Source organism: Aromatoleum sp., from assembly GCF_032027225.1.
GTDB lineage: Bacteria > Pseudomonadota > Gammaproteobacteria > Burkholderiales > Rhodocyclaceae > Aromatoleum.
In genome coordinates this window covers 1-56,910 of the sequence record NZ_JAVSMM010000002.1, presented here as the reverse complement: position 1 = coordinate 56,910, position 56,910 = coordinate 1, and the positions used below count along the sequence as shown (strand labels likewise).

The following is a 56,910-nucleotide window of genomic DNA, read 5'->3' as shown; positions in this document are numbered from 1 at the left end:
CGCACGAGGCGCGGATTCGGCACCAGCGCGAGCCACGCGTCGCGGAACCTGATCGTCGCGTCGCGGAACCCGACCGCATCCTCGGCCTTGTGCGCCCGTGCGGCTGCGGCGAGCGCATCCTCGATCGAGCGGCGCAGTTCGCGCGAATGGGTGAGGCCGGCGATGCTCTTGATCGCCGCGGGCTCGATCAGGAATCGGATTTCGTAGATGTCATTGACGTCGTCGAGCGTCAGCGCCGGGACGATGAAGCTGCGACCGTCGGAGACGAGCAGCCCTTCGCTCGCGAGCCGCCGCAGCGCTTCGCGCACCGGCGTGCGGGACACGCCGAGCTGCTCGGCGAGTTGCACTTCCTGCAGCGGCTGCCCGGCGACGATCTGGCCGTTGCGCAAATGCGAGCGCAGCGTGTGATAGACCTGCTCGCCGAGGGCGAGGGGGCGTTCGACGGGTTTGAGCGACGGGACCATTGGTAGGGCTCTTGTTCGATGACGGCGATGACTTGGTGGATACTGTATACAGTATTTTTTTCGATGTAAAGAACGTTTTACGCCTCCACCGTCGGCGGACGGAAGCTGCGCGGCGCGGCGCTTCGCCGCGATACAGGACTGCTTGTCGAACCCCGGGCTGCGCTCTTCGATCGGTTCGGGCGGCAAGGCCGTATTCGATTGTCGGCCGCTCCGGAACGAAGGTCGAAATGCCGACAAATAGCCGGCCTTTCCTTGGCTCAACCGCCGAGAACCCTGCGTACTTCGTGGATGCCCGCGACCAGCGCGTCGACGTCCGCGGTCGTGTTGTACAGCGAGAACGACGCGCGCGCCGTGCCATCGATACCGTACCGCTGCATCAGCGGCATCGCGCAGTGGTGCCCCGCGCGGATCGCGACGCCGCGATCGTCGAGGATCGTGCCGATGTCGTGCGGATGGATGCCGTCGAGCGTGAAGGAGAGGATGCCGGCCTTCTTCCGCGCGGTGCCGACGATGCGCAGCCCCGGAATCTCGGCGACGCGCGCCGTCGCGTCCGCGAGCAGGTCGCCGACGTGCGCGGCGATCGCGTCGACGCCGATCGCCGACACGTAGCCGAGGGCTGCGCCGAGGCCGACGGCGCCGGCGATGTGCGGTGTGCCCGCCTCGAACTTGTACGGGAGGTCGTTGTACTCGGCGGTTTCGAAGGTCACCGAACGGATCATGTCGCCGCCGCCCTGGTAGGGCGGCATCCGTTCGAGGTGCGCTTCCTTGCCGTACAGCACGCCGATCCCGGTCGGCGCGAACAGCTTGTGGCCGGAGAACGCGTAGAAGTCGCAGTCGAGGTTGGCAACGTCGATCCTCCGGTGCGAGATCGCCTGCGCGCCGTCGAGCAGCACCGGGATGTTCCGGTCGTGCGCGAGCGTCACGACCTGCCGGACCGGGACGACGCTGCCGATCGCGTTCGACACGTGCGTGACCGCGACGAGCCGGGTGCGCGGCGTGAGCAGCTTCGCGTACGCATCGAGATCGAATTCGCCCGCGTCGTCGACCGGCACGACGCGCAGCACCGCACCGGTCTGACGGCAGGCCAACTGCCACGGCACGATGTTCGAGTGGTGCTCCATCGCGCTGATGAGGATCTCGTCGCCCGGTGCGAACTGCGGCCGCGCGAAACATTGCGCGACGAGGTTGATCGCTTCGGTCGTGCCGCGGACGAACACGATTTCGTTCGTCGATGCGGCGTTGATGAAGCGCGCGACCTTTGCGCGCGCCGCTTCGTAGGCGTCCGTCGCCTGCTGGCTCAGCGCATGCACGCCGCGATGGATGTTCGCGTTCGTCGTCGCGTAGTAGTCCGCTTCGGCGTCGATCACTGCCTGCGGCTTCTGCGTCGTCGCGGCGTTGTCGAGATAGATCAGCGGCCGGCCATGCACACGCCGCTGCAGGATCGGGAAATCCGCGCGGATCGCCGCGACGTCGTAGGGCGTGGCGGCGGCGGGCATGCAAGAGCGATCGGAGTCGCGATCCATCGGCCTTCCTTCGGTGAGTTTCGAAGCTTACGCATTCTTACCACGGCCGCGCGGCGCCCGACATCCTTTACCTGTTCCGACGTCAGCCGTGCCCGGCGGCTTATCTCGCGCGGCGCCCCAAAGCGCTTGCCCGGCTGCACGAAACGGTGTCCGACGTTCACGGCTCGAGGAAGTTTGAGCCCCGGCCTTCATTCGGCTCACGCCGACCTTCCGCCGATCCTCTCCGGGAGGCCACGGGTAGCCGAGCAACTTCGGCTTGCGTTGCGAGGCGTGCGTACGAAATACTGTATACAAAGAGCGGGGAGGGCGCTATCGCGCAGATCCCGCCAGCCGTCTTCATTCACCAAAGGAAACCCGCCATGGCCACTTCGTTCGCCAATCCCTTGCTCGCCGCTCCAATCCGCTCGATGCCGCGCTCGGTTGCGATCATCGGCGCCGGAACCATCGGCCCCGACATCGGCTATTACCTGAAGAGCGCGCTGCCGGATCTGAAGCTTTACCTCGTCGATATCTCGCAGCCGGCGCTCGATCGCGCGCTGCGGCGCTTCGGCGACTACACGGCGAAGGCTGTTGCGAAGGGGAAGATGAGCGAGGCCGAGGCAGCCGCGGTGACCGGCAACGTCGTTGGCACCGTGGATTACGCGGACATCGCGGGCGTCGACTGGGTGCTCGAAGCGGCGACCGAGGATCTCGCGCTGAAGCGGCGCATCTTCGCCGCCGTCGAGGCTGTCGTGCGCCCCGACGCGCTAATCACGTCGAACACGAGCTCGCTGCCAGCCGCGCAGATCTACGCCGAACTGCGCCACCCCGAGCGCGCGACCGTCACGCACTTCTTCGCGCCGGCGTGGCGCAACCCGGTCGTCGAGGTCGTCCGCTGGGAGAAGGGCGATCCGGCGCTCGTCGAATATCTGCGCTGGGTGTTCTGCAGCACCGGCAAGGTGCCGCTCGTCACCGACGACGTCGCGTGTTTCATGCTCGACCGGATCTTCGACAACTGGTGCAACGAGTCGGCGCTGCTGCTCGATCGCGCCACCGCGGCCGAGATCGACAGCGTCGCGGGCGAGTTCGTCCACGCCGGCCCGTTCTTCGTGCTGAACCTCGCGAACGGCAACCCGATCATCACCGAGACCAACACCCTGCAAGCCGACGTCGAAGGCGAGCATTACCGGCCGGCGCCGGTGTTCTGTTCGGTCGAGCGCTGGCTGACGGTCGCACCGGGGAAGTCCGTCGACGTCGCCGCGGACACCGCGCGGGCGGTGCGCGAGCGTTTGCTGGGCGTGCTGTTCTCCCAGAGCGTCGACATCCTCGATCGCGAGATCGGCGAGCCCGCGGATCTCGACTTCGGCTGCCGGCAGGCGCTCGGTTTCCGCAAGGGGCCGCTCGACCTGATGCGCGATCTCGGCGACGAACTCTCGGCCCGCGTGCTCGACCGCTTCGGCACCGAGCGGCGCGGAATGCCGATGCCCGGCCGGCCGCTCGCGGCGTACCAGCGCTTCCTGCGCCACGTGCTCGTCGACGACCTCGATGGCGTCAAGCTGATCACGCTGCGCCGGCCGGAGGCGATGAACGCGCTGCACGACGAGATGACCGACGAGATCCTGTCGGTGATCCGCGAGTTCGAGAACGACCCGCAGGTCACCGGCTTCGTGATCGTCGGCTATGGCAAGCGCGCGTTCTGCGCCGGCGCCGATATTGGCCGCTTCCCGCGCATGCTCGGCGACGCGCCGGCCGCCGCGCAGTACGCGCGCGACTGCTCGCGGCTGCTCGCGCATCTCGACCGCATGAAGAAGCCGGTCGTCGCGGCGCTCAACGGCATGGTGCTCGGCGGCGGCTTCGAGCTCGCGATCCGCTGTCACGGCATCGTCGCGCTGCGCCACGCGTGGATGCAGTTGCCCGAAATCACGCTCGGCATCGTCCCGGGCATCGGCGCGATGGTCGTCCCCTACCGGCGCTGGCCCCAGGCGGCGGGCCGGTTCAACGGGATGCTGCGGCGGGCCGAGCGGCTCGACGCGGCAGCGGCCCGCGAACTGGGCGTCGTCGATGCGCTCGCGGAGGATTACCCGGGTCTCGTGCAGGCGGCGATCGTCCGGGTTCGGGCGCTTGCCGGCAAGGTCGTCGGGATTCGCGAGGACGCGATCGACATCGGCCCGCTCGAAGCCGTCGCGCCCAAGGCGGCGAACGGCCAGGTCCTCAGCGCGGAAGTCATCGGCCTGATGGAGTCGGCGATCCGCGAAGCGGCCGCGGCGCCGACGCTCGCCGCGGCGCTCGAAGTCGGCTACCGGGCGTTCGGCGAAAGCGCGTGCACCGCGGCGGCGTGCGAGGGGATCACCGCGTTCCAGGAAAAGCGCGCACCCGACTTCACGCGGACGGCGTGAGCGGCGCCGTGCGGACGGGGCGCGGGCGGCGGCTCGCGACCGTCCCCTCCCGGGTGGGGGGGGTGATGACGAAGCGCGGTGGCTATAGTCGCCCCATGGACTACCGCTTCGCTCACCCCACTCGCGCAAGGAGACGGACCATGACAGCTCTCGGCAATGTGCTCGCGCTCATCCGCCAACTCGACGAGGCGGCCGGCGCGCCGCTCGACGGGTCGGGCTCCGCTTCGATGCAGTTCCGCGATTTTCCCGCCCCGAACGAACTCGCGTCGTCGCTCGGCGATGTCCTCGCATTCCGCCGCGCCGCCGAGACGGACGGCGACCCGTGCTGGCCGGACGAGGCGTCCGCCGTGTCGCGTCAGCGCGAAAGCCGGCCGGAACTCGAGGCCTTCCGCCGCATTCGCGCTGCTTTCAACTGCAACGCCGCGGAGGTGCGCGTATGACGGCGCCCTCGATCGCTGCGGCGCCCTCGATCTGGAGGTCGCTGCTGAACTTCCTCCTTCCGTTCCGGGAGCTGCCCGCTCGCGCCGCCGAGCGGCCCGTCGCCGCACGTCGTTCATCGGCGCAGCCCGTGGCCGGCGCGTTCGAGCGCGAGGTCGCGATCCGCTTCGCGCACTGCGATCCGGCGGCCATCGTCTTCTATCCGCAGTACTTCGTGATCATGAACGGGCTGATGGAGGACTGGTTCTCGGAAGGGCTCGGCGTCGATTTCGCGGACATGGTGTCGCGGCGTCGGATCGGCATCCCGACGGTCGCGATCGAATGCGCCTTTTCGAAGCCGAGCCGGCTCGGTGACGTCGTGACCTTCGGCGTGTCGGTCACCCGCGTCGGCGAGCGCTCGATCGGCATCGAAGTGCAGGCCGTCGTCGACGGCGAGCTGCGGCTGCGGGCGAAGCAGACGATCGTGATGATGAGCCTCGACACGATGAAGTCGATCCCGATACCGCCGGACGTCCGCGCAAATCTGTCGCGCTTCCGCTCGCGGGCGGCTTCGCCGGAAGTCGGGACGCAGGACGGAGCGAGCGGCGGGGCGGCGTGCGCGTCCGAGCCGGCCGCAGGCAGCGCGCGGCGCGAACACCTAACAAGCTGACCGGAGGAGATGAATATGCAGGTCGAACTGGACGAAATGCCCGTCGCCGAGGCGCCAGGTTTCGGCGAACGCGCCGCGTGGCAGGCGATGCTCGATCGTCACGCCGAGCTCTTCACCGACATGACGCCGGGCTCGTCGGTGGGCTTCGTGCCGCGCACCGGCTCCGGCATCCAGCCGGGCAAACACGTCGCCGGCCTGGTCGGTGACGGCGCGGACATCGAGATGATGAAATGGACCGTCGGCGACGGCGTCATGCGCTGCGGCGTGCAGCCCTATCCCGGCTTCCAGGACGCGAAGGTCGACCTGCTGTTCGTCGCCGACGACGTCGCGCTGCTGACGATGCGCGCGGCGCTCGATGGCGACACCTTGTCCTCGATCAAGCGGCTGATCCGTCAGGGGAGCATCATGTTTTTCGTTTTGCGGACCAAGTTCGAATTGCAGGACGCGGGCTACGAGGAGTTCCTCGACACCCTCGGCCTCGCCTTTCTCGGAGCCTGCCGATGATCTTCCATAACCCCAAGGGCGCACCGGAGCTCGCGTGCGAGCAATGCGGCTGCCGCTGGTTCGACCGCATGACCGACACGTGCTACGAATGCGGCACCGCGGTGTCGCCGGAAGCCATCGCGGAGTTCGATGCCGCCGTACGCGCCTTTGCCGCGCGTGCCGAGGCGGGCGGGCCGAAGGAAGGCACGCCTGCGCCGGAGGGTCCGACCGCCTGAACTCCGGAGCGGCCGCCGCCATGCAGCCGCTTCGCCGCAAATGGAAGATCGATGAGGACGAAGACCGACGAGCCGATTCCGTATCGCTTCTCGCTGAAGACGATGCCGCCGCACTTCGCGAAGCAGGCGGTCGCGCCGCCGCGCCTGCTCGACGGGCTGCGCGACGCGTCCGAACTCGCGGTGGTCGCGCTGACCTCGCTCGCGGGCTTCGGCAAGACCTCGCTGCTGGTGCAATTGCGTCGCGAGCTGATCGCGGGCGGCGCCGCGGTCGCGTGGCTGACTGCGGAGGCGACCGACGACAGCGCGACCTTCATCCCGGCGCTGCTCGCGTCGCTGCGGATGGCGATCGGACTCGATCTGCCGGCGAGATCGTTCGACCAGGTCGGGCAGGTCGGTACGGACCTGTGGCTCGCGAGCGAAATCCTCGTGCAGATCCACGAGCTCGCGCGGCCGACCTACATCCTGATCGACGACCTCCATCACCTCGCTGACGAGCAGTCGATCGACTTCATCTACTACCTGATCCGCAACGCGCCCCCGAATTTCCACGTCGTCATCAGCTCGCGCGCCGAGCCGCCGTTTCCGGTCGAAGAGCTGCACGCGCACGGCCTGTACGCGCAGTTCGGCACCGAGGACCTGCGGCTGCGCCTCGACGACACGGTCGCTTTCCTGCGCCGGCGGCTCGGCGACGACATCGACATCGAGACCTGCGCGCGGCTGCACGAGCGCACCGAAGGCTGGCCGATGGCGCTGCAGATCACGACCGCCGCGCTCGCGAAAAAGAGCGACATCGCGAGCACCGTCGCCGGGCTGTCGGGCGCGACCGGCGACATCGCGCGCTACTTCTCGCAGTTCGTGCTCGAAGGCCTCGAGCCCGCGGCGGTCGATATGCTGGTGCGCGCGTCGATCCTGAAGACGCTGCACCCGACGCTGTGCACCGCGCTGAGCGGCCTCGACGACAGCGCCGAGGTTCTGGCGCGCCTCGAACAGACCACCGGGCTCGCGACCTCGGTGGTCGGCAGCGACCGCGTGTACCGGCTGCATCCGCTCTTCATCGAGCACCTGCAGAGCCGCCTCGAAGCCTTCGCACCCGAGGTGCGCCGCGAGCTGCACGCGACGGCCGCCGAGTGGCTCGCCGCGCATGGCATGGTCGAGCAGGCCGCCGAGCATGCGTTCGCCGCCGGGCGCACGCAGCAGGCGATGGACTGGATCGAGAAGCGTCTGCGCTATCTCGGCGTGCAGGGGCGCATCGTCGAAGTGCTCGCGTGGCTCGACCGGCTGCCGCCCGAGGAGATCACGCGCCGCGAAGGCATCCAGCTGACCGCCGCGTGGGCGTGCGCGCTGTGTTACCGCCCACGCGACGCCGAGCGCCTGACCGACGTCATCCTCGCGCGACCGGACGTGACGCCGGAGATCGAGCTGCAGGCGAACATCGTCCGTTCCGCGGTCGCGATCCACTGCGACGACTACGAGCGCGCCCGCGGCTGCGTCGAGAGCTACGACCCCGAACTCGGCCCGTTGTACTGCAACTCGCTGTCGTTCATCGCAATCCACAGCGGCTTTCCCGAGCGCGCGCGCCATTACCAGCAGATTTCCGACGGCCGTGGCCGCGTCGCGCGCAGCTTCTACGACGCGATGTACGGCGCCTTCGCGGTCGGCCTGAGCTACCTGATCGAAGGGCAGGCGGCCGAGGCCGCGCGCGTGTTCCGCGCGGCGCTCGAACGCGCCGAAACGAGCACTGGCTGGCGCTCGCTGCCGGCGGCGATGCAGGCCGCCGGGCTCGCCGCCGCGTGCTGGGAACTCGGCGCCGAGGAGGAAGCGCGCGCGCTGCTCGCGAACCGGCTCGATCTCATCGAGCAGGCGGCGCTGCCGGACGCGGTGATCCTCGCGTACGTGACGCTGGCGCGCTACGAGAGCCAGAAGGGGCGCGAAGGCAAGGCGTTCGACGCGCTGAACAGCCTCGCCGCGATCGGCGAGTCGCGCGCGCAGCCGCGGCTGGTCGCCGCGAGCCTTGGCGAGCAGATCCGCCAGCACGCGGTGCGCAACCGCGTCGTCTCGTGCCGGATGCTGATGAACGGGCTCGACGAGATCGCTGCCAACGGAACTGCCAACGGGCTGGAAGCCGAGTTGCGGCTGATCCGCGAGCTCGCGGTTGCCCGCGTCGCGTTGCTCGACTTCGACTACGACGGCGCGATCACCGCGCTCGATCAGGCGGAGCGGATCGCCGCCGAACTGCGCCGCGGGCGCGATCAGATCACGATCCGGATCCTTCGCGCGTGTTGCTCGGCGAGTCCGGATGAATCCGCGCTGCGCCTGCTCGCCGAAGCGATGAGCCTCGCGGAATCATTCGAACTGGTGAGGGCGGTCGCCGACGACTGGCCGGCGGCGGTGGAATGCCTCACCGATCTCGATCAGGCGGGACCGGCGAGGGCGGCCGGCGTATCGCCGGGCTTCATCGAGCGCGTCCGGGAGCGCTGCCGGCCCGGCTGGGCCGCGTCGCCATCCGCCGAGCCGGCGGAGAAAGCGCCGAAAGTGCGGGCGGCGCACCTTTCGGCGCGCGAGATGGAACTGCTCGGTGCGCTCGCGCATGGGCGGTCGAACAAGGAAATCGCGCGCATGTTCGACGTCGGCACCGAAACCATCAAGTGGCACATGAAGAACCTGCTGTCGAAGCTGAACGCCGCGAACCGCCGGCACGCGGTCGACCGCGCCCGGCTGCTCGGCATCCTCGACTGAGGGCCGGCGCCGGGCGGCGTGCCGCCGGTCAGGACGGCTTGATGGCCACCTTCAGCACGCCGTCGCGCTGGTTCGCGAAGAGGTCGTATGCGGCGACGATGTCGTCGAGCTTGTAGGTGTGCGTCACGAGCGGCCCGAGGTCGACGCGTCCGGATGCGACGACGTTCAGCAAGCGGCGCATCCGCTCCTTGCCGCCAGGGCACAGCGACGTGACGATCTTGTTGTCGCCGAGGCCGGCGTGGAACGCGCCGAGCGGGATCGTCAGGTCGCTCGAATAGACGCCGAGGCTCGACAGCGTGCCGCCGGGTTTCAGCACGCGCAGCGCCGATTCGAATGTCGATTGCAGGCCGAGCGCCTCGATCGAGGCATCGACGCCGCGCCCGCCGGTGATCTTCAGGATTTCGCTCACGACGTCGCATTCGCGGAAGTTCAGCGTGACGTCCGCGCCGAGGTTGCGCGAGATCGTCAGGCGCTCGTTCACGCCGTCGACCGCGATGATCATGCTCGCGCCGCGCAGCTTCGCGCCGGCGGTTGCGCACAACCCGATCGGCCCCTGTGCGAAGATCGCGACGATGTCGCCGATGCGGATGTTCGCCGCTTCGGCGCCCGCAAAGCCGGTGGACATGATGTCCGGGCACATCAGGACCTGTTCGTCGGTCAGCCCGTCGGGGACGGGGGCGAGGTTCGCCTGCGCGTCCGGCACCAGCACGTAGTCCGCCTGCGTACCGTCGATCGTGTTGCCGAAGCGCCAGCCGCCCGTCGGCTTGTAGCCGTGGCCTGCGGCGCCGCCATCCTGCGACGGGACACCGTCCTGACAGCCGTAGGACGTGAAGCTCGGGCAGATCGCGCCGGCGATCACGCGCTGGCCTTCGACGTAGCCCTGCACGTTCGCGCCGAGTTTCTCGATGATGCCGACCGGCTCGTGGCCGATCGTCAGACCGGTCGCAACCGGATATTCGCCCTTCAGGATGTGGACATCGGTGCCGCAGATCGTCGTCGTCGTGATGCGGACGAGCGCGTCGTTCGGGCCGACGGTCGGGACCGGCTTGTCGATCAGTTCGATCCGTCCGGGGGCGACGAAAACGGTTGCTTTCATCATGGCCATCGCAGTGCTCCTTGGGTGAATGAGATGCGGCGGAGAGTCTATGCCCCATCGCGGGTGCGTGCAAACGTCATGGCCCGCGCGGGTTCCGCAGCGCGACGCCTGCTGCCGACGGGTGGACGCGCGCGCGATGCGGGACTACGGTGGACGCCCCCGGGAAAAGCCCGGGGCGCCGTCCGACATGCCCCGCCGGCCACTCAGTGCCGGGGCCGACGGCCCGCGGAACGGCAGGTGCCAACAGGAGAAAACAATGAGCACGAATGCGAAGGGACCGACCGACTTCGGCGAATGGCCGGCGCGTCCGACGCGTAGCGAGGCCGAGGAGGCGGTGCGGACCTTGATCCGCTGGGCGGGTGACGACCCGGCGCGCGAAGGGCTGATCGAAACCCCCGCTCGGGTCGTCCGCGCGTACGAGGAGTTCTTCGCCGGCTACCTCCTCGACCCCGCCGACGTCCTCGCGAAGACGTTTTCGGAAGTCGAGGGCTACGACGAGATGATCGTCATGAACGACATCCGCTTCGAGAGCCACTGCGAGCACCACATGGTGCCGATCATCGGCAAGGCGCACATCGGCTACCTGCCGAACCGCCGCGTCGTCGGCATCTCGAAGCTCGCGCGGCTCGTCGAGATCTACGCGAAGCGGCTGCAGATCCAGGAGAAGATGACCGTGCAGATCGCCGATACGCTGCAGGCCGTGTTGCAGCCGAAAGGCGTCGCGGTCGTGATCCAGGCGTCGCACCAGTGCATGACGACGCGCGGGGTGCACAAACCCGGTGCCGGGCTCGTCACGAGCCGCATGCTGGGCGCGTTCCGCGACGACGCGTCGACGCGCCGGGAATTCCTCGGCGTGATCGGCATGACCGGCAGCGGCGGGCTGTCGAACACCTGATCGCCATGACCGCGCACCGCGTGACGGCCCGCACCGGAAGTCTCCCGGCAGAAAACCCTGACATGGCAGTGGCTGAAGATCGGCGCCGGAAGGCATATCCTGATACCCGTTTTTACCGATTCGACTACCGCGACGATGCCGTTTTCGCGCGCCGCGGCAACTCATGGAGTCCGGAATGAATTCTCCGATACCGACCTCGCCCGTGCCTGTGCTGCCTTTCATGGACCCGGTCTCCTTCGCGCGTTCGGCCGTCGATTACTGGCGCGACACCTTCGAGCGCAGCGTGTTGTTCCTCGACGTCATGCGCCATCGCGGCAACCAGTACCTCGAGCACATCGTGAAGACCAAGCCCAGCGTGCTCGGCTTCGAAGCCGAGGTGCTGGTGGACGGACGCACATTGCCGCGCCCGGTCAATTACGAGCTGATGCGCATCGTGCCGCCCGAGGGAATCTCGATCGACCCGCTGAAGCGCCCCTTCGTCGTCGTCGATCCGCGCGCCGGCCACGGACCGGGCATCGGCGGCTTCAAGCCCGATAGCGAGATCGGCGTCGCGCTGCGCGCCGGCCATCCCTGCTACTTCATCGGCTTCCTGCCGTACCCGGAGCCGGGGCAGACCGTCGAGGACGTCATCGAGGCGGAAGTCGCGTTCCTGCGCCACGTCGTCGAGCGTCATTCGAGCACCTGCGAAAAACCGATGGTCGTCGGCAACTGCCAGGCCGGCTGGCAGATCATGATGGCCGCGGCGCTCGAGCCGGATCTCTTCGGCCCGATCCTCATCGCGGGGTCGCCGCTGTCGTACTGGGCGGGCGAACGCGGCAAGTCGCCGATGCGCTACACCGGCGGCCTGAGCGGCGGCAGCTGGGTCACCGCGCTCTTGAGCGACATGGGCGGCGGGCTCTTCGACGGCGCGTGGCTGGTGCAGAACTTCGAGAACATGAATCCCGCGAACACCTGGTGGACGAAGCAGTACCGCGTGTTCGCGAACGTCGACACCGAGGCGACGCGCTATCTGGAGTTCGAGCGCTGGTGGGGCGGGCACGTCGTGCTCGGCGGCGACGAGATCCAGTACATCGTCGATAACCTCTTCGTCGGCAACCGGCTCTCGTCGGCGCAGCTCTCGACCTCCGACGGGCGGCGCATCGATCTGCGCAACGTGCGCTCGCCGGTCGTCGTGTTCTGCTCGCGCGGCGACGACATCACGCCACCGCCGCAGGCACTGGGCTGGATTCGCGACCTCTACGAGGACGTCGCGGGCATCGTCGCGAACGAGCAGACGATCGTCTATTGCGTCCATGACAGCACCGGCCACCTCGGCATCTTCGTGTCGGGCAGCGTGTCGCGGAAGGAACACACCGAATTCACCGCGAACATGGACTACATCGACGTGCTTCCGCCGGGCCTCTACGAGACGTCGATTTCGCGCGCCGCGGACCGTCGCGATGCGGGGCTGATCGAGCGCGAGTACCTGCTGGAATTCACGCCGCGCTCGATCGAGGACCTCGACGAGGACGTCGTGCATCGCCCGGAGGACGACACGCGCTTCGCTACCGTGGCGCGCGTGTCGGGGATCAACCTCGGTCTGTACCGGCTGTTCGTGCAGCCGTGGGTGCGCGCGTTCGCGACACCCGAGTCGGCGAGATTCCTGCGCCTGATGCATCCGAGCCGGCTGCGCTACCGGCTGCTGTCGGACCGCAACCCGCTGACCGCGATGTTGCCGATGCTCGCGGAGAAGATTCGCGCGGACCGTCACCCGGTCGGCGAGGACAACATCTTCCGCCTCGTCGAAAACCACATGTCCGAGCAGATCGTCCGTGGGCTCGACGCGTGGGGCGACCTGCGTGACCGGGCGAACGAGGCGCTCTTCCTGCAGATCTACGGTCAACCGTTGCTGCAGGCGCTCGTGGGCATCGGCGGCGACGTGCACGCGCATCGTCGGCGTCCCGGCGCCGAGCCGGAGCATCGCCGCTTCATCGCGCGGCGGCAGGCCGAATTGCGCGCGCGCATCGCCGAAGGCGGCAGCCAGGAAGCGGTGATGCGCTCGATCATCTACGTGCTCGGTGGCGCGCCGTCGACCGACGAACGCAACTTCAAGCGGATGCGTGCGACGCGTGCCGAGTTCGAGCGGGGCATCAAGCTCGCCGACTTCAAGCAGCTCCTGCGCGAGCAGTTCTTCATCCTTAAGCAGGCGCGCGAGGCCGCCCTGGAAGCGATTCCGACGCTGTTGAAGGGGCTGAGCGCCGCCGAGATCGACGTGCATTTCGCGCAGATCGAGCAGGTGCTCGCCGCGAGTGGTGAACTCAGCGCGCACGCGGCCGACCGCTTCGAACGCATCAAGGCGCTGTTCCAGCGTGCGCGGCCGGCGACGCCGGAAACGCAAGCCGGCCCGGCTTCGGCAGATCCGGCAGCCAAAACGGCCTTGCCGGCGGCGGGAAGCTCGGAGAGCACGGGAACAGCGAAGCCCGCGGCGAGCGCGTCGGGTTCGGCGGCCGCAGCGACCCCGTCCGCTGCACCCGCGGGGAGCACAGGAACGGCGGACGCTGCGCCGAGCGAAGGAGCGGCACCGGCGCCCAGCGGCGCGGCAGGCGCTTCGACGACCACAGCAGCGGAGTCGTCCCCGGCGACGCCGGCCGCGCGCACACGGCAGCGCACGGTCGCAGCACCGAAGGAAGGTGCTGCGACTTCGAGGCGCGAAGGCCGCAGCGCGGGGGGCAAAGCGGGCGACGAATCGTCCGGCAGCGCGCCTCGACGCGCGCCGCGCAAGCCGCGCGGGTAAGCAGGATCCGCCCGAGGGGCTCGACCCGTCCGCGAGTCGGCGGCCGGGTCGAGCCCCTCGATTTCGTTCACCACGGGCTTGTCGAAGCCTCCGGGTTATTCGCGGACGCGAGGCGCCGATGCCGCGAGCGCGCGCGCGGCGCCCCGCAGGCCGGGCTGCGCAGCGTGGATCACATACGTGGGAATCGCGGCGAGGTAGGAACTGAAGCGGCCCTTGTGTTCGAAACGGGCGCGGAACGGCGAGCGCAGGAAGGACTCGCCGAGCTGCGGGATGATGCCGCCGCCGACATACACGCCGCTGCGCGCGCCCAGGACCAGCGCGAGATCCGCGGCGACCGTGCCGAGCAGCGCGCAGAATGCCGTCAGCGTCGCGGTGCACAGCCGGCACGACCCGGCGAGCGCGCGGGCGCTGATCGCCGGCGCGCCGATCGGGTCGGGCGTCTCGCCCGCGAGCGCCGCATGCGCCTCGTAGAGCGCGACGATGCCGGGGCCGGATAGCGCCCGTTCGGCCGACACGTGACCGAAGCGCTTCGTCAATTCCGCGATCAGCTCGGCTTCGTGCGGATCGCTCGCGGCCAGCGTCATGTGGCCGCCTTCGCCGACGATCGCGGTGTAATCCTCGCCGCAGGGCACGAGTCCGGAGACGCCGAGCCCGGTGCCCGGACCGAGCAGCGCGATCGCGCGCTGCGAGACGGGCGCGCCTCCGCCGACTTGCACGAGCTCGTCGGGTTGCAGCAACGGGATCGCCATCGCGAGCGCGGTGAAGTCGTTGAGCACGAGCAGGTGCTCGACGCCGAGCGCGTCGTGCAGCGCACCGATCGAGAATGCCCAGTCGTGGTTCGTCATCTGCAGGAAATCGCCTTCGACCGGATTCGCGATCGCGAGCGCGCACCAGCGCGGGCGCGGCTGTCCGCTCGTCGCGAGGTAATGCTCGATCGCCTCGCGCGGACCGGCGAAGTCGGCGCAGGACACGACGCCGACGGCCCCGAGGTCGCCGCCGGAGGCGGCTATCGTCGCAAAGCGCGCGTTCGTGCCGCCGATATCGCCGACGAGGCGGGGAAAAGTGTCGGGCGGTCCGATGAACATCGCCGGTCAGTTCCCGCTTGCGCCCGGCGCAACGACGCTCCGCGATTCACCGCAAGCGCGTGCCGCCCGGCCGCGCACGAAAGAGCCGCCGGCCGCAGCCCTCATCGCCGTGCAGCCTGCTGCCCGCCGGTCGGATTGGCCGACGCGGTCAAGGCCTGCAGCAGCGCGTCGTCGAAGGCCGGCAGGTCGTCGGGCTTGCGGCTCGTCACGAGTTTGCCGTCGACGACGACCTCCTCGTCGCTCCATTCGGCGCCGGCATTGCGCAGGTCCTCCTTCAGGCTCGGCCAACTCGTCATGCGGCGGCCCTTGACGAGATCCGCGTCGATCAAGGTCCACGGCCCGTGGCAGATCGCGGCGAGCGGCTTGTCCTGCCGCCCGAACTCGCGGATGAAGCCGATCGCGTCCGGCGCGAGGCGCAATGCGTCCGGATTCGCAACGCCGCCGGGCAGCACGAGAGCGTCGAAATCTTCGGGCCGCGCGTCGCTCACGTTCAATTCGACGCGGAAACGATCGCCCGCCGACAGGTGGTTGTAGCCCTGGACTTCCTCGCCTTGCGCCTTCGGTGACAGCAGCGTCACGCGCGCGCCGTGCTGCTCGAGGAAACGGCGCGGGTCCGTGTATTCCACCTGCTCGACCCCGTCGGTCATCAACACCGCTACCTTCTTGCCGTCGAGCGGCGACGTCTGATTCGTCTGCATTTCGATTCCTCCTTGCTTGTCCGATGGTCGCAAAGGACGCAGACCCGCAAGCATCTACCGGTCCCGCGCTCGTTGCCGCTTCGGGCTGCTCCCCGGATGGGCGGGCGACGCCCCGCCCGGGCAGCGCAGGTAAGAAATGCACGTTCAACCCGGCCACGCGCGCGCGAGGATCGTCGCCGCGTCGGGCAGCTCCGTCAGCCCGGCAACCTGGCCCGACCCGTCGAACCGGCTTGCGATGAAGGCGTCGGCGATCGGCTCCGGCGCGTGTCGGCGGAGCAACGCTGCCTGCGCGAGCAGCACGAGCTGCGTCGCGGTGCGGCGGGCGAGCCGCTCGCTGTCGGTCGGGGACCTCAGCGCCGAAGACAGCGCGGCAAGGGCGCGATCGAGCAGCGGTTCGCCGGCCGTCGTCTCGCCGAAGTCCTGCAGCAGCGCTTCGCGGGCGTCCGGCTCGCGCGCGACGGCGCGGAGCACGTCGAGGCACATCACGTTGCCCGAGCCTTCCCAGATCGAGTTCACCGGCGCTTCGCGGAAAATCCGCGCCATCGGACCGTCCTCGACGTAGCCGTTGCCGCCCCAGACTTCCATGCATTCGGCCGCGAACGCGATCGCGCGCTTGCAGATCCAGAACTTCGCCGCCGGCGTGACGATGCGCCGGTACGCCCGCTCGCGCAGGCTTTCATCCGACCCATCGACGGATGCCGCGAGCCGCATCGCGAGCGCGGTCGCCGCTTCGCTTTCGAGCGCGAGGTCGGCGAGCACGCTCTGCATCAGCGGCTGTTCGGCAAGCAGGCGGCCGAATGCCGAGCGATGCCGCGCGTGGTGGATCGCCTCGACGAGCGCGCGGCGCATCAGCGCGGCGCTGCCGAGCACGCAGTCGAGCCGCGTCTGCGCCGCCATCTCCATGATCGTCGCGATGCCGCGCCCTTCGTCGCCGACCAGGACCCCGATCGCGTCCTCGAACTCGACTTCCGCCGATGCGTTCGAGCGGTTGCCGAGCTTGTCCTTCAGCCGCAGGATGCGCACCGCGTTGCGGTTGCCGTCGGGGAGCCATCGGGAGACGTAGAAGCACGACAAGGCTTCGCCCGTCCGCGCGAGCACGAGGTGCGCGTCGCAGGTCGGCACCGAAAAGAACCACTTGTGGCCGACCAGCGTGTAGGTCCGCAGTCCGCCCGCCGCGCGGCCGTTCGCGGTCGCCTGCGTCGTGTTGCCGCGCAGGTCCGAGCCGCCCTGTTTTTCGGTCATCCCCATGCCGATCGTGAGCGAGGTCTTCCGCGACAGCGGCGCGTCCTGCGGGTCGTACTCATGTGAGCGGAACCCCGATTCGAGCTGCGCGAACAGCGCCGGCTCGCGGCGCAGCACCGGAAGCGACGCGAACGTCATCGTCACCGGACATAGCGATCCGGCTTCCGCCTGCCCGTGCAGATAGAACGACGCCGCCCGCGCGACGTGCGCGCCGGGACGCGGATCGAGCCAGGCCGAGCTATGGACGCCGTCCGCGTACAGCATCCGCATCAGCTCCGCCCACGCCGGGTGGAACTCCACCCGGTCGACCCGGCGCCCGGACCGGTCGTGGGTCATCAGTTCGGGCGGATGACGGTTCGCGAGGTCGGCCAGCCGCAGCGTCGCCGCGCTGCCGAGCTGTCCGCCCTGGGCCGCGAGCGCCCCCGCGTGCCAACCCGCGCCGTGCAGCGCGACGGCCTCTTGCAACGCGGCATCGCTCCCGAAAAGATCGAAATCGGCGAGCGCCGGCACCTGGTTGAAAACTTCATGCGTGCGCCACATTGCCCGACTCCCGCTTTCCGCTCCGCGACGATTCAACTTAGACCACGGAGGGGGAATCAACGAGCGGGGCGGCCGGTCCCGACCCCCCGATCCTCACGCGGCGCCGCGCCGCGGCCGGCCGCCGAGCTTCCCGTTCCGGCGGGCGGCTTCCGCCTTTGCTGCGGACTTCGTCGTGCCGCCTTGGCGGCCGATCTTCGCCATCCAGCTTTTCGAGCCGAACCAGCCCTCGATGAGCGCCGGAATGTATAGATCCGCGTCGATATCCGGAAAATGCAGGCCGAGCCCGGAAGGCGAGATCTCGATCCGCTCCAGCTCGGCGGGCGTGGCGGCCTCCAGGCCTTGCACCAGCGCGGCAGGTACGGTCAGTTGCAGCCCGTTGTTGAGCGTGATCAGCACGGACCGGTTCTCGGCGTCGTAGCTGGCCGACAGAGCACGCGGCCCCGCTTGGGCGGTCCTGCCCCGTCGGTTGGCAGCTACGAATTCGTCTTCACGGATTTCCATGGACTGCACTCCAGCATTCACGGATATAAGAAGCGGCGCCGCGGGGCGGCTGTTACTCGCTCGTCGCCGAATCTTCAGCGATTTCCGGCAAGTCGCTGCGGTCCTTGAGTTCGACGCCCGTCCGTTGCAGACGCCTGGCTTCGCGCATCAGCCACGCGATCCGCATCGCGGCGGCGGCGTAGCCGAGTCCTTCGGGGCGGATGTTCGAGACGCAGTTGCGTTCGGCGTCGCTGCAGCCTCGCTGCGGCGCCCAGCTGAGATAGACGCTGAGGCTGTCGGGCGAGCTCAGGCCCGGGCGCTCGCCGATCAGCACCGCGACGAGGCGCGCGCCGAGGATTTCACCGATTTCGTCGCCGAGCGCGACGCGCGCCTGTTCGGCAATGACGATCGGCGCGATGGTCCAGTCGGGCGGCAGACGCGGTACGAGTGCGTCGAGCAGTGCCGGGGCATGACGCTGCACCGCGAGCGCCGACAGTCCGTCGGCGAGGACGAACGCGACGTCCGGCAGCGTGCACGCGCCGGATGCCGGGGCGACGGCTTTGGCAAGCAATGCGGCGCTCACGTCGTCGAGCCGTCGACCGAGGTCCGGGCGCAGCAGGTAGGCGGCGCGGTCCGGGGTGCGACTGTGGACGACGAGGCTGCTGTCATGGCGCGTCCGAAGCTCGTCCTGCAGCCCCGCGACGTCGAGCGCGAAATTCACCGCGTCGCGTGCCTGCGCATGCGCGAGGCCGAAGCGCAGCACTTCGGCCGTGGGCAGCGCGGGGCCGCTGCGCCCGAGCGCGATCCGCGCCGGCGTCAGCCGCCGCAGCGCGTGCCATGGATCGGGAGCAGCGCGGTCCGTCATCTCGCGCGTTCCGTCATCGATTCGGCGGCTGCGAGCAGGCGCGGTGACGGAGCCGGCAGCAGTCGGCCGGCCCCGTCCGTCACGTGCATCGCTTCGAGCCACGCCTCGAACTCCGGCGCGCGTTTCAGGCCGAGCAGCTCGCGCAGGTACAGCGCGTCGTGGAAGGACGTGCTCTGGTAGTTCAGCATCACGTCGTCGGCGCCCGGCACGCCCATCACGAAGGTCACGCCGGCGGTGCCGAGCAGCGTCAGCAGCACGTCCATGTCGTCCTGGTCGGCTTCGGCGTGGTTCGTGTAGCAGACGTCGACGCCGAGCGGCACGCCGAGGAGCTTGCCGCAGAAGTGATCCTCGAGCGCGGCGCGGATGATCTGCTTGCCGTCGTATAGATATTCCGGCCCGATGAAGCCGACGACGCTGTTGGTGAGCAGCGGCGCGAACTCGCGTGCAACCGCGTAGGCCCTGGCCTCGCAGGTCTGCTGATCGACGCCGAAGTTCGCGTCCGCCGACAGCGCGCTGCCCTGGCCGGTCTCGAAATACATCACGTTGTCCCCGACGGTGCCGCGGCCGAGCGACAAGGCCGCATCGCGCACCTCGGCGAGCAGCGCGAGCGTCACGCCGAACGACGCGTTGGCCTTTTCGGTGCCGGCGATCGACTGGAACACGAGGTCGACCGGCGCGCGCTGCTCGATCGCGTGCAAGGTGTTCGTCACGTGCGTCAGCACGCAGGTCTGCGTCGGGATGTCGAAGCGCGCGCGCAACTCGTCGAGCCGATGCAGCAGGTCGATGATTCCGTTCAGATTGTCCCCGGCCGGATTGACGCCGACGACCGCATCGCCGCAGCCGTACAGCAGGCCGTCGAGCATCGACGCGGCGATGCCTTTCGGGTCGTCGGTGGGATGGTTCGGCTGCAGCCGCACCGCGAGCCGGCCGGGCAGGCCGATCGTGTCGCGAAAGCGCGTGACGACGCGGCACTTCTTCGCGACGAGGATCAGGTCCTGGTTGCGCATCAGCTTCGAAACCGCGGCGGCCATCTCCGGCGTGATGCCGGGCGCGACGCGCGCGAGGGCCGCGCTGTCGGTCGCGTCTTCGAGTAGCCAGTCGCGGAAGTCGCCGACGGTGATCGCGCCGATCCCGGCGAATGCGAGCGCGTCGTGGCGATCGACGATCAGCCGCGTGACTTCATCGCTTTCGTACGGGATCACCGGCTCGTCGAGGAAGCGCGACAGCGGCACGTCCGCGAGGCAAATCCGCGCCGCCATCCGCTCGACCGAGCTCACCGCCGCCAGCCCGGCGAGCGCGTCACCCGAGCGCGCCGGCGACGCCTTCGCGAGCAGATCCTTCAGGTCGTTGAAGCGGTAAGCACGCACGCCGATCGAAGCCGAGTACGCCATCCTTCCCCCATCGCCCGTCCTGCTGCCAGCCTTGGTGGATGTCGCTGAGAGGCGCGCGGGGCGCGGGAGGTTCCGGAATCCGGGGTGCGGGCGGGTCCGGCCACTGGCGGCAGGGGGTAGAGGCATGAACCCCGACGGGTGCGACGAGCGGCAACTCCGGCGGCGACAAACAGACGCGCAGTTCGGAGGACCTGCGCCCCGGGCATGCAGCACCGATGGGAATCACGCTGTCGGACGCGCAGACCTATACCAAGCGCCGGTGGCGAAAGCTCGGCGTCTCGGGCCGGCGCAAGCTGGTGGGGTTGCGCTGGAGCTCGTGCCTGCGCACTCGATCGCCGGTCCGCAGACGAATGGCGTGCGCGACGGTCGAAATGGCAGCCTGGAAAAAACCTCCGGTGCCGTTCGTCCTCGCCCGCCCGCAACCGTACGCTCCGAGTTCGCCAAAACCGTGCCTCCGAGACCGTCTCAGCCGCATGTCCACCGCCCGTCTTACTGGTCGCCCCGAGTCCGTCGAAGGGTGGGGCCGGGCTTCGCGATGTCTGTCCTGAGCTTGCCGAAGCGTTCGCGCCAGACGGTATGCGGTTGCCGGGGCGACAGATCGCGCGTCGACACGATCCAATGAAATCCGAAGCGCCGCTTCGTGTCGGGAGCGAAGAGCCGCTCGAACTCGAAGTCGTCATCGAGATCTCGCGCGGGAGCTTCCTCAAGCGCGGCTCGACCGAGCGCATCGATTTCATCTCGCCGCTGCCGTGTCCGTTCAATTACGGCGCCGTCCCCGCTTACCTCGGGCGGGACAACGATCTCCTCGATGCGCTCGTCCTCGGTCCGCGGCTCGCGCGCGGCACGCGGCTGAGCACGTTCGCATGGGGCGCGGTGACGCTGACCGACCGCGGCATGAGCGACGACAAGCTCGTCTGCTGCGACCATCGCCCGAGCACGGCGGAATGCGACGATGTACTGCGATTCTTCCACTTCTACGCGAAGTGCAAACGCTTGCTGAACCTCTGGCGGAGACGGCCGGGGCGCAACGCGTGCGACGGGTGGTGCGAGGCCAAGGCGGCGGTCGCGCGCGCGCGGCCGCGGGACGACTCCTGGCGCGGGCCGACGATCGGGTTCTGACGCGCGGTAGGTCGGCCCCTCCCTCCGTCGCGTCGGCCTTCGCTGCGCTCACGCCGACTTCCGATGGCTCAGCCATCCATCCGGGTGCGCGGGCGTTGTCGTCGTCGTGCCAGCCTGCCCGATCCTCCCGTGGCTCGACCATCCGCCTCGGTGCGCCGGCCGTCGCCGCATCTACTATATGACGCGCTATTTACTCGGCAGCAAGATACCGTTTTTAAATACCGTTCGGGCTGAGGTTCGCGCGGCGGGGCATCACGCGTTGCCGATCTACGTGTTTCACCCGGCAGCTAAATACCGTTCGGGCTGAGCTTGTCGAAGCCCTGGCAACGCCCTTCGACAAGCTCAGGGCGAACGGTTGTATCAATTTGCCGGGCCAGTAATAGCCTAGAATTTCGCGTCCCGACCGCGGGGCGTCTTGCACGGTGCGCAGCGGTCGCAATTCAGCCCCGATATTTCCCCCATGACCTCATCCCGTTCGTTCCGTGAGCTCGCGAGTTTTTTCGAGCCCGAGATCATTCGCAAGGCCTTGTCGCTGGCATTTGCCGCATGGCTGTCGTTCGCGATCGCGTCGCTGCTGCACGTCCATAACGCTTACTGGGCGGCGATGCCGGTGTGGGTGCTCACCCAGGCGTCGCGCGGGCTCGTCGTCGAGCGCGCGGTCTTTCGCGTCGTCGGCACGCTGATCGGCGCCGCCATCGGCTTCGCGCTGGTGCATGTGCCGGCGCCGCCGGTCGTGCAACTGGCGCTGCTCGCGGGCTGGATGGGGCTCAATGCGGCGCTTACGCATCTGCTGCGCGGCGTCCATGGTTACGGCGCGCTGCTCGCCGGCATGACCGCCGCGGTGGTCGTGATCCCCGCGCTGCTGACGCCGACCGAATCGCTCGACATCGCGATCGCGCGCGTCGAATGTACGCTGATCGGCGTCGTCGTCAGCACGCTCGTGCTCGCGGTGCTGACCCCGGTGTCGCCGCTCGCCGAGTTCTATACCCAGGTGCGCTCGGTGTCGGCCGACGCGGTCACGTACGCGGCGCGGGTGCTCCGCGACCCGGCCGCTGCCGCTGACGCCGCAGAGGAGGCCCGGCTTATTGCACAGATCAGCCAGCTCGATGCGTCCGCGCGGCCGCTCGCTGCCGGCTCCGTCGAGGGCTATCGGCGACTCGGCGACATCGATCTCCTCATCGTCGGCTCGCTGTCGACGATCGCCGCGGCGCAGGCGTTGAAGGATGCCGGATGCCGAATCGACGCGACGCTGCCCGAATGGCTCGACCGCGTCGCCGCCCAACTGCGTCGGGAACCGCAGGCGGAGGTGCGCGAGGCGGGGTGGGCCGAGGCGGACGACGACGTCGCCATCGCGCGCCTCAAGATCGCGGTCGGGCAGATTCTCGACGCCGCCGATGCGCTCGCCCACGGCGAGCCGCGGCCGGTGTCCCCCGCGACGCGGATCCGCCTCGCGCCGCACCGCGAATGGGCGCTCGCGGGACGCACCGCCGCGCTCGCCGCCGCGGCGAGTTTCGGCGCGGGCGCGGTCGGCCTCATATGGCCGTTGCCCGCGGTCGAGCTTGCCGCGCTCGGCGTGTGCATATTCGTCATGGTGCTCGGCTCGCTGCCGTTGCCGCAGTTCGTCGCGCCGAAGCTTTTCGCCGGCGTCGTCACCGGCGTCGTCGCGGCGACGTTCTACCGCCTCGTGCTGCAACCGCAGCTCGCGTCGAACGCCGCGCTGCTGCTGTCGGTGGTGCCGTTCCTCGTGCTCGGTGGCTTCGGGCGCGCCAATCCACGCACCGGCATCGCCGCGATCGACGCGAACATGTGCTTCCAGCTCGCCTCGCAGGCCGGGATGCCGGCGATCGACGACGTCGGCCGCATCCTCGCCGATTCGGTCGCGCTCGCGGTCGCCGCCGGACTGATGGCCGGCCTGTTCGTGCTGCTGCCGCTCCGGCCCCAACGTCAGGCGATCGACGCCGCGACCGTGATCCGGCGCGACCTGCAGCGCATCCTGGAATCGGACGCCGGCGACCGGCTCGCGTGGCACGCGCGTACTTCGCGCGCGATCCTGCGGCTGACCCTGCATCTGGGCCGCGCGAAAACGCTCGGGGAACGTTGGCCGGCGGGTCTCGTCGCGACGCTCAACCTCGGCCACGCGCTGATCGACCTGCGCAAGCGGGGCATGCCGGAAAACGTCCGTACGCTGCTCGGGTCGATGCTGCAGCAAAAGCGCACACCGCGGCAGACCGTCACGGCCCTCGACGCGCTCGCCAGCGAGATCGACGATGCCGGCACGCAGCGCCAGCTCGCGCGGCTGTCGCTGACCCTTGACCGCGCGGCCGACCTCCTGACCTTCGGCCTTGCGGCGCCGGATTCGCACCGCCGTTAGTCCAGCCGGACGCGACCTTCGGCACGTCGAACGGACGGGCGAGCTTCCGATCTTCACGCTCCCGGCGCCAGCTTCGCGCGGCCTTCGATGCATCACCGCCGCGTCGCATGCGATTACGTTCGCGCCGAGCTTGCCGGATCCCTGCCAGCGTCGGGCGACAGGCTAGCGGCGAACGATTGATTCGAGGACTGGAAAAATGGGCGCGACGCATCGCACGCGTGCGTTCGAAGTTCCGGGAGCAGTGATTGCTTCGGCATGGAGCCGTTTCCGTAATCCTTCCGTGGTGCCCCGTACGGCGTCATCGGTTTTCTGACCGGTTCCGCGCGACATACCCCGGGCGGATGGCGAAAACGTGAAGGCCGGCACTTGCCGGCCAATCCGAAGCAGGGCTTCGACAGCCCGAGACCGATGCCGAAAGCGGCCAGCCTGCGTCCGACCGACGAGGGTTCCGCCGACGGCAATAGGAGGAACCATGCAAAGCGTTGAAAAAATTTCAAACCAGCGACGGGTCCTGATGTTCGGCCTGGTCGGAGCCCTCGTTGCAGGCTGCGCCGGCAGCCGCTCGACCGAGAGCACCGGCGACTATATCGATGACGCGGCGATCACGACGAAGGTGAAAGCGTTGCTGCTGAAAGATCCGCTCGTCGGCGGACTGGCGATCGACGTCGACACCACGAAGGGCCGCGTCCGGCTCGGCGGCACCGTGAAGAGCGAAGCGGAACGCGCGAAGGCGGTCGAGCTCGCGCGCTCGGTCGGCGGCGTGCTATCGGTACAAAACGACCTCGTCGTCAGGTAAAGGCGGCATCGCCCGCGCAACGCGGCTTGCGGGAGCGGCGCGCCGCGCGGGCTATTGAATTTGCGTAAGGTCGGGCGAATCCAAGTGCCGTTCGGACAATAGTCGCGCCTCGAACAATTTCGCCATCGCGTCGTCCCGACACACCGGGAACTGCTCGACGGGAAGGAAGAATTCCTCGTCGTTCAGCCTCGACCAAATTCGGGCGGCGGTGCGATCGAAACTGCAACAGCACGAAACGTGCGTGCCAGGCGCCACGGATGTCATGTCCGCGCGCCCAAGCAGTCGCTGCGTGAGCTCGATCGCCGAGGTCGAGACACCGCCTGGCTCTGCGCCGCATCGATGACGGGTTCCAGCTTCACCGTCCCTTCCATGCACGCGAAAGTGCATCCGCGGTTCTGCTCCGAGAGAAGAAAATAAACCGAAGCCCTCGGCTCGAAGAACCTGTTGGGTCCTCGCGAAATAGTTCGACCCGGCGGCGGTAGGCGGCGCAGCCCACTGCTCAACCCTGGAACACCTGTCGCCCCCCGACTGTTCGCGTCTGTCTCAAACAGGCGCAGGTCTTGAGCGGTTTTCGCCGCAAAACACCCTTTTTTCCCCTGGTATGCGCTGTTTTGCCTCCGAAGTCGCACTGGCTCGGTGCTTGCGCTCCTGCGCTGGCGGTCGGGCGTGACGTCCGCGCCGCGACTTCAACCAAAAAGATTGATCCGCAGCCAAGGAGGCACGAAGGGAATGAAAGCTCGACTGTTGAAGGGGACAGCACTGGGGGTGGCGCTCGCCGCGGCGGGACTGGGTGACGCGAACGCGGTGAGTTTCACGCAGGGCGACGCGACGATCGACATCAACGGCACGATCAACGGGTTCTACGCGCATCGCTCGGTCGAGGCGAACGGGGTCAGGACGAACGACTCGGCGCTGACGAACGGGCTCCTCCCGGGGTGGATCAATTTCGTATTCACGACGAAGGTCGAAGGCCTCGACATCAAGGCGCACGTCGGTTTCGCGCCCGGCCTCAACGACAAGTCGGACGTCGTCGGCCTGCCGAGCGATCCGGGGTGTGGCGGTGCCGTCGGGTGCGACAGCCCGTTCTCGCAGATCGACACGCGCAACCTGTACTTCCAGTTCGGGTCGAGCGACTGGGGCACGATCAAGTTCGGCCGCGACATCGGGCTTTTCGGGCAGAAGATCATCCTGGCCGACATGACGCTGCTGGGCCTCGGCGGCAACAGCTACGCGGCGACGCCGTTCAACACGACCTTCGGGATGATCGGCCACGGCTACATGTACACCGGCTTCCAGCCGCAGATCACCTACACGACGCCCACGTGGGGCGGTTTCTCGGCGTCGGCGGGCATCTTCGATCCGAACAAGTTCGCCGGTGACGAGACCGATTCGCCGGGCTTCCAGGCGATGGTGACGTACGACTGGAAGTCGGACAGCACGAGCACGTCGCTGTGGGCGGGCGGTGTCCATCAGGCCACGAGCGGCGACGGCAGCTTCGATGCGAGCGGGTTCGAGCTCGGCGGCAAGTTCGGGTTCGGCAACTTCGAGGCGGTGGCCTATGGGTTCAGCGGCGACGGACTGGGCCTGGCGACGGTCGGCGCGCTGTACTTTTCCCCGTTCGAGAAGACGCGCGGCAAGGGCTACTTCGTGCAGGGCACGTACAAGTTCGGCAAGACGAAGGTCGGACTGAACTACGGCGAGAACCGCGACAGCGGCGGGCTGCTGGCGGACACGAACCGCTTCCGCTCGGCGACGTTCGGCGTCTATCACAGCCTGAACAAGTACATCACGCTCGTCGGCGAGTACAACCGCGAGAAGGGCATCGGCGACGACCTGTTCCCGGGCGACACGAAGACGCGCACGATCTCGCTCGGCGGCATCATCTTCTTCTGATTGGAGACGAGCCGGCATCTGGGCCGGCACGACGTACGGCGCGCGACGGTGCCCGAAGGGGCTCGCCGCGCGCCGATTGCGGTTCTGCGACCGGCAAGCGGAGCGATCTCGGACTTAGCGGCTTCCTATGCCGCCGACGTCGTCCTTCGCCTGTCGAGCGCCGCGATGCCCGGCGTCCGTCGCGCGGATCAGCCGATGCGCCCCAGCTTCCGATAAAGCGTGTTGCGGCTGACGCCGAGGCGGCGGGCGGCGGCGGAGACGTTGCCGCCGACTTCGCGGATGACGGTCGCGATCGCGGCGAGTTCGATCTCGTCGAGGCTCCGCGGTTCGGGACCGGCTTCGACCGCGGGCTGGGCGGGAGCGGCGGCAGGCGGCACCGCGCCGACGTCGTCGGACGATTGACAGCTGAATAGCTCCTCGGGCAGGTGTACCGGACGGATTTCGTCCTCGTCGTCGTCGAGCAACGCGACCGCGACGCGGATCACGCTCTGCAACTGACGGATGTTGCCGGGCCACGCGTAGCGCTCGAAGAAGCTCATGACTTCCTCGCCGATGCCGACGCCCTGCGGGCGCATGTCGCGGGTTTCGGCGGCGAGTAGCTTGGCGACGATCCCGCGGATGTCGGTGCGCTCGCGCAGCGGCGGCAGCGTCACGGTGAGGCTGTTCACGCGGTAGTACAGGTCTTCGCGGAACACGCCCTGGCGCACCGCGTCGCGCAGCACGCGGTGCGTCGCGCAGACGAGCGAGATGTCGACCGGAACCGACGCCAGCGCGCCGACCGGCGTGACGCTGCGCTCCTGCAGCACGCGCAGCAGCCGCGCCTGCATGCCGAGCGGCATGTCGCCGATTTCGTCGAGGAACAGCGTGCCGCCGTGGGCCTGCTGGATCTTGCCGATCGCGCCTTCGCGCCGCGCGCCGGTGAAGGCGCCGCCGCTGTAGCCGAAGAGCTCCGATTCGATCAGGTTCTCGGGGATCGCCGCGCAGTTGAGCGCGACGAACGGGCCGTCGCCGCGCGGGCCGCTGTTATGGAACGCGTGCGCGAAGAGTTCTTTGCCGACGCCCGACTCGCCCTGGATCAGCAGCGGAATGTCCTTGCCCTCCACCTTGCGCGCCCGGTCGAGCGCGAGCTGGAGGCGGGCGTCGCCGGTCGCGAGGCAGGCGAGCGTGAGTCGTGCCGGCCGGTCCGCGGCGGCAGCGGTTTTCGACGGGGACGTGGCGCGGGCCGACCCGGTGGCGGCGATTTTCGCCGGTGTCGCCGTGCTGCGGGTTGAGGTGCCGCCGCGGGACAGCTCCACCGCCGCGTGGCGATGCCCATGCACCTGCACGTACACCGAGTCGCCGCGCCGCAGTTCGAGCTGCGTCAGCGCGTCGCCGGCGCTCGCGGTGCGTTCGAGAAGCTGACCGAAACCGATCCGGAAGAGATTCGTGAGCGGCAGCGCGCCGCTTATCTCCGCGGGCAGGCTGAGGCAGTCGCGCGCGACCGGGTTCGCACCGATCACGTAACCGTCGTCGTCGAGCGCGAGCAGTCCCTCCTGCAGCGTGCCGACGTATTCCGGGCGCGAGTGGAAGGCGACGCGGAAGTTCTTCGAGAAGCGCGATTCGAACAGCCGCTTTTCGAGGAGCTGCACCGACAGGCGGACGAGGCCCAGCGTGTGGCGTTGCGGCACATGGGCCGCGCCCGAAATGTCGAACACGCCGACGACCTTGCCGAGCGCGTCGAAGATCGGCGCGGCGCTGCAGGTCAGGAAGCCGTTGCGTTCGAGGTAGTGTTCGGCGCCCAGCACTTCGACCGGCCGGCGCTCGACGATCGCCGTGCCGATTGCGTTCGTGCCGCGCCCGTCCTCGTTCCAGGAAGCCCCGGGGCGCAGCGCGACCTGCTGCGCGCGGTCGACGAAATCGGGGTCGCCGAGGCTGTGCAGGATCAGGCCGTCGCTGTCGGCCAGGATCACCATGCTGCCCGACGCGCGGATCTGCTCGAACAGGTGCTCCATGATGCCGCCGGCCTGGTCGAGCAGCGCGACGCTGCGCTCGCGCGCATCCGAAAGCTCCGCGCGGCCGACCGGGTCGAGGGTATGACGATCCAGATGATCGAGCCCCGCGGTCCGGCAGCGCTGCCAGGAGCGCAGGACCGGCGGCGCGAGCCCCGTCTCGGGCAGTTCGCCGAGCTCGAAGAAAAATCGTCGGGCAGCCGCGAGCTTCTCGTCGCGGCTCTCCCGCAGTTGCGGTAAGACCCCCATCTCCTCCTCCTTGTCCCCTGCGATTCTGCGCGGGCCTTTTTATGTGTCGACCCTGTGTCAAAACGTAGCACTTGGGCTGTGTTGAAGCAATCGGGCTGTTCGAGTCCGTGACGGAGTCGAGCAAGTTCCCTGCCAGCGGTAAACCCGCGAAATTGCTCGCTTTCAGGCGTTTCGGCGCGTTTCCCGTTCGTGGCATAGCCCTTGCGAAGGTGGACGCATGCCGCCCGGCGGCACCGATTACAAACGACCCAGGAGGAGACACAGGTGAACATCGATAAATCGACGGCGACGCTGACCCGCAAACTGCGCCTCGGAGCGCTCGCGATCGCCCTTGCCGCCGGCGCCGGCCTTGCCGCGGCGCATGGCGACGTCACGCCGCAGGCGGTGGACACGTCGGGGCTGAAGCCGCTCGGCGAAGATTGGCAGGGGGTCAATCCCTATCGCGACAACGCCGATGCGATCCGCATCGGCGATTCGGCCTTCAACCAGAACTGCGCGCGCTGCCACGGGCTCGGCGCCGTCTCGGGCGGCATTGCGCCGGATCTGCGCAAGCTCGACATCGAGCCCGAAACCGACGAGTACTTCATCGGCCGCGTGCGCACCGGCGTCACGCGCAACGGCGCCGTGTACATGCCGCCGTTCGAAGGCACGCTGTCGCAGGAAGCGATGTGGGCCATCCGGGCCTGGCTGGAGACCGTCCGTGAAAAATGATCGCCGCCACTTCCTTTTCGCCGCGACCGCGCTGCTCGCCGGCGCGATGCTGCCGGCGCATGCGGTCGCCCAGCTCGAACTGCAGCAGCCCGGAGCGCTGCGCGTCGCGGTCTATGCGAACTTCGCGCCGTACTCGGCGCGTGGCAAGGGGATCGATATCGCGCTCGGCCAGGCGCTCGCGCAGCGCCTGGGACTGCGCGCGGAGTTCGTCGAATTCACCGCCGACGAGAACATGAGCGACGACCTGCGCAACATGGTGTGGCGCGGCCATTACCTCGGGACGCGGCCGGCCGACGTGATGATGCACGTGCCGGTCGACGCGCATTTTGCCGCCGAGAACGACAAGGTCGAGATCTTCGCGCCTTACCACCTGGAGACGATGGCGGTTGCGCGCGACCCCGCGCGCGTGCCGCGTATCGCGGGCTCGGCGGCGAATGCCTTCGAGGTGTTCACGCGCGAGAAGATCGGCGCGGAAGTCGATACGCACGCGAGCGACTACCTGCTGCAGGTCCTCAACGGTCGCCTGCGCGACAACGTCGTCCATTTTCCCAACGTCACCGACGCGGTCGCCGCGCTCTCGCGCAAGGAGGTCGCCGCGGTGATGTCGACGCGCGCCCAACTCGAAGCCGCGCTGAAGGACGTCCCCGGCTACGAGATCGACTCGGTCACGCTGCCCGAGATGCGCGTCACCGGCTGGCCGCTGGGGATGGCCGTCAAGGCGGAACACCACGAACTCGCCGCCGCGCTGTCGGGCGCGCTGGCGGAGCTGCAGCGCTCGGGCGACCTCGTGCGCATCTTTTCCGCGCACGGGGTCACGCACCGGACGCCTTGAGCGCGGTTTCAGGTTACGACATGCCCCGCTGACGGGCATGTCGCAATACCTCGAAGCGCGACATCAAAACCCTCGATAGCGCGCGAGCGGAAGCCTCGACATAGGCGTTCGAACTCGCCAGCGGGTCGCTATTTTCGGCAAGCCACAGCTCGGCGCGGCGGACCGCTACAGCCCGGGCAAGCACATCGTTCTGGGAAATGTCGGTGTTCGACGACTTGGTTTCAGCCAGCCGGTCTTCGACCGGGGTGACGTTGGCGGCGCTATGCGCCGTTGATGGCGAGGAGCGTCTCATCGATGTTTCCTCCACTGATCGGTCCGAGCGTTTTCACTGGTGCGTGTGAATCCCACACCATTATCGGCGGCCGCCAAGCGCCTCTGCCTGAATTTCCGCGGCGCAAGAGCACTGCTCCATTTTGGAACACACTTGCGCCGTGACGGAACAATTCCGACCGTGCGACCCGTCATGTCAAGCCGGCTTGCCGCGCCTGGCGATGCCCCGCTGGGGGTCGTAGCCCCAGGCCGCGAGCGTGAAGAACAGGACGAGGCAGCCGGCGACGATCGCGAGCGAATCGCCGGCGAACTGGCCGTAGAGCGCGAACCGGATCGCCTCGACCGCGTGCGTGAAGGGGTTCCACTGCGCGACCGCGTGGATCGCCGCGGCGCCGGATTCCTCGAGCTTCCACAACGGGTACAGCGCGGGCGAGACGAAGAACATCGGAAAGATCACGAAATTCATCGTGCCGGCGAAGTTCTCCAGTTGGCGCACATGCACCGACAGCAGCAGGCCGAGCGCGCCGAGCATCATGCCGGCGAGCACGACGACCGGCAGCGCGTAGAGCCAGCCGCTCCACGGCACGTCGACGCCGAAGAGCGCGGCGATGACGAGAAAGACGTAAGCCTGCAGCACCGACAGCAGCGTGCCCGCGAGCAGCTTCGCGAAAAGCAGATAGGCGCGCGGCAGCGGCGCAGTCAGCAGCAAACGCATCATGCCCATCTCGCGGTCGTAGACCATCGCGAGCGACGACTGCATGCCGTTGAACAGCAGCACCATGCCGAGCAGCCCGGGGACGATATACACCTGGTACGGAATGTAGGTGTCGTAGGGCGGGATGATCGACACGCCGAACACGTTCTGGAAACCCGCGGCGAACACGACGAGCCACAGCAGCGGCCGCACCAGCGCGGAGGCGAAGCGGCCGCCCTGGCGGACGAACTTGGCGACCTCGCGGCCGGCGATCGCCTGCAGCGCGAGCAGGGCATGTTGCAGTTTCATTGGCACCTCTTCGGGTTCGGGCGCAGCGGCAAGGGGGTGGCCGGAAAAGGGATGGCCGCGAAAGCGACAGCGGGGAGACGAATGGCCGCGAAAGGGACAGCGGGGAAAGGGGCCATCGCGGAAGACGCTTCCCCGATCCGCGGCATCAGAACGCGCAGCGGCTGTCGCGGCGGTCGAAGCCGAGCGTGTCCAGGTTCTGCGTCGGGTGCAGAAAGCCCGCGATCGGCGCGCGTTCGATGACCGCGTTGTGCGTCGCGAGCAGCATCGGCTGGCGCAACTGGTTGTCCCACGGGCGGAAACCGAGGCGGCTGCCCTTGAAGCCGTCGAGCGTGATGTCCTCGCCCTTGATGTATTTCGCGAGCGCCGGGAAGGGCGCGTTCTGCGTGCGGACGACGGCCTCGACGACGGTCTTGACCGCCATCCACGCGGCCCAGTCGGGAGCCGCCATCCGCCGCGCCGCCTGCTTTTCCAGCCGCGCGTTGAGCTGCGGCGCGCCGTGGCGCTCCCACGACCAGTGCCACGCGGTCGCGACGAGCCCTTCGCTGCCGACGACGGGGCGCGGGCGCACGGTGCGGTACGGCACGCTGCGCGCGAACTCGCCATCGGAGTCGGCGACGAAGACGACGTCGTGGTCCGGGCCGGCGGTCAGCAGCGCGACGTTGCCCTGGTCGCGCTGGCGCGGATCGTTGCTCAGCACGAACGGCCGGCGCTCGGCGATCTTCAGCCCGAAGCGCTTTGCCGAACGCTCGAAGGCCGCTGCGAGCAGCCGGTCTTCGGGCTTCGGCCCTTCGAGCAGCAATACTGACCGCCACTTCTTCGACACGAGGAACTGCGCCAACGCGTCCGCGCGCATCGCGTCGTTCGGCAGCGTGTGCAGCAGGTTCGGCTGGCACTGCTCCTGCCGCAGCGCGTCGTCCGGTGCGGAGACGTTGAACAGCAGCAGCTCGCGGCCGCGCACGGCCTTCGACACGTCGGCGACGACCGGGGCGGGGGCATCGATCAGGAAGAAGCGCACGCCGTCCTTCGCGAGGCGCTCGACCGCCGCGACGAGCGCACTGGCGTCCCCGCCCGAAACCCGTTCCAGCGCGAACTCCGTGCCGACCGCTTGGCCCACGAAGCGCGCTTCGCGCAGCGCCACTTCGGCGCCGGCGAACGGACGGCCGAGCGGCTGCGCGAGGCCGCGGAAGAAGAGGCGGGTTTCGTCGTAGCGCGCGTCGGGTTCGACTTCGAGGACGGCGATGCGGGTCGTCGCGGCGCTCGCGGCCGTCGCGACGCCGAGCGCGAGGAACAGCCCCGCGAGCCGGCGGCCGAACGGGCCGCTGAAGAAGCGTCGCGCGAGCGTCGTCGGTTGCATCCGCGTTCTCATCGGTCGTCGCTCAGTCATCGATCACGACGCTGTGCGGCACGCGGCCGACCGCGACCGAGCGCAGTACCTTGTGCGTGCGGGTGTCGACCACCGAGATGTCGTCGGACAGGCCGTTGGCGACGAGGAGCAGGCTCTCGTCGCGGTTCAGCGTCGCGCCCCACGCGCGATTGCCGACCAGCACGTAGTCCTGCACCTTGCGCGCCGGGACGTCGACGACCGCGACGTGGTTCGCGCGGCCGAGCGTGACGAAGGCCGTCTTGCCGTCGCGCGTCATCGTGATGCCGACCGGCGTCACGTCGTCGGCACGAAAGCCCTTCGGGGTGAAGGCGATCGTGGCCTTGACCTTGTTGGTCGCGCCGTCGAGCACTGTCACCTGTCCGCCGAGCTCGCTCGTGACCCACACTTCGCCGCCGTCGGGCGTCATCGCGAAGCGCCGCGGCCGGTTAGCGACGACGACGTTGGCGAGAATCTTGAGGCTCGCGGTGTCGATCACGTGGACCATGTTCGCGACCTCGGACGTGACGTACAGCCGGCGCCCGTCCGGGCTCAGCCGGACGCCTTCCGGCTCTTCGCCGACCTCGATCTGCGCCGCCGGCTTGCGGGTCGCGATGTCGATCACCGAGACCTGCGCGTCCTCCTCGTGCGACACGTACAGGCGCTTGCCGTCGGCGCCGAGATCGAACATCTCGGGGTCCTCGCCGACGGGAATGCTGTGGGAGACCTTGAGCTGCGCAATGTCGATGACGTCGATGCGGTTCGCGTCGCTCGCGATCACGTACAGCGCCGTGCGGTCCGGGCTCAGCTTCATGTCGCGCGGACGCTTGCCGGTCGGGATCGCCTTCACGACCTGCCAGGTCCGGCCGTCGATCACGGTCACCGCGTTGTCGTTCTCGCTGCTGACGAAGACGTAGCCGGTGCTCTTCGCGCCGGCCGACGCGGCGGCGAGTGCGAGGGTCAGTGCTGCGAACACGGTGCGAAAGCGCATTACGGTCGATCTCCTGTCGCGACGGCAAGCATGCGTTGGGTTGAAGGGTTCAGTCGGCGCTCGCGCCGGTGATTTCGAGGAAGGCTTCGGCGAGCGTCGGCTTGCCCGCGGCGCCGGCGAGTTCCGCCGGGCGGCCTTGGGCGACGACGCTCCCCTTGTGCAGCACGATCACGCGGTCGGCCGCCTCCGCCTCGTCGACGAGGTGGGTCGCCCACAGCACGCCGACGCCGCGTGCCCGCAGCGCCAGCACTTCGTCGAGCAACTGGCGGCGCGACGCCGGGTCGAGCCCGACCGTTGCCTCGTCCATCAGCAGCACCGCGGGTTCGTGCACCAGGGCGCGTGCGAGCTCGACCTTGCGCCGGTTGCCGCCGCTCAGCTCGCGCACGGGGTCGCTCGCGCGCTCGGCGAGGCCGAGGCGGGCGAGTGCGTCGCCGATGCGTTCGCGCGCGCGGCGGCCGCCGAGACCGTGCAGGTTCGCGTGGAATTTCAGGTTCGCCGCGACGCCGAGGTCGAGGTCGAGCGTCGGCTGCTGGAACACGACGCCGATCGCCGCGAGCGCCGCGACCGGCTCGTCGCGAATGTCGTGCCCGGCGATGCGGATCTGCCCCGAGTCGGCGTTGAAGAGCCCGGTCAGCAACTGGAACAGCGTGCTCTTGCCGGCGCCGTTCGGTCCGAGCAGCGCGACGAACTCGCCGCGCGAGACGTGCAGGCTCACGCCCCGCAGCGCTTCGCGTGCGCCGTAGGACTTGCGCACGTCGTCGAGGCGCAGCAGGGCTTCGGCTTCCGCGAGGCGGTTCCCGGCCGCTTCGGCTGTCGCGAGGCGGTTCCCGGCCGCTTCGGCTGTCGCGACGGCTTTCGATCCGGCGTTCAAGTCGGTCATCGGCGGCCCCCGTCGTCGATCGCAAACTCGTCGTGCGCCGGTTGCGCGAGGCCGGCGAGCAGTTGCGGGTGTTGCGCGAGCAGCGCTGCGTGCAGAGCCTGCACCGCGGGGTCGGCGGGCAGGCGCGGTCGCGGCAAGGTGACGGGGACTTCGAGGACGACGCGGCCGGGCGCCGCGGACAGGAAGCACACGCGGTCGGCGAGGGCGAGCGCTTCGTGGAGGTCGTGCGTGACGAAGAGCACCGTGCAGCGGCAGCGCTGCCACAGTTCGACGAGCATCGCGCGCAGCCGGTCCGCGGTCGGCACGTCGAGCGACACGAAGGGCTCGTCCATCAGCAGCAGCTTGGGCTCGATGACGAAGGCGCGGGCGAGCGCGACGCGCCGCTGCATCCCGCCCGATAGATGCCCGGGGAAGGCGTCCATCACTTCGCCCAGTCCCATCGCGACGAGCAGTTCGCGTGCACGTTGCTGCGCCGCCGCCGACGGACCGGCGACCAGCGTGACGTTTTCGAGCACCGTGAGCCACGGCATCAGGCGCGGCTCCTGGAACATGAAGCCGGTGCCGTCGCCGAGCGGCGCGCCGGCGAGGCTGACGCGTCCCTCGACGTCGCCGTCGAGCCCGCCGACGACGTTCAGCAGCGTCGTCTTGCCGCATCCCGACGGGCCGACGATGCAGACGAATTCCCCCGGCGCCGCATTCAGGTCGAGCCCCGCCAGCGCGACGTGGGGCCGGCCGCCGCGGTCGGCGAAGGATTTTCTTCCGATTGCGATTTCAAGCATCCGTGTCACCCCCGCCACCGTGTCAGGCGCCGCTCGAGCGGTCGAAGACCCGCCGCTTCGACGATCAGCACGATCCCGGCGAAGACCAGCGTGTAGGCGAGGATGCCCGCGATGTCGAAGAACTGGAAGAACAGGTTGAGCTGAAAGCCGATGCCATTGCTGCGGCCGAGCAGTTCGACGACCAGCACGATCTTCCAGATCAGCGACAGCCCGGTGCGCGCGGCCGCCATCAGGTAGGGATAGAGCTGCGGCAGATAGACCTGGGTCAGCGTGCGCCCGCGCGGCAGGCGGTAGGCGTGTGCGACCTGCATCAGGCGGCGGTCGACGGCGCGCGCGCCTTCGCGCACCGTCACGATGACCGTCGGGATCTTGTTCACCGCGACCGCGACGATCGCCGCCGTGTCGTTGAGTCCGAACCACACGTAGCACAGGATGATCGTGACCAGGGCCGGGATGTTGAGCCCGAGCACCAGCCAGCCGTCGAGCAGCAGGTCGAGCCGCTTCCAGCGGCCCATCGCGATGCCGATCAAGGTGCCGATCGCCATCGCGAGCACAAAGCTCACCGCGACGCGCCCGAGCGTGATCGCGAGATGGAACGGCAGCGCGAGCGACCGGGTTTCGTCGATGACACGGCCGAACACGGCCGCGGGTGCGGGCAGCGCGGGGCTCGCGAGCCACGCGGCGGCGACCTGCCACAGCGCGACGAAGGCGAGCAGCGACGCGACGCGCAGCCAGCCGTCGCCGCTCGGCATCCACGCCTTAGACGAGGCATTCTTGCGCGACTCCGGCAGCGGCAACATCGCGCCCTGATCGGCGATCTTCACTGCCCGGTCCCGTGCCAGAAGGTGCCCGTGGGCAGCGAGGTCGCGGGACCGACGAGTTCCGCGCCGCCTTCGTCGGCGAGGATGTGGAACACGCGCTGGGCGTTGCGCTCGGCCTGCGCGCGGTCGGCGCCCGGGATTCCGTCGCGGAAACCCTGCCGCAGCGCGGCGAGCGTCGCGTCGTCCTCCGCACGCGTCATCGGCCGCAGCTCTTCCCAGACCGCGTCCGATTCGCGCATCAGCTGCTTCGCGCGAGCGGAGGCGCGGAGGAAGCCTTCGAGCGCCGCGCGGTTGCGCGAGGCCCATTCGTCGCGGAACACCCAGCCGAGCATCGGCAGATCGCCTTCGACCCCGAGCGAACGCAGGATCTCGTCGAGGCCGAGCAGCTCGCGCATCCCGGCCGCCTGCAGCCGCGCCGCGTAGTGCCAGAAGTTGAGCACCGCCGGCAATTCGCCCTTGAGCATCAGCGCGTTGAGCAGCGGCGGGGCGCCGAAGTCGGGTTTGACGAGTTGCGCGGCATCTTCGCCGAGCGTGCGGCGCGCATGCGCGCGCAGCAGCAGCCAGCTCTTGTCGAGTGCGCCGCCGGCGACGCCGAGGCGCTTGCCGCGCAGGTCGGCGAGCGAACGCACGCCGGCGTCGGGGCGCACCATCACGCTGCCGATCGCGCGCGAGTAGGGCACGAACGCGAAGTCGCGCCCTTCGGCACGCTGCCGCGCGACCCAGATCCAGTCATTGACGACGACATCGACGGCGCCGCCCTGGATCGCGACGCTCGCCGCGTCCTTCAGCGCCAGCGGGACGATCTCGAGCCGCACGCCTTCGCGCTCGGCGAGCCCCATGCGCTGCATCACTTCGAGCTCCCAGCTCACGGTGCCGTATTGCAGGACGCCGATGCGGATCGTCGCCGGGTCGGCCGCGCCGGCCGGCGATACGAACGGCGCGAGCAGCAGCGCGAGCATCAGGATGCGCGCAAGCCAGGCATTCATGCCCGTGTCTCCATCGTTGTCGTTGTCCGGCGTCGGGCGCGCCGGTAGGCCAGGAGAAGCATGAACCGGGCCGGCCGGCCGCAGCACAAGGAATCCGCGGGCCGGAGGCACAGCGTGTGCCAGTTATGGGACACCTGTTCAAAAACGTGACAGTCGGCGCGGGCGGCGGAAACTCGCCGCCGACGAACAATCGGGCATTCGGTCGATCCGTCGCCGGCCGGCGCGTCGAGATTTCTGCGTCATCTCCAATCGGCGGTGCTGCGGTCGCGCCGGGCGCATCGTCGGCGTCGTGCGCGAACGCCGGCGCTGCAAAAAAAAACGGGCGGCCGAAGCCGCCCGCAAGCTCGCCCGGGGGGTAGAGGAGGGACGGTGCGAAGAAACTCCGCGCCGGGCCGACGCGACAGGGGGCCGGCCCGGCGGTGCGCGGGGTTCAGAAGAAGCCGAGCGCGTTCGGGCTGTAGCTGACGAGCAGGTTCTTCGTCTGCTGGTAGTGGTCGAGCATCATCTTGTGCGTTTCGCGGCCGATGCCGGATTCCTTGTAGCCGCCGAAGGTCGCGTGGGCGGGGTAGGCGTGGTAGCAGTTCGTCCACACGCGCCCGGCCTTGATCGCGCGGCCCATGCGGTACGCGACGCTGCCGTCGCGCGACCACACGCCGGCGCCGAGCCCGTACGGGGTGTCGTTCGCGATCTCGAGCGCTTCGGCTTCGTCCCTGAAGGTGGTCACCGCGAGCACCGGCCCGAAGATCTCCTCCTGGAAGATGCGCATCTTGTTGTGGCCCTTGAACAGCGTCGGCTGGATGTAATAGCCCTCCGCGAGTGCGCCGCCGAGATGCGCGCGGTCGCCGCCGATCAGCAGTTGCGCGCCTTCCTCGCGGCCGACGTCGAGGTAGGACAGGATCTTGTTCATCTGCGCGGTCGAGGCCTGCGCGCCCATCATCGTCTCGGTGTCGAGCGGGTTGCCCTGCTTGATCGCCTTCACGCGCGCGAGCACGCGGTCCATGAAGCGGTCGTACATCGACTCCTGGATCAGCGCGCGCGACGGGCAGGTGCACACTTCGCCCTGGTTGAACGCGAAGAGCACCATGCCTTCGACCGCCTTGTCGAATAGCGCGTCGTCGGCGTTGGCGATGTCGGCGAAGAAGATGTTGGGCGACTTGCCGCCGAGTTCCAGCGTCGCGGGGATCAGGTTCTGCGCCGCCGCCTGTGCGATCACGCGACCCGTCGCGGTGGAGCCGGTGAAGGCGACCTTCGCGATGCGCTTGCTGGTCGCGAGCGGCATCCCGGCTTCGCCGCCGAAGCCATTGACGACGTTGAGCACCCCCGGTGGCAGCAGGTCGGCGATCAGCTCGGCCAGCACGAGGATGCTGACCGGGGTCGATTCGGCCGGCTTCAGCACGACGCAGTTGCCCGCACCGATCGCCGGCGCGAGCTTCCACGCGGCCATCAGGATCGGGAAGTTCCACGGGATGATCTGGCCGACGACGCCGAGCGGCTCGTGGAAGTGGTACGCGACGGTGTGCTCGTCGATCTCGCTGATGCCGCCTTCCTGCGCCCGCAGGCAGCCGGCGAAGTAGCGGAAGTGGTCGACGGCGAGCGGGATGTCGGCGTTGAGCGTCTCGCGGATCGCCTTGCCGTTGTCGACCGTTTCGACGTAGGCGAGCAGTTCGAGGTTGGCTTCGAGGCGGTCGGCGATCTTCAGCAGGATGTTCGCGCGGTCGGCGGCCGAAGTGCGGCCCCACTTGTCGGCAGCGGCGTGCGCGGCGTCGAGCGCGAGCTCGATATCTTCCGCGCTCGAGCGCGCGACCTGGCAGAACGGCTTGCCGCTGATCGGCGTGAGATTGTCGAAATACTGGCCGCGCACCGGCGCGACCCACTTGCCGCCGATGAAATTGTCGTAGCGCGATTTGAACTGGAACTTGGCACCCGCGGTGCCCGGCATCTCGTAGATCATCGACCTGTCTCCTGTGTTTGTTGAAAACGCCCTTGCGTCGCAGGGCCGTCCGCACGCCGCGTGCCAGCGCCGCGTCGCTTCTTTCGGGCGCACCGAGTGTCCAGACGCCGCGCGGGTTTCCGGGCCGAAGAGGTGCTCGTCGCATATCCGATCGGCCGAGCGACTGCCTCGCGCCGCGCCGCTCAAGAAGGGCACATCTGCGCCGAAACGAGACACTGCGCGGGGCGGCCGGAAAAGGGCCGAGCGGCGGGGGCCGGGCGGCGCCCGTACGCGCAAGCCGCTGCCCCTAGGGCTCGCGCGCGACCATGCACGGGGCGAAGGGGAACGGAATGGTTCCTGCTTGACGCGTCCGCATGACGCAAGCCCCTTCGCCCCCCGTTCCGCCTTCGCCGCTTTCGCTGCCGCAGACGCTCGCCGCGTCATGGGAGCGCTGCCGCGGGCAGGGGCTGCGGGCGGACGAGCCGCTCGACGACACCGCGCTCGTCCGTGGCGAGCTGGCCGACCGGCTCGCCGCAAATGGGCGGCTGATGGCGCTGTCGCGTCCGATGATCGAGGGGCTGTACCGGCAGATCGGAAGCGCTTCGTCGACGGTGATCCTCGCCGATCGCGACGGGACGATCCTGAGCGCGCTCGGGCAGACCGAGTTTCTCGACCGCGCCTCCTCGGTCGCGCTGCGCCCCGGCGTCGATTGGACCGAGGCCCGGATGGGCACCAACGCGATCGGCACCGCACTGCAGACCGGAGCGGTGACGACGGTGCAGGGCGGGCAACACTACCTCGAACGCAACCGCATTCTCACCTGCGTCGCGACGCCGATCCTCGCACCGGCGGGCGGGATCCTCGGCATCCTCGACGTGTCGTCGGACGCTCGCGACGACCTCTCCCATGCCCGCGCGCTGCTGTGCACGACGGCGGAGCTGATCGAGTACCGCCTGCTCGAATACTTCGACGGGGGCTTCCTGACGCTGCACTTCCACACGCGGCACGACGCGCTCGCCGATGCCTTGCACGCGGTGGCGGTCTTCGACGAATCCCGCCGGCTCGTCGCGAGCAACCGGCGGGCGCGCGCCTGGCTCGAACTTTCCGCCGAGCGGCCGTCCGCGACCTGCGAGACCTGCTTCGCGACATCCTGGTCCGTTCTGCTCGATCGCGCCGCGCAGGACGCGGATGCTCCGTTCGCGCTGCAGGGCGTCCTCGGGCGCCCGTTCATCGCGCGCGCCCGACTCGGGCGACGACGCCGCAGTGACGGCAGCGAGAGGCCGGCGGCAACGGCCCCCGACGCTTCGCGGCTCGGCGCGATGGTCCTCGGCGACGCGCGGATCGGAGAGACGGTCGCGACGCTCAGGGAGTGCGCGGCCGGCAACGCGCCGCTGCTCTTCGAAGGCGAGATGGGCACCGGCAGGGCGTACCTTGCACGAGCATTTCACGCCGACCACCGCGCGCCGCCGGACGCTCCGCTCGTCGGCCTCGACTGCGGGACGCTACCTCCCGGCACCGCGGGCGAAGAGGCGCTCGAACTCGCATGGGCGCGGGCCGGCGACGGCATCCTGTTTCTCGTGGACGTCGACGCGTTGCCGATCCCGCTGCAGGCGCGGCTCTTCGACGGCCGCCGCCGGCTTCCCGCGCGCGTCGTCGGCGTGCCGCGCGCTCCGGTCGCGGAAGCGCAGCGTGCTGGACGCTTTCACGCGAGCGCCTTCGAAGCCGGCGGCGGTCGCATCCTGAGCCTCCCGCCGGTGCGCGAGCGCACGGACTTCGACGCGCTCGTGCAGCAACTGGTCCACGACGCAATGCCGGAGCGGCCGATCCACGTCGCGCGGGAAACCCTCGTGCTGCTGCGGCGCCATCACTGGCCGGGCAATGTGCGCGAACTGCGCAACCAGCTGCGCCTGATCCTCGCGCTGATCGGCGACGAGGCCGCGCAGCTGTCCCCCGAGGACATTCCGCCCGAGTTCCGCGACGAAATCCTCTCCGATTCCGCCCCTGGGGTGATCGATCGAGCCTAGGTCGGGCGGACCGAAGCGGTATTGGCCGTCGGCGGATTTGAGGTTATTCGGAGGCAATCGAGTGCAGCCGTTCGCCCGGAGCCTGTCGAGCGCATCGGCCGGGCTTCGACAGGCTCAGCCCGAACGGTATTTGGTTTGCGGTGGATAGTTCGAGCGTCGGCCTTCGCCTGCGGCTGACGCCGATCCGCGAGGGTCCGCCGCGGCGAGGGCGGGGCAGCGGGCCTATATTGGGAGCAGGGACGCGCGGCACAGAAACGGCGCCGACGGTTGCAGGGAGCGGACAGATCCGGGAGACGGACATGAACGCACGATCCAAAGCCCTCGCGCTCATCACCTCCGCGCTGTTTGCCGCCCCGCTGGCGGTTGCGGCGGCGACGGCGGTCGACGACAGCGACTTCGATGCACAGGCGAAGGCGATCGAAGAGGGCAGAGAACTCAGGCAGGGCGCCGGCGTATTCGGGCGTCCGGGCGATCGGCCCGGCGAAGAAGGGCCGCGGTCGAGCACGGTCGGCGACCGCGACCTCGATCGCTACGTCGAGCGGCTCGCGATCGAAATCCGGTTGCGCAACGCAATGGCCGATCGCGACCCGGAAGGGTTCCACTGACACGACGTGACGGACGAGGGCCGCACCTTCGGTCGGTGGGCGGAAGGGTTTCACTGAATCCGGGCGCCCGGCAAGGGGCGTGCCCGATTCATTCCGGGTCGCTGTGGTCCGAAAGCATTTCACTGAAACGCCGCAGCCCGCAGCCCGCACCCCGCACCCCGCAGCCCGCACCCCCGCAGCCCCGCAGGCCCGCCGCCCCGCAGGCCCGCCGCCCCGCAGGCCCGCCGCTCGTCGTGTCTTGTTAACCCGGCAGCTAAATACCGTTCGGGCTGAGCTTGTCGAAGCCCTGCCAACGCTCTTCGGCGAGCTCTAGGCGAACGCTTGTTCTAATTGGCCGGGTTGAGCGTCGCGCGCGCGGCGGGCATATACGCCGCCAGCCGTTCCAGCGGCCGCTGTGCGCTCGGCGCGGCTTCGTCGCCGAACCCCAGCAAGCCGGCGAGTTCGGCGACGAATGCGCGGTGTTCGGTGGGGGCGTGCTCGCGCCATTGCAGGAGGTAGTCACCGAGGTCGCGCACCTGCCCGGGTTCGTGACGATTGAGCGCATAGAGCGCGCCCCAGTGTTCCGGCGACGCTTCTAAGCGCTGGAGCAACAGGTTCGCGACGACCTCGTTGTCCGCGCGCCGGTACGGATCGTCGCGCAGCGCGTGGAGATGCGTATTCAGCCACTGCGCCGCCGATTGGCCGGCGGGGAGCTGGCGATGAGGCTCGGCGAGGAGGCGCTCCACGTAGGCGGCCAGCACCGGCGCGTAGTCCTCCCAAGCTGGATAGGGCGCGTCGTCGCGCCACCGCGCGGCCATGCTGCGCAGCGCGTAAAGCCCGGCCGCTTCGCACAGCGCCTCTTCGAACCACTGATGACGCCGGCGCGCCGGGTCGGCTGCGGCGTGCGCGGTGTGGCCCGCCATCACGTGACACAGCTCGTGGCCGAACTGGTACGCGTACTGCGCCCAGGCCCGGTCGTGCGCGGAAACGCGGACGCGATGCTCGCCGGCGGGCCCCGGTGCGAACAGCGCGACCGGGGCGTCGCCGCCCTGCGTGACGACGACGGGATGCGCGAACACCGGGTTCGGGCCGTCGACGAGTTCGTCGGCGACGGCCTGGAGCAGGGTTTGGACTTCCTCGCGCGTGGCGCTGCCCCAGCCGTCGCCTTCGACCCGGATGTCGACGCCGAACGCGCGGCTCGAACTCGTCCAGGCACCGGCGGGCGGCGCCGCGAACGCGACTGCGACGATCACCGCGAGCAGCCGTAGCAGCGTCCGTCCGACGAAGCGTGCCGCGGTTTGCCGTCCCATGCCGAAACCCCTGACGACTCTTACTCGAGATAGTGGCCGACGCCGATCAGCGAGCCGCCTTCGCGCCGCACGTAGGAGCGCTTCTTCTCGACGCGGTTGGTGACCGGGTTGCGCCACACGTAGTCCACGGTCGCTTCGTCGGCGTTCTTCAGCTTGTCGATCATCTCGGCGACCAGCGCGTGGCCTTCGGCGTCGACGAGCCCGCGCGCGTCGGTGTCGGCGAGCGACGGATTCATGCCCATCGCCTCGAAACGCCCGCTGTCGAGATTGACCATGAACACGTACAGGTCGTCGCGGACGAAAGATCCGCGGCGGTCGTTGAACGCGTTGATCGCCTTCGCCGGACCGTCGGTGCGGGTGAGCTCGACCGCGCGCGCGAGCATCGCCTTCGCGTCGTCCGCGCTTGCGCGCGGTGCGGAATAGCCGACTCCGACGACGTACTGGCCGACCTTGCGCACCTGAGTAACCTTGGGCTCGACCTTGTTCGTCGTGCGGTTGAGCCACATGTAGCGCACGGTACCTTCCTGCGTCGCCCGCGTCGTGTCGATCATTTCGCGGAACAGCGGGTTGCCGGCCGCGTCGGTGGTGTTGAGCACGGCCAGGCCGACGAGCGCTTCGGGCGCGGCGCCGCTCGCCTGGTAGACCCCCTTGTCGTCGATCACGAACACGTAGAGATCCTTGCGCACGAACTGGCCGTTGCGGTCGTTGAACGCCGCGAAGGCGCGCTCCGGGCCGTTGGCTTCCATGTACTTCACCGCCTGCTCGAACAGCACGCGCGCCTCGCGCGGCGTCGCCCGGTCGGCGGCGAGGGCGGCCTGGGTCGCGAGGCCGGCGAGCGCGACGGCGAGAAGCGGTTTCAGGAGCGGTGTCTTCACTTGGGTTCCTCGGTTGCAGGATTTGAGGGCGTCGGTTCGCCGCGCCGCACGGCCGCGGAGAGGGGGGCGAAAGGGAGTTGTTGAAGGAGTCGTTGAAAGGGAGTCGCTATCAAGCCGGCTTCCCAGATCCGTTCGGGCCGAGCTTGTCGAAGCCCGGTTCCCCGAGCGCGGTTCGGCAAGATCCGGCCAAACGATGGCGCGTGTTCCATTGTCGGGCTGATCAGCGGGTGCCCAAGGGGCCGAGGCGTGCGGCACGTCGTGGCGCCGCACGCCCCAACGGTCAGGACTTGTGCAGCTTGAACACCCACACCGAACCGCCCTGTTCGAGGAAGTTCACGCGCTTGGCGACGTCGCCGCCCCACAGCGGCACCGCGCCACCCCAGCCCGATACGACGGCGACGTACTGCTCGCCGTTGTCGTCCCAGGTGATCGGCGGGGCGATGATTCCGGAGCCGGTCTGGAACTGCCAGATCTCCTTGCCGCTGGTCGCGTCGACCGCCTTCAAATAGCCTTCGGGCGTGCCGTAGAACACGAGGTTGCCGCCGGTCGTCAGCACGCCGCCCCACAGCGGCGCGTTGTTCTTCACTTCCCAGACGATCTTGCCGCTGACCGGATCGACCGCGCGCAGCGCGCCGATGTAGTCCTCGTTGAGCGGCTTGATCGTGAAGCCGGCGCCGAGGTAGGCCGCGCCGCGCTTGTACGAGACCGGCTCGTTCCAGATGTCCATCGCCCATTCGTTGGCGGGCACGTAGAAGTAGCCGGTCTTCGGGCTGTACGCCATCGGCATCTGGTTCTTGCCGCCGAGGAAGGACGGCGCGTTGAGGACCGTCGTGCCCTTCTTGCCGTCGCCGCCGCCTTCGGTGAAGGGGTTGCCGGGGCGCTTCGCGTCGTCGTAGATCGGGCGCCCGGTCTTCAGGTCGATGCCCTTCGCCCAGTCGATCTGATTCACGAACGGGAACGCGTTGAGCAGCTTGCCGTTGGTGCGGTCATTGACGAAGAAGAAGCCGTTGCGGTCGGCCTTGCCGCCGGCCTTGATGGTCTTGCCGTTCTTCGGGTCCTTGTAGTCGAACGCGACGAATTCGTTGACACCGTCGTAATCCCAGCCATCGTGCGGCGTCGTCTGGTAGTGCCAGACGATCTTGCCGGTGTCCGGGTTGATCGCGACCGTCGACGACGAGTACAGGTTGTCGCCGGGGCGCAGCCAGCTGTTCCACGGCGAAGGGTTGCCCGTGCCGATGAAGATCAGGTTGGTTTCGGCGTCGTAGTACGCCGACAGCCACGGCGCCGCGCCGCCGGTCTTCCACAGGTCGCCAGGCCAGGTCGCGTTGGTCGTGCCGGAGATGCCGTTCTCGACCTGCTTGCCGTCCTTGTCGTACTTGTAGCCCATGTGGCCTTCGACGACCGGGCGCGTCCAGACGAGCTTGCCGGTCTTCGCATCGCGCGCGTCGACGCGTCCGACAATGCCGAACTCGCCGCCGGAGTTGCCGGTGATGACCATGCCCTTGACGATCTGCGGCGCGGCGGTGAAGGAATAGCCGGCCTTGTAGTCCTCGATCTTCTCCTTCCAGACGACCTTGCCGGTGTCCTTGTTCAGCGCGACGAGCTGCGCATCGAGCGTGCCGAAGATCACGAGGTCGCCGTAGATCGCGGCGCCGCGGTTGACCACGTCGCAGCACGGCATGATGCCGTCGGGCAGACGGTGCTCGTACTTCCAAAGCTTCGCGCCGGTCTTCACGTCGAGCGCGAAGATGCGGCTGTAGGAGGCCGTGACGAACATCTTGCCGTCATGGACGATCGGCTGCGCCTGCTGGCCGCGCTGCTTTTCGCCGCCGAACGAGAACGACCAGACGGGGACGAGATCCTTGACCGTCGAGGTATTGACCTGGCTCAGCGGGCTGAAACGCTGGCCCTTCGTCCCGAGACCGTAGGTGACGACGTCGGTCGTGACGGTCTCGTCGTTGAGGATGTCCGCGTCGGTGACTTCCTTCGCCTGGACGTTGCCGAGGCCCGCGACGGCGAGCGCCAGCACGCTGAGGGCGCCTTGCAGGCGTGCGCGCTTCCCGATCTGCTCCATAACTCCTCCTTTCGGTTTTGATCGTTCTGTTCGAACCCGGATCGCTGACGACACGCGGATTTCCCGGACTTTCGCAAGCGCTGTGCCATGTGGCGGGCGGCGAAAACCCACGAATTTCACGACGTCGTCTCGCGATCCTCTGTACCGATTGGCAGCAACTGTTCCGTTTCGGAGCAGCGGCATCCGGCGTCGTCCCGGCGCCGCCGCGGTACTCGATGGCACGAACATTGCACCTGATCGGCGATAAACGATCGAGGGCGACGCATCGCCCCGGAGGAGACACGATGCAATCGCATTTGAATTGCGGGTCGGACATCGGACTGCCGAGCGTGACGCCGACGTCGACCCGGACGTGGTCCTTGCCGCGGTGTAGGACCATCGGCCGCCTCCGTCGGCGAATCACCCGGCGCTTCGCGCGACGGGTATGCGACTGGCCCGGCCGGCCGACCACCCGGCGAAGCGGCGACCGGATGGGCTGTCGCGCCCGCGGAGCCGACCGATGAGGCGCCGCGCGTTCGGACTGCGCGCGCGCGTCGGTCTCGTGCTCGGCGGCGCACTCGTAGTGGCTTCGGCGCTCGGCACGGCGTGGTGGGTCGGCGAGACGCGCCGCGCGATCGGCGAGGAAGTCGAGGCCGCGAGCCGCGTCGCCGAGCAATGGCTCAACGTGCTGGTCGCCGAGACGCTGCGCGACGAGGCCGACGGGCCGCGCCGGCTGATGGCGCATCTGCGCGCCGTCGGCCGCCTACGCGCGAATCAGCTGGAGGTCGTCGGCCCGCAGGGCGAGCCGCTCTATATCTCGCCGGAGCCGACGTACAAGGCCGGGCGATTCGCGCCGGCCTGGTTCGCCGACCTGGTCTCGCCCGCGCTGCCGCTGCGCCGCTTCGACGCCGGCGACCGCCAACTGGTGCTACGCCCGGACACCTCTCGCGCGGCCCTCGATGCCTGGGACGATCTCGTCGCGGGTCTCGGCTGGGCGGGTGCGGCGCTGCTGCTGGTAGCGTTCGCGTCGCGTGTGGCCTTGAACCGCGCGCTCGCACCGCTCGGGCAAATCGACGCGGCGCTCGCGCGCGGCGCGGAAGGCCATTTCGACCGGCGGCTGCCGAGTTACCGCGTGGCCGAGCTCGACCGCCTCGCGGCCAGCTACAACCGGCTTGCCGAGCGGCTCGACGACTCCGAAGCGCGCAATGTCCGGCTCGAACAGGATCAGGCTTTCGCCAATGCGCTGCGCGAGCGGCTGACCGAGGAGCGGCGCCTGATCGCGCGCGAACTCCACGACGAACTCGGGCAAGGCATTGCCGCCGTGCGCGCGTTGTCGGGCGCGATCCTGCAACGCTGCGACGACGCGCCGCACATCCACGGTCCGGCGCAGGCGATTCTCGCGATGACCGGGCAGTTGCAGGACGGCGTGCGCGCGATCCTGCAGCGCCTGCGCCCCGCGGGCGCCGGCGGCGATGGCCGGCTCGACGTCGCGGTGGGCGACTACTGCCGGCAGTGGGCGACCCATCACCCGCAAATCCGCATCGATTGCGACGCCGCGCGTCCGGACGTGCCGCCGGGCGAGGCGGCAAGCGTCGCGGTGCTGCGACTGCTGCAGGAAAGCCTCACCAACGTCGCGCGCCACTCGCAAGCGTCCGCCGTCGAAGTGCGCCTTCGCTTCGACGGCGACGCGATAGCGCTCGACGTGCGCGACAACGGGCGCGGTCTCGCGCAGGAAGCCGGACGCGGGCGCTTCGGCCTCGCCGGGATGCGCGAGCGCGTCGCCGAACTGCATGGCGAACTCCAACTCGATACGCCCCTCGGCGGCGGACTGCACGTGCGCGTGCGCTTGCCGCAAACCCGGTCCTTCAAGGAGAGCTCCGATGGCCTGTACGCTTGAAAACCTCCGGCTCGTGCTCGCCGACGACCACGCGGTCGTCCGCATGGGGTTCAGGATGCTGCTCGAAGGCGCCGGCGCCGAGGTGATCGGTGAGGCGGCGAGCGGTGAGGCCGCCCTCGCGGAGTTCGCGCGGCTGCGGCCGGACGCGCTGCTGATGGACGTTTCGATGCCGGGCATCGGCGGCCTCGCGGCGCTCGAACGCCTGCTCGCGCATACGCCGGACGCGCGCGTGCTGATGCTGTCGGCGCACGACGACGCGCAGATCCCGCTGCGGGCGTTGCGCGTCGGCGCGACCGGCTACCTGTCCAAACGCGCGCAGCCGCAGGAACTCGTCCGCGCCGTCGCCCAGGTCGGGCACGGTCACCGCTATATCGACCCGGAACTCGCGCCGCGCCTCGCGCTCGCCCGATTTGGCGGCGGCGATCCCGCCGATGTGCTGACCGACCGCGAATTCGCGGTCTTCCTGCAACTCGCGCAAGGTCATTCGGTGAATCAGGTCGCCACCACGCACAAGCTCAGCGCGAGCACGGTGGGAACCCACCTCTATCACATCAAGCAGAAGCTCAACGCGGCGAACGCCGCCGAGCTCGCGCTGATCGCGGTGCGCAGCGGGCTCATCGCGCTGTGACGGGCGCGCGCCGTCCGGCGTCGTGGCGGCGCGTCGCAAACCTTGTCTCGCGCACACGCGTCGGCCGGATCGACGTCGTGCTGACTGCGTTGCTGGCGTTCGTCTGCGCGGTCTTGCCGACGCCTTCGGCCGCGGGCGAATTGAGCCGCGCCGATCTCGAACGGCGGTTCGCGCCGCCGCTTCGAGTTGGCGACAAGGCGGCCGACGTGCCCGCATGGCCGATCAGCAGCGAACTCGCCCCCGACGACGGGCCGGTCGGCTGGGTTTTCGAGTCGGTCGATATCGCGCCGATCCCGGGCTTCGAAGGCACGCCGATCAACTTGCTGATCGTCGTCGATCCGCGCGGCAACTTCATCAGCGTCGAAGTGCTGAGCCAGCACGAGCCGGTGTTCGTCGGCGGGCTCGGCGAGGCTCCGCTGCAGGAATTCGTCCGTCAGTATGCGAGCCGCAACCTGCGCGACCCGATCACGGTGTCGACCCGCTACGGGCAATCGGGCGCCGGGAGCGGGGGCGGGCAGACCGTGCTCGATGGCGTGACGAAGGCGACCGCGTCGGTGCGCATCGTCAATCAGACGGTGCTCTCCGCGGCGGTCGCGGTCGCGCGGGCGCGCCTCGGGTTCGCCGCCGCGAGCGCGTCCGGTCCTGCCGCCACCGCACGCGAGGACCACTACGAACGCCGCAGTTTCGACGAGCTGCTCGACAGCGGCGCGATCGCGCGCCGCCGGGTGTCGAACCGCGACGCTGAGGCGCTCTTCGCCGACAGCGACGCGGCCGGGCTCGACGCCGACGCCCTCGCGGCGCTCGACGACGAATTCGTCGAGATCTACGTCGCGTGGCTCAACGCGCCGAGCATTGGCCGCGCGATCCTCGGCGACGCGGGCTTCGACGAATTGCGGCGCGTGCTCGAACCGGGCCAGCAGGCGTGGTGGGTGGCGACCGCCGGGCGCGGCGCCTTTCTCGACGAGGATTTCGTGCGCGGCACCGCGCCGGCACGGCTCGCACTGCGGCAGGGCGGCGTGCCTTTCGAACTGCGCGACGCCGACCTCGATCCGCCCGTGCCACCCGGCGCACCGCCGTTGAACGCCGCGCTCGTGCTCAAGACCGCGCCGCTCGCCGGCATCGACCCGGGAGGTCCGCAGGATTTCGCGCTGACGCTGGTGCGCCAGCGCGGCGCGATCCTGCCGGAAATCACTCGCCGCGACGTCGAGCTCCGCTACCAGGCGCCCGAGGCGTGGCTCGCGCGGCCGCCGTCCCCGCCGCCCGAATGGCTGCTCGCCTGGCAAGCACGGAGCAGCGAACTCGCAGTCATCGGCGCCGTGCTCGTGCTGCTCGCCGCGGTGCTCGCGCGTCCGCGCTGGCTCAGCGTCTCGCCGCGTCGGCTGCGCGCGTTCCGGCTCGCGTTCCTCGCTTTCACGCTCGGCTACCTCGGCTGGTACGCGCAGGGGCAGTTGTCGATCGTGCAGCTCACCGGGGTGGTGAAGATGCTCGCCGCGGGGCAGGGGCTCGGCAGCTTCCTGTACGACCCGATATCGCTCCTCGTCATCGCGTTCACGCTCGCGAGCTTCGTCGTCTGGGGGCGGGGGACCTTTTGCGGCTGGCTGTGCCCGTTCGGCGCGCTGCAGGAATTCGCCGCGCGGCTCGGCGCGGTGCTCGGCGTGCGCCCGCGCCGGCTGCCGCCGTGGCTCGCGCGCGCACTCGGCCGCGGGCGCTACGCGCTGCTCGTGGTGTTGCTCGCGGCCGCGGCGTTCGCACCGCAGGCCGCCGAGCCGCTCGTCGAGGTCGAGCCGTTCAAGACCGCGATCACCGTCGGCTTCGACCGCGCGTGGCCGTTCGTCGCCTACGCGGTGCTGCTGCTCGCGCTCGGCGCCGTCTACTACAAGTTCTTCTGCCGCTACCTGTGCCCGCTCGGTGCGGCGATGGTCGTCGGCGGGCGGCTGCGCGCGCTGCGCTGGCTGCCGCGCCGCCGCGAATGCGGCAAACCCTGCCAGCGCTGCCGCAACCACTGCGCCTACGACGCGATCACGCCCGACGGCGCGATCCGCTACGACGACTGCTTCCAGTGCCTCGACTGCGTCGGCCTCTATCACGACCCCGGCCGCTGCGTGCCGGTGAGGCTGATGCGCACGAAGGGACGGCGGCTCGGTGATCGCCCGCCCGAATCACAGCCGGCTCATTTCAGCCGGCTCATTTCGGCCGCGGCTGACGCAAGCCGGCATCCGGTCGGGAAAGCCGGCCTTCCCGCAGCGCCTTTACCGCCTCGATGACCGCCCGGGCGACATTGCGGACCTCCTCCTGGACGGCCTCGTCGCGGTCCAGCACCTCGTGGCTCCGCGCATAGGATTCGTAGTAGCCGATGTAGCGGTCGAGTCGGGACTGGGGGCCGGCGTCGACGAGTCCCATCCAGTCCAGCCAGTCCGACAGCGCGCGCCGGGTTTCTTCGATGCCCGCCACGTCGCCGTGGACCACCAGTCCGTAGGCCCGGCCGGCGAGATGCTTCGGGTAGGGCCAGCCTTCCACTTCCAGCGCCTTGGCCTTCTCCACGTTCTTGCCCGACGTCGTCGTCGGATCGTTTCCCCCGGTCCTTCTCCGCTCGGTTCTCCGGACGGCCTAATCCTTGCCGTTCAGTCGCGCCCTGAGGTCCGCGAACGGCTGGTGGGTTGCGGGCGGGACGCTGTCCGGCGCGCTCCCGCGGCCCGCCGAGTCGATCACGCGCGCGTGCTCGTTCTCGTGGCAGTACACGCACAGCAGCTCCCAGTTGCTGCCGTCGGCCGGGTTGTTGTCGTGGTTGTGGTCGCGGTGGTGGACGGTCAGCTGATGCAGGTTTTCGCGCGTGAATTCGCGCGCGCAGCGGCCGCAGATCCACGGCAGGATCTTCAGCGCGCGCTCGCGGTAGCCCTGTTCGCGCTCGTCGCGCGCGCGCCTCGCCTCGGCGACGATGCGGTCCAGACGGTCGTGATCCGGTGTGCTCATCGGCTTTCCTCGCGCGAGGGATGCGACACGCGGCCCGGCGGCGTGAGTCAGAAGCTGTAGCTCGCGCGCGCGCCGACGTAGAGGCTGCGGGTCGGCCCCGGTTCGTAGAAACGACCGTTGCCATCGCCGACGATCACCGACGCGATGTGCTCGCGGTCGAACAGGTTGTCGACACGCAGGAGCTGCCCGAAGGTCCAGTCGCCGGATTTCTGTTCGGCCGCGAGGCGCAGATTGACGAGCGTGTAGGCCGGCGCGGCGCGCTCGGTGTTCGTGTCCTCGACGTAAAGCTTGCTGCGGTAGTAGGTCTCGACCGCCGCGGCGAGACCGTCGCGCGGCTTCCATTCGAGCTCGGCAAAGGCGGACAGCGCAGGGATGCCTGGCAGGCGGTTGCCGTCGTCGATCCGGCCGTTGCCGGTCGTGAATGGACTGTCGTAAGTCGCCTGCAGCCGCGTCAGCGACAAGCGGCCGCGCCACTGGCGCGAGAAATCCGATTCGAGCGCGAGCTCGACGCCCCGGCGCAGCGTGCTCGCGGCGTTGCGGAACACCGCGCGGCCGCCGGTGTTGCTCTCGACGACGAGTTCGTCGTCAGTGCGGATCTGGAAGACCGCCGCGTTCAGGCGCGTGTTGTCGCCGATGAACGCCTTCGCGCCGAGTTCAACCTGTTTGCTGGTCGCCGGCTTCAGGCCGAAGTTGAAGCCGCCGGTGCCGCCGGTGCCCGAGTACGACAGTTCGGTCAGGGTCGGCGTCTCGAAGCCGCGCGCCGCGCTGGCGTAGAGATTCAGCGCCGGGCTGACCTGGTAGACGAGGCCGAGCGCGGGCGTCGTCTTGCGGTAGGTGATGTCGCCGCTGTCGTCGGGATTGCCGGCGGCGATGTACTTGTCGTCGACCTCGAACTCGACTTCGCTGTGACGCAGCCCGGCCTGCAGCGTCCATTTGTCGATGACCCAGTTCGCCTGCACGTACGGGTCGAGGCTCGTCACGGTGTCGGTCTCGTCGCGCTTGAGCGCGCCCTTGACGCCAACTGTCGACCCGACAAAATTCTGGAAGCCCTTGCGCTCATCGTCGGAGCGGTCGAAGTCGACGCCGCCGGTCAGCGTCAGCTCGCCCGGCCCGGCTTGCAGCGTGTGGATCCAGCGCGCGCCGGCGCCGTGAAAGGAACGGTCGAAGTCGACGACGCCGCCCGAATGGCGCGGACCGTTCTGCGGTCCGGGCGGAATCGACAGGTACTGGATCACGCTGCGTTCGCCGCCGTAGGCCGACAGCTGCAGCCGTCCGGCGCCGAAGCGGCGTTCGTAAGTGCCGCCCGCCTGCCGGTGGTCGATGCTCTTGCGTGTGTCGAAGGTTTCGGCGACGGCCTCGACCGCGCGCGGATCGCGCTTGTACGTCGCCCACGTCAGCCCGAGCGGGTCCTCGGTGTCGTCCTGCTCGAGGGCGCTGGCGACCAGCGTCAGCGTGCTGTCCTCGTCCGGGCGGATGCGGAGTTTTCCGAAGAGCTGGTCGCGCGTCGCCGAGCTGTGGTCGCGATAACCGTCGGTGTCGAAGCGCGACGCGTCGAGCACATAGCCGATGCCGTTCTTCTCGCCTTCGGCGCCGACGTCGAACTTCGCCGTTCCCCATGAGCCAGCGAGGAAGGCGCCGCGCACCATTGGCGGCCCGTAAGGGTCACGCGAAAAAAGCTGGATCACGCCGCCCGCGTGGTTGCCGTAGATGGTCGAGAACGGCCCGCGCATCACTTCGATGCGTTCGGCGGTGTCGAGGTTGAAAGTCGCCGCCTGCCCCTGGCCGTCCGGCGTGCTCGCCGGGATGCCGTCGGCGATGAGCTTGACGCCGCGCACGCCGAACGCCGCGCGGCTGCCGAAGCCGCGGATCGAGATCTGCAGGTCCTGCGCGTAGTTCTGGCGGTTCTGCACGACGAGGCCGGGCACGCGCCCGAGCGCCTCCGACGCATTGACGCCGAGGTTGCCGGCCTGCACTTCGCCCATCTCGACGACGTCGATCGAGAACGGCAGATCGAAGCTCTGCGCCTCGACCCGGCTTCCGGTGACGACGACCGGATCCAGCGTCGGGACCGCATCGGCGGCGAAAACCGCCGCAGGCAGGGCCGGCCCGATCGCCGCGGCGAGCGCCAGCTGGAGCCGGGGGCGGCGGATGCGAAGGGCGTCCGGGCGGAGCGTCGGGGAGCGGAGCATCGCTGAAATTCCTGTGCGCGGTGGCAGGGTGGTAACTCCCGCAAGCTACCGTTCAGCGACGAAGCGCGCGTCGCGAGGGTCAGCGACTCTACATAGAGAAAATCATGAGATCCGACGGACTCCGCCGCGACCGTCAACCCCCGCGCGCAAGGACTGCACGAACGCCCCGGACGGGGCCCCCGGGATCATTCCGCCGAATAGGCGCCGACACCGACGATGTAATTGCCCGTCCGTTTGGCGAAGGTGGTCTTCTTCGCCGTCTTCTGGGTGACCGGATTGCGCCAGAGGTACTCAACCGCTGCAACATCGTCGCCCTTGGTCTGGCGCAGCATGTCCTGGACGAACAGCTTTCCGGCGGCATCGCGCAGATCCCTGGCGTATTTCCCGATCACACGTGGCTGGGCGCCGTGTGCGTACATCTTCATGTCGTCCGCGCCGATGACGAAAACGTAGAGATCGTCCTGGACGAAACCGCCGTTGAGATCGTTGAAACGGCGAATCGCTTCCTGCGGGTCCTGCTTGATTTCGTGCACGGCCCGCCAGAGCATCGCCTTGGCCTGTTCCGCCGACGCGAACGGGATGTAATAGCCCACCGCGACGATGCTGTCGCCGACGGTCTGGTAATAGACGACCTTCTGCTCCACCTTGCCATGCTGACGATTGAGCCAGCGGTATTTCACGGTGCCGGAGCCGTTGGCCTTCGCACCCTCGAGCATTTCGCGGATGAAGGACTTACCGTCGGAATCCTTCAGATCGGTGATGTTCCTGCCGACCAGCGTAACGGACGGCCCGCCGCTCGCCTTCATGACGCCGTCCAGACCGAGGACATAGACGTACAGATCGTCGGTAAGGAATTCACCCGCACGGCTGAAGGCCCCCAACGCGCCCTCGCCATCGGTACGGTAACGCGCGGCGGCGCGTTCAAGAAGCGCCTTGGCGGCGGCACTATCGGCGGCTTCGGCCGAGACGTTCGACTGGGCGGCGGCGAGTGGTGCGGTGACGATTGCGGCGCCCGACAACATGATGCAGGCGGCAACTTTCAGGAATCGATATTTCATTTTGGCTGTCTCCTCGGGAATCAGGACGGATGGTAACAAGGAGTCTTGCCCGATGAGCGGTACGCGCGCCGGCTAGCGCGCTCGACACGCAGGTAGAAAAGGGGGCCGGATGGTTTCGGCGATTCGATCCAAGGTACGCGAAGGGGCAACGAGCGCTTCCCTTTCATCCCAGGAAAAATGGGGTGACACTGGCCCTGCCCGACAAAAAAACTATTGACCCGGCAGCTAAGTACCGTTCGGGTTGAGCTTGTCGAAGCCCTGTCAACGCCCTTCGACAAGCTCAGGGCGAACGGTTGTATTAATTTGCCGGGTTAATAAATCCCGAAATGCACCCGAACCCGCGCTTCCAGCAGTCGCCGCGCGTCCTCCTCGCTGCATTTCGCGAGCCGATCGAACAGCTCCCGCGCAAGCGGCCGGAAGGCGGCCATCACGCCGGGGTCGAAATGGCTCCCGGTGTCCTTTTCCATGATCGCCATCGCCGCCTCGAAGCCCATCGGCTCCTTGTACGGGCGCTTGGAGCAGAGCGCGTCGAAGACGTCGGCGACGCAAAAGATGCGGGCGGCGAGGGGGATCGCTTCACCCGACAGACCGCGCGGGTAACCCGAACCGTCCCACTTTTCGTGATGCGCGGCGACCACGGCGTTCGCGTCGTCGAGCCAGCCGATGCCACTGACGATTTCCTCGCCTTGCGCGACATGCGTGTGCATGATCTCGAACTCCTTCGCGTCGAGCTCGTCGGGCTTGAGGAGAATCGCGTCGGGGATGCTGATCTTGCCGATGTCGTGCAGAAAGCTTCCGACGATCAGGGACTGCATCGCCTTGCCTCGCAGGCCCAGACGTTCGCCGATGCGCGCGGCAATCCAGGCGACACGGAAGTTGTGTGCGCCGGTCTCGGAATCCCGCTTGGCGATCGCGCGTCCGAGCGCTTCCATCATCGAGATGTGCGAATCGAGGATTTCGCGCGCCTGGCGCTCGTTGTCCGCGGACAGGCGCACGACGACAGGATAGATGGCCGCGCCGCACAACAGCGACGCGAGGCCGGCCATCAGCGCGGCGCTGAGCGCATTCGCGAGCATCTGATCGCGCTGCCACGGCGGGACGACCCGGATGCCCTCGAAATACCCGACGATCCCCGCCGACTCGCCGCCGGCCGCGCCTTCGAGCGGTACGAAAACGCGCAAGGCCCAACGCTTGTCGTCGAGCCGGAAGCTCTCGAAACCGGCTGCGACGTAATCCGGCCGAGGGTGGTTCGGCAACTCTGCTTCGACCGTCCCGCCATCCTCGGTCATCGCCCACGCGAGCTTTTCTCCCTGCCGGTTGTAGATTTCCGCGATGTCGAAGAGCCCCCCGACGAGCGTGTCAGCCGCCCTCCCGGCCTGCTCCGTGGCGTCGGGGCCGCTCAGCTCGGCGGCGTCGAAATGGTGCAAGTGCAGGAGGCGCCGCGACTCTTCCATCGCGAGCGATACCGTGGCCTGCTCGGCGTTCGTGTGCGAGACGAACCATGCAATCGGACTCGCGACCGCAGCGAGGAGCCCGCTGACGATCGCGATCCGGATGGCGGTACGCCTGTTGAATGAATTCATCCGTTCCCTCGTGGCCATGGCCCGCGTGGCGATGCTGCCAGAACTCGTCCCCGCAGATGTGGCGAATTCAGCGCCCCGGCCGCTGAACCCCGCGTGAAGCGGACATTCACCGGGAGTTCACCCTCCGCTGCTCAGAATCGCTGCATGGTCGAAACCCGGCCACCATCGACTACAGGAGTGATCACAATGAATGCAAAGACCCTTCTTTCCGCCCTTGCCATCGCCACCGGACTCGTCGCCGGAGGCGTCCTTGTCGCCCCGGCGATCGCGCAGAATGCGCCCTTGACCGCCGAAGCGAACAGCAAGTGGCTGTCGATCCCGCAGATCCACGACAAGCTCGAGGCCGCCGGCTACGGCAACATCGACGAGATCGAGCGCGAGCGCGACGGTTACGAGGTGAAGGCGACCGATCGCGAGGGGCAGCGCGTGGAACTCGAGGTCGACCCGCTCACCGGCGGCGTGACGAAGACCGTAGTGAAGCGCGAGCGCAAGAGCGACCGCGCCGACCGCGACGCACGGCGTGATGCCGCGCCGGCGTCATCCAACTGATGTGCGGGGCGGAAGAGCGGAGTACCTTCCGCCGCAACTAAAAAGGAAGAAGGGGGACAGCCCGGCGGGTCTGCCCCCTTTTGCTTTTACCTGCAAGCCCTTTAGCAGGGTGTTGATTTACGATAAATCCTAGTATTGGCGGGTATTTCAGGGCTGATATAATTCCATTCGAATCAACAAATCAATAATCTCGATGCGTGGCACCGACCACAAACAGAACGCTCTGTTCAGTTACGTCAATA

Annotated in this window: 47 protein-coding genes (1 of these 47 only partly in view); 20 read left to right on the top strand and 27 right to left on the bottom strand. The window is 68.7% G+C overall.

All coding sequences use genetic code 11. The features are described 5' to 3' along the window. On the bottom strand, positions 1-464 hold the 5' portion of the coding sequence (locus tag ROZ37_RS03530; protein WP_312657576.1) for a GntR family transcriptional regulator. Its footprint begins 226 nt before the window's first position; only the first 464 of its 690 coding nucleotides appear in the window; it begins with the start codon at positions 462-464; its stop codon lies off the left edge, out of view. A gap of 257 nt (positions 465-721) precedes the next feature. Next, positions 722-1,987: a SufS family cysteine desulfurase gene (locus ROZ37_RS03525; RefSeq protein WP_409449924.1), complete on the bottom strand. Its 1,266-nt coding sequence runs from the start codon at positions 1,985-1,987 to the stop codon at positions 722-724. Positions 1,988-2,346: 359 nt separating this feature from the next. Here ROZ37_RS03525 and ROZ37_RS03520 point away from each other — a divergent pair, with 359 nt between their 5' ends. The 6 genes from ROZ37_RS03520 to ROZ37_RS03495 all read left to right on the top strand — a co-directional run bounded on the left by ROZ37_RS03520 (position 2,347) and on the right by ROZ37_RS03495 (position 8,904). Continuing rightward, entirely contained in the window at positions 2,347-4,362 is a 2,016-nt protein-coding gene (locus ROZ37_RS03520; RefSeq protein WP_312657574.1) for a 3-hydroxyacyl-CoA dehydrogenase NAD-binding domain-containing protein, read from the top strand. A 140-nt stretch (positions 4,363-4,502) separates the two neighbouring features. After that, positions 4,503-4,802, top strand: a complete 300-nt coding sequence (locus ROZ37_RS03515) for a hypothetical protein (RefSeq protein WP_312657572.1) — start codon at positions 4,503-4,505, stop codon at positions 4,800-4,802. Further along, the gene (locus ROZ37_RS03510; protein ID WP_312657570.1) at positions 4,799-5,449 is read left to right on the top strand and encodes a thioesterase family protein; all 651 of its coding nucleotides are present in this window, start codon (positions 4,799-4,801) and stop codon (positions 5,447-5,449) included. The genes ROZ37_RS03515 and ROZ37_RS03510 overlap by 4 nt, the downstream gene beginning before the upstream one ends. A 15-nt stretch (positions 5,450-5,464) precedes the next feature. After that, a complete protein-coding gene (locus tag ROZ37_RS03505; RefSeq protein ID WP_312657569.1) occupies positions 5,465-5,953 on the top strand; it encodes a hypothetical protein in 489 nt (162 codons plus the stop codon). Beyond that, positions 5,950-6,168 carry a cysteine protease gene (locus ROZ37_RS03500; protein ID WP_312657568.1) on the top strand — a complete coding sequence of 73 codons (219 nt, stop codon included), beginning with the start codon at positions 5,950-5,952 and terminating at the stop codon, positions 6,166-6,168. The genes ROZ37_RS03505 and ROZ37_RS03500 overlap by 4 nt, the downstream gene beginning before the upstream one ends. Before the next feature lie 51 nt (positions 6,169-6,219). Next, a complete protein-coding gene (locus ROZ37_RS03495; protein ID WP_312657567.1) occupies positions 6,220-8,904 on the top strand; it encodes a LuxR C-terminal-related transcriptional regulator in 2,685 nt (894 codons plus the stop codon). A 28-nt stretch (positions 8,905-8,932) separates the two neighbouring features. Here ROZ37_RS03495 and ROZ37_RS03490 read toward each other — a convergent pair whose 3' ends face one another. After that, complete coding sequence (locus ROZ37_RS03490; protein ID WP_312657566.1) at positions 8,933-10,009, bottom strand: NAD(P)-dependent alcohol dehydrogenase; 1,077 nt, start codon at positions 10,007-10,009, stop codon at positions 8,933-8,935. Between the two features lie 247 nt (positions 10,010-10,256). Here ROZ37_RS03490 and folE point away from each other — a divergent pair, with 247 nt between their 5' ends. Together folE and ROZ37_RS03480 are read left to right on the top strand one after the other, a co-directional pair. Further along, a complete protein-coding gene (folE, locus tag ROZ37_RS03485) occupies positions 10,257-10,895 on the top strand; it encodes a GTP cyclohydrolase I FolE (protein ID WP_312657565.1) in 639 nt (212 codons plus the stop codon). Positions 10,896-11,070: 175 nt separating this feature from the next. Then, positions 11,071-13,668: a DUF3141 domain-containing protein gene (locus ROZ37_RS03480; RefSeq protein ID WP_312657563.1), complete on the top strand. Its 2,598-nt coding sequence runs from the start codon at positions 11,071-11,073 to the stop codon at positions 13,666-13,668. A gap of 95 nt (positions 13,669-13,763) precedes the next feature. Here ROZ37_RS03480 and ROZ37_RS03475 read toward each other — a convergent pair whose 3' ends face one another. The 6 genes from ROZ37_RS03475 to ROZ37_RS03450 form a co-directional block, all read right to left on the bottom strand. After that, positions 13,764-14,753: a glucokinase gene (locus ROZ37_RS03475; protein WP_312657561.1), complete on the bottom strand. Its 990-nt coding sequence runs from the start codon at positions 14,751-14,753 to the stop codon at positions 13,764-13,766. 101 nt (positions 14,754-14,854) lie between these two features. After that, positions 14,855-15,451 (bottom strand): type 1 glutamine amidotransferase domain-containing protein, encoded by a 597-nt coding sequence (locus ROZ37_RS03470; protein WP_312657559.1) that lies wholly within the window; start codon positions 15,449-15,451, stop codon positions 14,855-14,857. Between the two features lie 144 nt (positions 15,452-15,595). Then, positions 15,596-17,233 (bottom strand): isovaleryl-CoA dehydrogenase, encoded by a 1,638-nt coding sequence (locus ROZ37_RS03465; RefSeq protein WP_312657557.1) that lies wholly within the window; start codon positions 17,231-17,233, stop codon positions 15,596-15,598. A gap of 93 nt (positions 17,234-17,326) precedes the next feature. Continuing rightward, a complete protein-coding gene (locus tag ROZ37_RS03460; protein ID WP_312657556.1) occupies positions 17,327-17,734 on the bottom strand; it encodes a DUF2442 domain-containing protein in 408 nt (135 codons plus the stop codon). 52 nt (positions 17,735-17,786) lie between these two features. Then, positions 17,787-18,578, bottom strand: a complete 792-nt coding sequence (eutC, locus tag ROZ37_RS03455; protein ID WP_312657554.1) for an ethanolamine ammonia-lyase subunit EutC — start codon at positions 18,576-18,578, stop codon at positions 17,787-17,789. Then, positions 18,575-19,969, bottom strand: a complete 1,395-nt coding sequence (locus ROZ37_RS03450) for an ethanolamine ammonia-lyase subunit EutB (protein WP_312657552.1) — start codon at positions 19,967-19,969, stop codon at positions 18,575-18,577. Before ROZ37_RS03450 ends, eutC begins: the two co-directional genes overlap by 4 nt. Positions 19,970-20,587: 618 nt before the next feature. Here ROZ37_RS03450 and ROZ37_RS03445 point away from each other — a divergent pair. The 4 genes from ROZ37_RS03445 (at position 20,588) to ROZ37_RS03430 (ending at position 26,148) form a co-directional block, all read left to right on the top strand. Further along, complete coding sequence (locus ROZ37_RS03445; protein ID WP_312657550.1) at positions 20,588-21,088, top strand: inorganic diphosphatase; 501 nt, start codon at positions 20,588-20,590, stop codon at positions 21,086-21,088. A 460-nt stretch (positions 21,089-21,548) separates the two neighbouring features. Further along, positions 21,549-23,459 (top strand): FUSC family protein, encoded by a 1,911-nt coding sequence (locus tag ROZ37_RS03440; protein WP_312657547.1) that lies wholly within the window; start codon positions 21,549-21,551, stop codon positions 23,457-23,459. Between the two features lie 472 nt (positions 23,460-23,931). Continuing rightward, a complete protein-coding gene (locus tag ROZ37_RS03435; protein ID WP_312657546.1) occupies positions 23,932-24,255 on the top strand; it encodes a BON domain-containing protein in 324 nt (107 codons plus the stop codon). Positions 24,256-24,984: 729 nt separating this feature from the next. Next, the gene (locus tag ROZ37_RS03430) at positions 24,985-26,148 is read left to right on the top strand and encodes a porin (protein ID WP_312657545.1); all 1,164 of its coding nucleotides are present in this window, start codon (positions 24,985-24,987) and stop codon (positions 26,146-26,148) included. 188 nt (positions 26,149-26,336) lie between these two features. Here ROZ37_RS03430 and ROZ37_RS03425 read toward each other — a convergent pair whose 3' ends face one another. Then, complete coding sequence (locus tag ROZ37_RS03425) at positions 26,337-28,385, bottom strand: sigma-54-dependent Fis family transcriptional regulator (protein ID WP_312657544.1); 2,049 nt, start codon at positions 28,383-28,385, stop codon at positions 26,337-26,339. 264 nt (positions 28,386-28,649) lie between these two features. Between ROZ37_RS03425 and pedF the strand changes: the two genes are divergently transcribed. Both pedF and ROZ37_RS03415 read left to right on the top strand, forming a co-directional pair. Further along, on the top strand, positions 28,650-29,096 hold the full coding sequence (gene pedF / locus ROZ37_RS03420; RefSeq protein ID WP_312657543.1) for a cytochrome c-550 PedF: 447 nt from the start codon (positions 28,650-28,652) through the stop codon (positions 29,094-29,096). Further along, positions 29,086-29,928: a transporter substrate-binding domain-containing protein gene (locus tag ROZ37_RS03415; protein WP_312657542.1), complete on the top strand. Its 843-nt coding sequence runs from the start codon at positions 29,086-29,088 to the stop codon at positions 29,926-29,928. Before pedF ends, ROZ37_RS03415 begins: the two co-directional genes overlap by 11 nt. 13 nt (positions 29,929-29,941) lie before the next feature. Here ROZ37_RS03415 and ROZ37_RS03410 read toward each other — a convergent pair whose 3' ends face one another. The 9 genes from ROZ37_RS03410 to adh all read right to left on the bottom strand — a co-directional run bounded on the left by ROZ37_RS03410 (position 29,942) and on the right by adh (position 38,969). Then, the gene (locus tag ROZ37_RS03410) at positions 29,942-30,220 is read right to left on the bottom strand and encodes a type II toxin-antitoxin system CcdA family antitoxin (RefSeq protein WP_312657540.1); all 279 of its coding nucleotides are present in this window, start codon (positions 30,218-30,220) and stop codon (positions 29,942-29,944) included. Between the two features lie 174 nt (positions 30,221-30,394). Next, complete coding sequence (locus ROZ37_RS03405) at positions 30,395-31,201, bottom strand: ABC transporter permease (RefSeq protein ID WP_312657539.1); 807 nt, start codon at positions 31,199-31,201, stop codon at positions 30,395-30,397. A gap of 145 nt (positions 31,202-31,346) precedes the next feature. Further along, the gene (locus tag ROZ37_RS03400; protein WP_312657537.1) at positions 31,347-32,555 is read right to left on the bottom strand and encodes an ABC transporter substrate-binding protein; all 1,209 of its coding nucleotides are present in this window, start codon (positions 32,553-32,555) and stop codon (positions 31,347-31,349) included. Positions 32,556-32,577: 22 nt separating this feature from the next. Continuing rightward, entirely contained in the window at positions 32,578-33,552 is a 975-nt protein-coding gene (locus ROZ37_RS03395; protein ID WP_312657536.1) for a PQQ-dependent catabolism-associated beta-propeller protein, read from the bottom strand. Between the two features lie 49 nt (positions 33,553-33,601). After that, complete coding sequence (locus ROZ37_RS03390) at positions 33,602-34,432, bottom strand: ABC transporter ATP-binding protein (RefSeq protein ID WP_312657535.1); 831 nt, start codon at positions 34,430-34,432, stop codon at positions 33,602-33,604. After that, positions 34,429-35,211 (bottom strand): ABC transporter ATP-binding protein, encoded by a 783-nt coding sequence (locus tag ROZ37_RS03385; RefSeq protein ID WP_312657533.1) that lies wholly within the window; start codon positions 35,209-35,211, stop codon positions 34,429-34,431. The genes ROZ37_RS03390 and ROZ37_RS03385 overlap by 4 nt, the downstream gene beginning before the upstream one ends. 5 nt (positions 35,212-35,216) lie before the next feature. Then, positions 35,217-35,963 carry an ABC transporter permease gene (locus tag ROZ37_RS03380; RefSeq protein ID WP_409449927.1) on the bottom strand — a complete coding sequence of 249 codons (747 nt, stop codon included), beginning with the start codon at positions 35,961-35,963 and terminating at the stop codon, positions 35,217-35,219. Positions 35,964-36,031: 68 nt separating this feature from the next. Beyond that, positions 36,032-37,018, bottom strand: coding sequence for an ABC transporter substrate-binding protein (locus tag ROZ37_RS03375; protein ID WP_312657531.1), 987 nt, complete (start codon positions 37,016-37,018; stop codon positions 36,032-36,034). A gap of 430 nt (positions 37,019-37,448) precedes the next feature. After that, positions 37,449-38,969: an aldehyde dehydrogenase gene (adh, locus tag ROZ37_RS03370; protein ID WP_312657529.1), complete on the bottom strand. Its 1,521-nt coding sequence runs from the start codon at positions 38,967-38,969 to the stop codon at positions 37,449-37,451. Positions 38,970-39,322: 353 nt separating this feature from the next. Here adh and ROZ37_RS03365 point away from each other — a divergent pair, with 353 nt between their 5' ends. Together ROZ37_RS03365 and ROZ37_RS03360 are read left to right on the top strand one after the other, a co-directional pair. Then, positions 39,323-40,972 (top strand): GAF domain-containing protein, encoded by a 1,650-nt coding sequence (locus tag ROZ37_RS03365; protein ID WP_312657527.1) that lies wholly within the window; start codon positions 39,323-39,325, stop codon positions 40,970-40,972. 299 nt (positions 40,973-41,271) lie between these two features. After that, positions 41,272-41,577, top strand: coding sequence for a hypothetical protein (locus ROZ37_RS03360; RefSeq protein ID WP_312657526.1), 306 nt, complete (start codon positions 41,272-41,274; stop codon positions 41,575-41,577). A 326-nt stretch (positions 41,578-41,903) separates the two neighbouring features. Here ROZ37_RS03360 and ROZ37_RS03355 read toward each other — a convergent pair whose 3' ends face one another. The 3 genes from ROZ37_RS03355 to ROZ37_RS03345 form a co-directional block, all read right to left on the bottom strand. Further along, positions 41,904-42,866, bottom strand: a complete 963-nt coding sequence (locus ROZ37_RS03355) for a hypothetical protein (RefSeq protein ID WP_312657523.1) — start codon at positions 42,864-42,866, stop codon at positions 41,904-41,906. Between the two features lie 20 nt (positions 42,867-42,886). Then, positions 42,887-43,741, bottom strand: coding sequence for a cache domain-containing protein (locus ROZ37_RS03350; protein WP_312657522.1), 855 nt, complete (start codon positions 43,739-43,741; stop codon positions 42,887-42,889). A 280-nt stretch (positions 43,742-44,021) separates the two neighbouring features. Beyond that, positions 44,022-45,815 carry a methanol/ethanol family PQQ-dependent dehydrogenase gene (locus ROZ37_RS03345; protein ID WP_312657521.1) on the bottom strand — a complete coding sequence of 598 codons (1,794 nt, stop codon included), beginning with the start codon at positions 45,813-45,815 and terminating at the stop codon, positions 44,022-44,024. 499 nt (positions 45,816-46,314) lie between these two features. On the opposite strand from ROZ37_RS03345, the gene ROZ37_RS03340 reads away from it, so the two are divergent. The 3 genes from ROZ37_RS03340 (at position 46,315) to ROZ37_RS03330 (ending at position 50,583) form a co-directional block, all read left to right on the top strand. Beyond that, on the top strand, positions 46,315-47,691 hold the full coding sequence (locus tag ROZ37_RS03340) for a sensor histidine kinase (RefSeq protein ID WP_312657520.1): 1,377 nt from the start codon (positions 46,315-46,317) through the stop codon (positions 47,689-47,691). Beyond that, the gene (locus ROZ37_RS03335; RefSeq protein WP_312657518.1) at positions 47,675-48,319 is read left to right on the top strand and encodes a response regulator transcription factor; all 645 of its coding nucleotides are present in this window, start codon (positions 47,675-47,677) and stop codon (positions 48,317-48,319) included. Before ROZ37_RS03340 ends, ROZ37_RS03335 begins: the two co-directional genes overlap by 17 nt. Positions 48,320-48,396: 77 nt before the next feature. Continuing rightward, positions 48,397-50,583: a 4Fe-4S binding protein gene (locus tag ROZ37_RS03330; RefSeq protein ID WP_312657516.1), complete on the top strand. Its 2,187-nt coding sequence runs from the start codon at positions 48,397-48,399 to the stop codon at positions 50,581-50,583. On the opposite strand, the gene ROZ37_RS03325 is transcribed toward ROZ37_RS03330, so the two are convergent. From ROZ37_RS03325 to ROZ37_RS03305, 5 genes are all read right to left on the bottom strand, one after another. Next, positions 50,504-50,860, bottom strand: coding sequence for a hypothetical protein (locus ROZ37_RS03325; RefSeq protein WP_312657515.1), 357 nt, complete (start codon positions 50,858-50,860; stop codon positions 50,504-50,506). The genes ROZ37_RS03330 and ROZ37_RS03325 overlap by 80 nt on opposite strands. 66 nt (positions 50,861-50,926) lie before the next feature. Beyond that, entirely contained in the window at positions 50,927-51,289 is a 363-nt protein-coding gene (locus ROZ37_RS03320) for a YajD family HNH nuclease (protein ID WP_312657514.1), read from the bottom strand. 47 nt (positions 51,290-51,336) lie between these two features. Further along, positions 51,337-53,478 carry a TonB-dependent receptor gene (locus ROZ37_RS03315; protein ID WP_312657512.1) on the bottom strand — a complete coding sequence of 714 codons (2,142 nt, stop codon included), beginning with the start codon at positions 53,476-53,478 and terminating at the stop codon, positions 51,337-51,339. 185 nt (positions 53,479-53,663) lie between these two features. Next, entirely contained in the window at positions 53,664-54,536 is an 873-nt protein-coding gene (locus tag ROZ37_RS03310) for a cache domain-containing protein (protein WP_312657510.1), read from the bottom strand. A gap of 311 nt (positions 54,537-54,847) precedes the next feature. Beyond that, positions 54,848-56,119, bottom strand: coding sequence for an HD-GYP domain-containing protein (locus ROZ37_RS03305; protein WP_312657509.1), 1,272 nt, complete (start codon positions 56,117-56,119; stop codon positions 54,848-54,850). Between the two features lie 186 nt (positions 56,120-56,305). Between ROZ37_RS03305 and ROZ37_RS03300 the strand changes: the two genes are divergently transcribed. Further along, the gene (locus tag ROZ37_RS03300; protein ID WP_312657506.1) at positions 56,306-56,668 is read left to right on the top strand and encodes a PepSY domain-containing protein; all 363 of its coding nucleotides are present in this window, start codon (positions 56,306-56,308) and stop codon (positions 56,666-56,668) included. The last annotated feature ends 242 nt before the right edge of the window (positions 56,669-56,910 follow it).

Excerpts from the sequence above, each read along its gene's own strand:
- ROZ37_RS03510 (WP_312657570.1), top strand. The coding sequence starts at position 4,799 with ATGACGGCGCCCTCGATCGCTGCGGCGCCCTCGATCTGGAGGTCGCTG.
- ROZ37_RS03405 (WP_312657539.1), bottom strand. The coding sequence starts at position 31,201 with ATGAAACTGCAACATGCCCTGCTCGCGCTGCAGGCGATCGCCGGCCGC.
- ROZ37_RS03375 (WP_312657531.1), bottom strand. The coding sequence starts at position 37,018 with ATGAATGCCTGGCTTGCGCGCATCCTGATGCTCGCGCTGCTGCTCGCG.
- adh (WP_312657529.1), bottom strand. The coding sequence starts at position 38,969 with ATGATCTACGAGATGCCGGGCACCGCGGGTGCCAAGTTCCAGTTCAAA.
- folE (WP_312657565.1), top strand. The coding sequence starts at position 10,257 with ATGAGCACGAATGCGAAGGGACCGACCGACTTCGGCGAATGGCCGGCG.
- ROZ37_RS03310 (WP_312657510.1), bottom strand. The coding sequence starts at position 54,536 with ATGAAATATCGATTCCTGAAAGTTGCCGCCTGCATCATGTTGTCGGGC.
- ROZ37_RS03340 (WP_312657520.1), top strand. The coding sequence starts at position 46,315 with ATGAGGCGCCGCGCGTTCGGACTGCGCGCGCGCGTCGGTCTCGTGCTC.
- ROZ37_RS03515 (WP_312657572.1), top strand. The coding sequence starts at position 4,503 with ATGACAGCTCTCGGCAATGTGCTCGCGCTCATCCGCCAACTCGACGAG.
- ROZ37_RS03425 (WP_312657544.1), bottom strand. The coding sequence starts at position 28,385 with ATGGGGGTCTTACCGCAACTGCGGGAGAGCCGCGACGAGAAGCTCGCG.
- ROZ37_RS03360 (WP_312657526.1), top strand. The coding sequence starts at position 41,272 with ATGAACGCACGATCCAAAGCCCTCGCGCTCATCACCTCCGCGCTGTTT.
- ROZ37_RS03385 (WP_312657533.1), bottom strand. The coding sequence starts at position 35,211 with ATGCTTGAAATCGCAATCGGAAGAAAATCCTTCGCCGACCGCGGCGGC.
- ROZ37_RS03500 (WP_312657568.1), top strand. The coding sequence starts at position 5,950 with ATGATCTTCCATAACCCCAAGGGCGCACCGGAGCTCGCGTGCGAGCAA.
- ROZ37_RS03305 (WP_312657509.1), bottom strand. The coding sequence starts at position 56,119 with ATGAATTCATTCAACAGGCGTACCGCCATCCGGATCGCGATCGTCAGC.
- ROZ37_RS03470 (WP_312657559.1), bottom strand. The coding sequence starts at position 15,451 with ATGCAGACGAATCAGACGTCGCCGCTCGACGGCAAGAAGGTAGCGGTG.
- ROZ37_RS03460 (WP_312657556.1), bottom strand. The coding sequence starts at position 17,734 with ATGGAAATCCGTGAAGACGAATTCGTAGCTGCCAACCGACGGGGCAGG.
- ROZ37_RS03300 (WP_312657506.1), top strand. The coding sequence starts at position 56,306 with ATGAATGCAAAGACCCTTCTTTCCGCCCTTGCCATCGCCACCGGACTC.
- ROZ37_RS03445 (WP_312657550.1), top strand. The coding sequence starts at position 20,588 with ATGAAATCCGAAGCGCCGCTTCGTGTCGGGAGCGAAGAGCCGCTCGAA.
- ROZ37_RS03490 (WP_312657566.1), bottom strand. The coding sequence starts at position 10,009 with ATGGCCATGATGAAAGCAACCGTTTTCGTCGCCCCCGGACGGATCGAA.
- ROZ37_RS03440 (WP_312657547.1), top strand. The coding sequence starts at position 21,549 with ATGACCTCATCCCGTTCGTTCCGTGAGCTCGCGAGTTTTTTCGAGCCC.
- ROZ37_RS03475 (WP_312657561.1), bottom strand. The coding sequence starts at position 14,753 with ATGTTCATCGGACCGCCCGACACTTTTCCCCGCCTCGTCGGCGATATC.
- ROZ37_RS03410 (WP_312657540.1), bottom strand. The coding sequence starts at position 30,220 with ATGAGACGCTCCTCGCCATCAACGGCGCATAGCGCCGCCAACGTCACC.
- eutC (WP_312657554.1), bottom strand. The coding sequence starts at position 18,578 with ATGACGGACCGCGCTGCTCCCGATCCATGGCACGCGCTGCGGCGGCTG.
- ROZ37_RS03315 (WP_312657512.1), bottom strand. The coding sequence starts at position 53,478 with ATGCTCCGCTCCCCGACGCTCCGCCCGGACGCCCTTCGCATCCGCCGC.
- ROZ37_RS03430 (WP_312657545.1), top strand. The coding sequence starts at position 24,985 with ATGAAAGCTCGACTGTTGAAGGGGACAGCACTGGGGGTGGCGCTCGCC.
- ROZ37_RS03400 (WP_312657537.1), bottom strand. The coding sequence starts at position 32,555 with ATGCAACCGACGACGCTCGCGCGACGCTTCTTCAGCGGCCCGTTCGGC.
- ROZ37_RS03520 (WP_312657574.1), top strand. The coding sequence starts at position 2,347 with ATGGCCACTTCGTTCGCCAATCCCTTGCTCGCCGCTCCAATCCGCTCG.
- ROZ37_RS03450 (WP_312657552.1), bottom strand. The coding sequence starts at position 19,969 with ATGGCGTACTCGGCTTCGATCGGCGTGCGTGCTTACCGCTTCAACGAC.
- ROZ37_RS03320 (WP_312657514.1), bottom strand. The coding sequence starts at position 51,289 with ATGAGCACACCGGATCACGACCGTCTGGACCGCATCGTCGCCGAGGCG.
- ROZ37_RS03525 (WP_409449924.1), bottom strand. The coding sequence starts at position 1,987 with ATGGATCGCGACTCCGATCGCTCTTGCATGCCCGCCGCCGCCACGCCC.
- ROZ37_RS03480 (WP_312657563.1), top strand. The coding sequence starts at position 11,071 with ATGAATTCTCCGATACCGACCTCGCCCGTGCCTGTGCTGCCTTTCATG.
- ROZ37_RS03380 (WP_409449927.1), bottom strand. The coding sequence starts at position 35,963 with ATGCCGAGCGGCGACGGCTGGCTGCGCGTCGCGTCGCTGCTCGCCTTC.
- ROZ37_RS03345 (WP_312657521.1), bottom strand. The coding sequence starts at position 45,815 with ATGGAGCAGATCGGGAAGCGCGCACGCCTGCAAGGCGCCCTCAGCGTG.
- ROZ37_RS03365 (WP_312657527.1), top strand. The coding sequence starts at position 39,323 with ATGACGCAAGCCCCTTCGCCCCCCGTTCCGCCTTCGCCGCTTTCGCTG.
- ROZ37_RS03495 (WP_312657567.1), top strand. The coding sequence starts at position 6,220 with ATGAGGACGAAGACCGACGAGCCGATTCCGTATCGCTTCTCGCTGAAG.
- ROZ37_RS03465 (WP_312657557.1), bottom strand. The coding sequence starts at position 17,233 with ATGTGGCGCACGCATGAAGTTTTCAACCAGGTGCCGGCGCTCGCCGAT.
- ROZ37_RS03435 (WP_312657546.1), top strand. The coding sequence starts at position 23,932 with ATGCAAAGCGTTGAAAAAATTTCAAACCAGCGACGGGTCCTGATGTTC.
- ROZ37_RS03395 (WP_312657536.1), bottom strand. The coding sequence starts at position 33,552 with ATGCGCTTTCGCACCGTGTTCGCAGCACTGACCCTCGCACTCGCCGCC.
- ROZ37_RS03335 (WP_312657518.1), top strand. The coding sequence starts at position 47,675 with ATGGCCTGTACGCTTGAAAACCTCCGGCTCGTGCTCGCCGACGACCAC.
- ROZ37_RS03390 (WP_312657535.1), bottom strand. The coding sequence starts at position 34,432 with ATGACCGACTTGAACGCCGGATCGAAAGCCGTCGCGACAGCCGAAGCG.
- ROZ37_RS03505 (WP_312657569.1), top strand. The coding sequence starts at position 5,465 with ATGCAGGTCGAACTGGACGAAATGCCCGTCGCCGAGGCGCCAGGTTTC.
- ROZ37_RS03355 (WP_312657523.1), bottom strand. The coding sequence starts at position 42,866 with ATGGGACGGCAAACCGCGGCACGCTTCGTCGGACGGACGCTGCTACGG.